The 57,671-nt window shown below is 38.2% G+C and carries 52 protein-coding genes and 1 tRNA gene (2 of these 53 cut by a window edge); 28 read left to right on the plus strand and 25 right to left on the minus strand.

All coding sequences use genetic code 11. From position 1 onward, the window contains the following. Positions 1–7 carry the 5' end (the start) of a RagB/SusD family nutrient uptake outer membrane protein gene (locus tag CRT24_RS10980; protein ID WP_180269117.1) on the minus strand. The gene continues 1,670 nt to the left of window position 1, outside the view, so only the first 7 of its 1,677 coding nucleotides appear in the window; it begins with the start codon at positions 5–7; the stop codon falls past the left edge of the window. 8 nt (positions 8–15) lie between these two features. Then, positions 16–3,114: a TonB-dependent receptor gene (locus CRT24_RS10985; protein ID WP_099371283.1), complete on the minus strand. Its 3,099-nt coding sequence runs from the start codon at positions 3,112–3,114 to the stop codon at positions 16–18. A gap of 431 nt (positions 3,115–3,545) precedes the next feature. On the opposite strand from CRT24_RS10985, the gene CRT24_RS10990 reads away from it, so the two are divergent. From CRT24_RS10990 to CRT24_RS11005, 4 genes are all read left to right on the plus strand, one after another. Next, a complete protein-coding gene (locus tag CRT24_RS10990) occupies positions 3,546–4,916 on the plus strand; it encodes a WG repeat-containing protein (protein WP_099371284.1) in 1,371 nt (456 codons plus the stop codon). 89 nt (positions 4,917–5,005) lie between these two features. Next, on the plus strand, positions 5,006–7,270 hold the full coding sequence (locus CRT24_RS10995) for an ATP-binding protein (protein ID WP_099371285.1): 2,265 nt from the start codon (positions 5,006–5,008) through the stop codon (positions 7,268–7,270). Then, complete coding sequence (locus tag CRT24_RS11000) at positions 7,263–7,901, plus strand: response regulator transcription factor (RefSeq protein ID WP_099371286.1); 639 nt, start codon at positions 7,263–7,265, stop codon at positions 7,899–7,901. The genes CRT24_RS10995 and CRT24_RS11000 overlap by 8 nt, the downstream gene beginning before the upstream one ends. Positions 7,902–7,964: 63 nt before the next feature. Next, the gene (locus CRT24_RS11005; RefSeq protein WP_099371287.1) at positions 7,965–8,165 is read left to right on the plus strand and encodes a hypothetical protein; all 201 of its coding nucleotides are present in this window, start codon (positions 7,965–7,967) and stop codon (positions 8,163–8,165) included. Positions 8,166–8,256: 91 nt separating this feature from the next. Here CRT24_RS11005 and CRT24_RS11010 read toward each other — a convergent pair whose 3' ends face one another. The 4 genes from CRT24_RS11010 to CRT24_RS11025 are packed head-to-tail and all read right to left on the minus strand — an operon-like array spanning position 8,257 to position 15,342. Then, positions 8,257–9,528, minus strand: coding sequence for a glucose-1-phosphate adenylyltransferase (locus CRT24_RS11010; protein ID WP_099371288.1), 1,272 nt, complete (start codon positions 9,526–9,528; stop codon positions 8,257–8,259). Positions 9,529–9,532: 4 nt separating this feature from the next. Further along, positions 9,533–10,945, minus strand: coding sequence for a glycogen synthase (locus tag CRT24_RS11015; protein ID WP_099371289.1), 1,413 nt, complete (start codon positions 10,943–10,945; stop codon positions 9,533–9,535). After that, complete coding sequence (gene glgB / locus CRT24_RS11020) at positions 10,942–12,861, minus strand: 1,4-alpha-glucan branching protein GlgB (RefSeq protein ID WP_099371290.1); 1,920 nt, start codon at positions 12,859–12,861, stop codon at positions 10,942–10,944. The genes CRT24_RS11015 and glgB overlap by 4 nt, the downstream gene beginning before the upstream one ends. A gap of 21 nt (positions 12,862–12,882) precedes the next feature. Then, positions 12,883–15,342, minus strand: coding sequence for a glycoside hydrolase family 31 protein (locus CRT24_RS11025; RefSeq protein WP_099371291.1), 2,460 nt, complete (start codon positions 15,340–15,342; stop codon positions 12,883–12,885). A gap of 270 nt (positions 15,343–15,612) precedes the next feature. On the opposite strand from CRT24_RS11025, the gene queA reads away from it, so the two are divergent. Next, on the plus strand, positions 15,613–16,662 hold the full coding sequence (queA, locus tag CRT24_RS11030; protein WP_099371292.1) for a tRNA preQ1(34) S-adenosylmethionine ribosyltransferase-isomerase QueA: 1,050 nt from the start codon (positions 15,613–15,615) through the stop codon (positions 16,660–16,662). A 94-nt stretch (positions 16,663–16,756) separates the two neighbouring features. Beyond that, complete coding sequence (locus tag CRT24_RS11035) at positions 16,757–17,461, plus strand: 2-C-methyl-D-erythritol 4-phosphate cytidylyltransferase (RefSeq protein ID WP_099371293.1); 705 nt, start codon at positions 16,757–16,759, stop codon at positions 17,459–17,461. Here CRT24_RS11035 and CRT24_RS20670 read toward each other — a convergent pair. From CRT24_RS20670 to CRT24_RS11075, 9 genes are all read right to left on the minus strand, one after another. Continuing rightward, the gene (locus CRT24_RS20670) at positions 17,445–17,597 is read right to left on the minus strand and encodes a lmo0937 family membrane protein (protein ID WP_138090834.1); all 153 of its coding nucleotides are present in this window, start codon (positions 17,595–17,597) and stop codon (positions 17,445–17,447) included. The genes CRT24_RS11035 and CRT24_RS20670 overlap by 17 nt on opposite strands. Before the next feature lie 105 nt (positions 17,598–17,702). Then, a complete protein-coding gene (locus CRT24_RS11040; protein WP_099371294.1) occupies positions 17,703–18,467 on the minus strand; it encodes an MBL fold metallo-hydrolase in 765 nt (254 codons plus the stop codon). Further along, complete coding sequence (locus CRT24_RS11045) at positions 18,464–18,736, minus strand: hypothetical protein (protein WP_099371295.1); 273 nt, start codon at positions 18,734–18,736, stop codon at positions 18,464–18,466. Before CRT24_RS11045 ends, CRT24_RS11040 begins: the two co-directional genes overlap by 4 nt. Positions 18,737–18,785: 49 nt before the next feature. Continuing rightward, entirely contained in the window at positions 18,786–19,787 is a 1,002-nt protein-coding gene (locus CRT24_RS11050) for a glycosyltransferase (RefSeq protein WP_099371296.1), read from the minus strand. Between the two features lies 1 nt (position 19,788). Continuing rightward, positions 19,789–20,739 carry a glycosyltransferase family 2 protein gene (locus CRT24_RS11055; RefSeq protein WP_099371297.1) on the minus strand — a complete coding sequence of 317 codons (951 nt, stop codon included), beginning with the start codon at positions 20,737–20,739 and terminating at the stop codon, positions 19,789–19,791. 64 nt (positions 20,740–20,803) lie between these two features. Further along, positions 20,804–21,478 (minus strand): DUF4199 domain-containing protein, encoded by a 675-nt coding sequence (locus CRT24_RS11060; RefSeq protein WP_099371298.1) that lies wholly within the window; start codon positions 21,476–21,478, stop codon positions 20,804–20,806. 3 nt (positions 21,479–21,481) lie between these two features. Beyond that, positions 21,482–22,150 carry a hypothetical protein gene (locus tag CRT24_RS11065; protein ID WP_099371299.1) on the minus strand — a complete coding sequence of 223 codons (669 nt, stop codon included), beginning with the start codon at positions 22,148–22,150 and terminating at the stop codon, positions 21,482–21,484. A 6-nt stretch (positions 22,151–22,156) separates the two neighbouring features. Further along, a complete protein-coding gene (locus CRT24_RS11070; RefSeq protein ID WP_099371300.1) occupies positions 22,157–23,422 on the minus strand; it encodes a dihydroorotase family protein in 1,266 nt (421 codons plus the stop codon). A 208-nt stretch (positions 23,423–23,630) separates the two neighbouring features. Further along, on the minus strand, positions 23,631–24,194 hold the full coding sequence (locus CRT24_RS11075) for a UbiX family flavin prenyltransferase (RefSeq protein WP_099371301.1): 564 nt from the start codon (positions 24,192–24,194) through the stop codon (positions 23,631–23,633). 351 nt (positions 24,195–24,545) lie between these two features. Here CRT24_RS11075 and CRT24_RS11080 point away from each other — a divergent pair, with 351 nt between their 5' ends. After that, positions 24,546–25,196, plus strand: a complete 651-nt coding sequence (locus tag CRT24_RS11080; RefSeq protein ID WP_099371302.1) for an ankyrin repeat domain-containing protein — start codon at positions 24,546–24,548, stop codon at positions 25,194–25,196. On the opposite strand, the gene CRT24_RS11085 is transcribed toward CRT24_RS11080, so the two are convergent. Together CRT24_RS11085 and ribD are read right to left on the minus strand one after the other, a co-directional pair. Next, the gene (locus CRT24_RS11085; RefSeq protein WP_099371303.1) at positions 25,193–26,479 is read right to left on the minus strand and encodes a DUF2851 family protein; all 1,287 of its coding nucleotides are present in this window, start codon (positions 26,477–26,479) and stop codon (positions 25,193–25,195) included. The genes CRT24_RS11080 and CRT24_RS11085 overlap by 4 nt on opposite strands. A 519-nt stretch (positions 26,480–26,998) precedes the next feature. Next, positions 26,999–28,039, minus strand: coding sequence for a bifunctional diaminohydroxyphosphoribosylaminopyrimidine deaminase/5-amino-6-(5-phosphoribosylamino)uracil reductase RibD (gene ribD, locus CRT24_RS11090; RefSeq protein ID WP_257214023.1), 1,041 nt, complete (start codon positions 28,037–28,039; stop codon positions 26,999–27,001). A 56-nt stretch (positions 28,040–28,095) separates the two neighbouring features. On the opposite strand from ribD, the gene prmC reads away from it, so the two are divergent. The 3 genes from prmC (at position 28,096) to CRT24_RS11115 (ending at position 31,142) form a co-directional block, all read left to right on the plus strand. Continuing rightward, positions 28,096–28,998 carry a peptide chain release factor N(5)-glutamine methyltransferase gene (gene prmC / locus CRT24_RS11095; protein ID WP_257214024.1) on the plus strand — a complete coding sequence of 301 codons (903 nt, stop codon included), beginning with the start codon at positions 28,096–28,098 and terminating at the stop codon, positions 28,996–28,998. A gap of 787 nt (positions 28,999–29,785) precedes the next feature. Beyond that, positions 29,786–29,858: transfer RNA gene (locus tag CRT24_RS11105), tRNA-Lys, on the plus strand. Between the two features lie 741 nt (positions 29,859–30,599). Then, entirely contained in the window at positions 30,600–31,142 is a 543-nt protein-coding gene (locus CRT24_RS11115) for a hypothetical protein (RefSeq protein WP_099371307.1), read from the plus strand. 292 nt (positions 31,143–31,434) lie between these two features. Here CRT24_RS11115 and CRT24_RS21245 read toward each other — a convergent pair whose 3' ends face one another. Both CRT24_RS21245 and CRT24_RS11125 read right to left on the minus strand, forming a co-directional pair. Then, positions 31,435–31,647, minus strand: a complete 213-nt coding sequence (locus CRT24_RS21245) for a hypothetical protein (RefSeq protein WP_257214025.1) — start codon at positions 31,645–31,647, stop codon at positions 31,435–31,437. 524 nt (positions 31,648–32,171) lie between these two features. Next, entirely contained in the window at positions 32,172–33,314 is a 1,143-nt protein-coding gene (locus CRT24_RS11125; RefSeq protein WP_144034565.1) for a hypothetical protein, read from the minus strand. A gap of 237 nt (positions 33,315–33,551) precedes the next feature. On the opposite strand from CRT24_RS11125, the gene CRT24_RS11130 reads away from it, so the two are divergent. The 15 genes from CRT24_RS11130 (at position 33,552) to pcaF (ending at position 49,074) form a co-directional block, all read left to right on the plus strand. Beyond that, positions 33,552–34,316: a DUF3667 domain-containing protein gene (locus CRT24_RS11130; protein WP_099371310.1), complete on the plus strand. Its 765-nt coding sequence runs from the start codon at positions 33,552–33,554 to the stop codon at positions 34,314–34,316. Positions 34,317–34,713: 397 nt separating this feature from the next. Continuing rightward, a complete protein-coding gene (locus tag CRT24_RS11140; protein ID WP_144034566.1) occupies positions 34,714–35,877 on the plus strand; it encodes a hypothetical protein in 1,164 nt (387 codons plus the stop codon). A 1,641-nt stretch (positions 35,878–37,518) separates the two neighbouring features. Further along, a complete protein-coding gene (locus tag CRT24_RS11150) occupies positions 37,519–38,409 on the plus strand; it encodes an AraC family transcriptional regulator (RefSeq protein WP_099371314.1) in 891 nt (296 codons plus the stop codon). A gap of 162 nt (positions 38,410–38,571) precedes the next feature. Continuing rightward, complete coding sequence (locus CRT24_RS11155) at positions 38,572–39,735, plus strand: muconate cycloisomerase family protein (RefSeq protein ID WP_099371315.1); 1,164 nt, start codon at positions 38,572–38,574, stop codon at positions 39,733–39,735. Then, positions 39,698–39,988, plus strand: coding sequence for a muconolactone Delta-isomerase family protein (locus tag CRT24_RS11160; protein ID WP_099371316.1), 291 nt, complete (start codon positions 39,698–39,700; stop codon positions 39,986–39,988). Before CRT24_RS11155 ends, CRT24_RS11160 begins: the two co-directional genes overlap by 38 nt. Positions 39,989–40,024: 36 nt before the next feature. Then, on the plus strand, positions 40,025–40,942 hold the full coding sequence (locus tag CRT24_RS11165; RefSeq protein WP_099371317.1) for a dioxygenase: 918 nt from the start codon (positions 40,025–40,027) through the stop codon (positions 40,940–40,942). 12 nt (positions 40,943–40,954) lie between these two features. After that, a complete protein-coding gene (locus tag CRT24_RS11170) occupies positions 40,955–41,254 on the plus strand; it encodes a phenol hydroxylase subunit (protein ID WP_099371318.1) in 300 nt (99 codons plus the stop codon). A gap of 45 nt (positions 41,255–41,299) precedes the next feature. Continuing rightward, positions 41,300–42,298, plus strand: coding sequence for a phenol hydroxylase (locus CRT24_RS11175; protein ID WP_099371319.1), 999 nt, complete (start codon positions 41,300–41,302; stop codon positions 42,296–42,298). Between the two features lie 3 nt (positions 42,299–42,301). Beyond that, a complete protein-coding gene (locus tag CRT24_RS11180; protein ID WP_099371320.1) occupies positions 42,302–42,577 on the plus strand; it encodes an MmoB/DmpM family protein in 276 nt (91 codons plus the stop codon). A gap of 28 nt (positions 42,578–42,605) precedes the next feature. Next, a complete protein-coding gene (locus tag CRT24_RS11185) occupies positions 42,606–44,102 on the plus strand; it encodes a YHS domain-containing protein (RefSeq protein ID WP_218962613.1) in 1,497 nt (498 codons plus the stop codon). A 92-nt stretch (positions 44,103–44,194) separates the two neighbouring features. Beyond that, positions 44,195–44,560: a phenol hydroxylase subunit P4 gene (locus tag CRT24_RS11190; protein WP_099371321.1), complete on the plus strand. Its 366-nt coding sequence runs from the start codon at positions 44,195–44,197 to the stop codon at positions 44,558–44,560. Between the two features lie 18 nt (positions 44,561–44,578). Continuing rightward, positions 44,579–45,634 carry an NADH:ubiquinone reductase (Na(+)-transporting) subunit F gene (locus CRT24_RS11195; protein ID WP_099371322.1) on the plus strand — a complete coding sequence of 352 codons (1,056 nt, stop codon included), beginning with the start codon at positions 44,579–44,581 and terminating at the stop codon, positions 45,632–45,634. 118 nt (positions 45,635–45,752) lie between these two features. Beyond that, positions 45,753–46,514 (plus strand): 3-oxoadipate enol-lactonase, encoded by a 762-nt coding sequence (pcaD, locus tag CRT24_RS11200; protein WP_218962614.1) that lies wholly within the window; start codon positions 45,753–45,755, stop codon positions 46,512–46,514. Then, positions 46,511–47,857: a 3-oxoacid CoA-transferase gene (locus tag CRT24_RS11205; protein WP_099371324.1), complete on the plus strand. Its 1,347-nt coding sequence runs from the start codon at positions 46,511–46,513 to the stop codon at positions 47,855–47,857. The genes pcaD and CRT24_RS11205 overlap by 4 nt, the downstream gene beginning before the upstream one ends. Before the next feature lie 8 nt (positions 47,858–47,865). Then, a complete protein-coding gene (gene pcaF, locus CRT24_RS11210) occupies positions 47,866–49,074 on the plus strand; it encodes a 3-oxoadipyl-CoA thiolase (protein WP_099371325.1) in 1,209 nt (402 codons plus the stop codon). A 268-nt stretch (positions 49,075–49,342) separates the two neighbouring features. Here pcaF and CRT24_RS11215 read toward each other — a convergent pair whose 3' ends face one another. Beyond that, the gene (locus CRT24_RS11215) at positions 49,343–49,873 is read right to left on the minus strand and encodes a hypothetical protein (protein ID WP_180269118.1); all 531 of its coding nucleotides are present in this window, start codon (positions 49,871–49,873) and stop codon (positions 49,343–49,345) included. A 273-nt stretch (positions 49,874–50,146) separates the two neighbouring features. Beyond that, positions 50,147–50,758, minus strand: coding sequence for a hypothetical protein (locus CRT24_RS11220; RefSeq protein ID WP_218962615.1), 612 nt, complete (start codon positions 50,756–50,758; stop codon positions 50,147–50,149). A gap of 461 nt (positions 50,759–51,219) precedes the next feature. Between CRT24_RS11220 and CRT24_RS11225 the strand changes: the two genes are divergently transcribed. After that, positions 51,220–52,011 (plus strand): AraC family transcriptional regulator, encoded by a 792-nt coding sequence (locus CRT24_RS11225; RefSeq protein WP_099371327.1) that lies wholly within the window; start codon positions 51,220–51,222, stop codon positions 52,009–52,011. A 38-nt stretch (positions 52,012–52,049) separates the two neighbouring features. Then, on the plus strand, positions 52,050–52,910 hold the full coding sequence (locus CRT24_RS11230) for a carboxymuconolactone decarboxylase family protein (protein ID WP_180269119.1): 861 nt from the start codon (positions 52,050–52,052) through the stop codon (positions 52,908–52,910). 180 nt (positions 52,911–53,090) lie between these two features. On the opposite strand, the gene CRT24_RS11235 is transcribed toward CRT24_RS11230, so the two are convergent. Next, positions 53,091–53,669 (minus strand): hypothetical protein, encoded by a 579-nt coding sequence (locus tag CRT24_RS11235; protein WP_099371328.1) that lies wholly within the window; start codon positions 53,667–53,669, stop codon positions 53,091–53,093. 110 nt (positions 53,670–53,779) lie between these two features. Between CRT24_RS11235 and CRT24_RS11240 the strand changes: the two genes are divergently transcribed. After that, positions 53,780–54,220, plus strand: a complete 441-nt coding sequence (locus tag CRT24_RS11240) for a hypothetical protein (protein WP_144034568.1) — start codon at positions 53,780–53,782, stop codon at positions 54,218–54,220. Positions 54,221–54,253: 33 nt separating this feature from the next. Here CRT24_RS11240 and CRT24_RS11245 read toward each other — a convergent pair whose 3' ends face one another. The 3 genes from CRT24_RS11245 to CRT24_RS11260 all read right to left on the minus strand — a co-directional run. Next, positions 54,254–55,693: a TlpA disulfide reductase family protein gene (locus tag CRT24_RS11245; protein WP_099371330.1), complete on the minus strand. Its 1,440-nt coding sequence runs from the start codon at positions 55,691–55,693 to the stop codon at positions 54,254–54,256. A gap of 492 nt (positions 55,694–56,185) precedes the next feature. Beyond that, a complete protein-coding gene (locus CRT24_RS11255) occupies positions 56,186–56,710 on the minus strand; it encodes a hypothetical protein (RefSeq protein WP_099371332.1) in 525 nt (174 codons plus the stop codon). A gap of 127 nt (positions 56,711–56,837) precedes the next feature. After that, positions 56,838–57,671, minus strand: the 3' portion of a protein-coding gene (locus tag CRT24_RS11260) for an AraC family transcriptional regulator (RefSeq protein WP_099371333.1). 69 nt of this gene lie beyond the right edge of the window; only the last 834 of its 903 coding nucleotides appear in the window; its start codon lies beyond the right edge, outside the window; its stop codon occupies positions 56,838–56,840.

The raw sequence follows: 57,671 nt of genomic DNA on the forward strand, positions 1-57,671 counted from the left end.
ATTTCATGTCTAAAACTATTTAAGGTTAAAATTGATACCTACAACATAGGTCTTAACTTGTGGATAGAAGTTCCCTGTATTTCCTGATGGGATTTCCGGATCATAACCGTAAAAGAAATTCGTTTTCGTGAATAAGTTGTCCGCAGAAACAAATATTCGCATTTTAGAAACCCTTACTTTTTCCATCCAATCGGTTGGGAAAGTGTAACCCAATTGGATATTCTTCAATCTCAGGTAAGATGCGTCTTCAATCCATTGGGAAGACAAACGTGTATTGTGCGTACGCATGTAAACCAATCTTGGGTACGAAGCATCAGTGTTTTCTGGAGTCCAACGATCCAAGTGGATTTCTTGAGGCATAGCACTGTTGTTTATAAATGGATGACGTGCTGAACCACCTAAGTATCCATCTGCCTTGCCTACGCCCTGTAGAAAGAAACTGAAATCAAAACCTTTGTAGGCTAGATCTCCCCTAAAACCATAAGTATAACGTGGGATATCACTCCCTAAAATAACACGGTCATTCAATGCTGTGATAGCTGTTGCATCAGGATCTTGTGGTACATATATCAAATCTCCAGGAGCAACTAAATCACCCTTCTGAAATGGGAAGTTTGGAACATACTTACCGTCTACCACAGTAAAATCACTCTCTTGCGCAATCCTATCTGCTTCAAAACCATAAAAAGCATCCAATGGATATCCTTCTAGACGAACCTTATCGCCGAGATTGGTAGCATAATTCTCCAGTTTTGTAATCTTGTTCTTGACATCCGATAGGTTGAAGTTTGCTGAATAGCTTAATTCACCAACTTTATCTTTCCACCCTACAACAACTTCCCAACCCTTGTTCTGAACTTCACCTGAGTTTTGCGCTGGATAACCAGTACCAACCCCGATTACATCTGGCAAAGGCGGATTAAGGATAATTGATTTGGTGTTATTGATAAAGTACTCTCCTGTTACGCTCAATCTGCTGTTCAGGAAAGCTAAATCTAAACCGATATTCGTTTTTTCGGACGATTCCCAAGTAATAAATCTATTAGGGATAAAGGTCTGCCTAAATCCAACTTGACCTTCATCTCCTATAGGGTTGTTGCTAGTAATCTGAACAGATGCAAGAGTTGCCATATAAGGGAAATCACGGCCTACTTTATCATTACCTTGCGTACCGAATGAACCTCTAAGTTTTGCAAAATTCCAGAAGCTCTTCAAGTCTTGGAAAAATGCTTCCTCTGAGAAAACCCAACCAGCAGAAAATGAACCAAACCAGTTCCAACGAACATCAGGATGGAATCGGGATGACCCATCATAACGGAAGTTTCCTTCAAGAAGATACTTACTCTGATAATCATAATTCAAACGCCCAAAGAAGGACATCAATGCATTCTGTGTACTTGAACTATTGTTTAATTGATTTTCTGTACCTACTGCCAATGATTCAAGATCTTGAACAGGTAGATTCTGGCGAGATGCCCAAAAATCTGCTCCTACAGTTTCCTCCAATGAATACCCTAATAGACCTGTGATATTATGTTTATCTAAAATAGAAGTCCTATAAGTTGCCGTTCCAACAAATGTCTGATAAGTCTGTGAATAGTGGTCCATGCGGATACTGTTCGGGAAGTTCGATTGATAAATTAATTTATCATCATCAGGACTATAATAATTAATGGTCTTCAGTAACCTATTTCTCTTCGAATTATATTTCACCAAGCCATATTGTCCACGCAAGTCCAATCCTTTCATCAGATTGATGGTAGCAGAAATGTTCGCAGTGATCTCTTGTGAAGTAAAGTTATTTGTACCACCATCGGTTGCTATAGCTACTGGATTGCTCTGCCCACCATGATAGCCCCAACTTCCATTCGTGAAATGAACAGGTACCAAAGGACGTATGGAAGTAGCCATTGATAATGGATCATTACCAGAGGCAGAACCATAAGTTCCGCGGTCAACATATCCCAGATTACCATCTAATTGAACACGGTCCAAAATCTCAGTACTCATTCTTAGCCTTGCATTGTGACGGCCTGCTTTAAAGTTATCACCGATAACCAAACCACCTTCTCCCAAGTATCCATAGGATGCGTAATAACTAGTTTTGTCAGATCCACCCTGCAAACTCAGGTTGTAGTTCTGTTGAGGAGCACTTTTCTTATAAACCTCATCGATCCAATTGGTATTGGCAAAATAATTAGGATCAGATCCATTTCTGGCAATCTCAATTTGTTCCTCAGAATAAGTCGGACCTTGGCCTGCATTCTCATTTGCTTCATTCTGCAGAATCATGTAATCAACAGAACCCAGGAATTTAGGCAGCGCTGTAGGAGTTTGCCATCCATAATAGCTGCTGAAATTCAGGCTTGGAGCTCCAGATTTTCCTTTTTTGGTAGTTACTAAAATAACTCCGTTGGCACCACGGACACCATAAATAGACGATGAAGCAGCATCCTTTAGAACGGAAATGTTCTCGATATCATCCGGATTCAGGATGTTCATATTTCCACCCGGAATCCCATCAATTACGACCAATGGATTAGCGTCTCCCCATGTTCCAATACCGCGTATACGGATTTGAGGGGCGGAGTCACCCGGACCTGTATTATTGTTCTTGATTGTCAATCCTGGCAATTGACCTTGCAATCCCTGACCAATATTCGCAATTGGCCTGCTTTCAAGCTCCTCGCCCACTAACGTAGCAACTGCTCCGGTCAAATTCACCTTCTTCTGGGTGCCATAACCGACAACAACAACCTCTTCCAAGGCCTCATCGCTCGCAGTCAGTTGAACATTCATCGTAGACGAACTGATCGATAATGTTTGAGTTTCATAACCAATAATGGAAATCCGCAATTGTTGGCCAACCTGACCCGCAATTTCAAACCTTCCTTCGGCATCAGATTGAACTGTACTGCCGGTACTGAGATTTCTAATAGATGCTCCAGCGATAGACTCACCAGTAGAGCTTTGGACTAATCCTCGGATAGTTTCTTGCTTATAGACAGAATGCTTGAGACCTAAATTCTCTGATAAAAAAGCCGGCCTTGAATCTGCCCATGAACATAAACTCAATCCCATCAAAATGGATAGAAAAGCGTAATTCTTCTTCATGATTGATTGTTTTTTCTCCTGATAGAGTAGGAAAAATTAGATGTAAAAAGTTTAGTAACGTATAATAATTTCTAAAAAGTTATCGGCCAAAAATAACAGAATTTTATGTTTATAAAGGTTTTTAAACAGGAACTCTATATTAATTTAATGTTAAGTAATTGTTTGTTTTATATTAATGTAATTTATACAATTGACTTATAATATCTTATAAATTCCAACTAAACAGATTAATTGGATAAAAAACATCAATTAAATCAAAACTGTTACAATCAACATGTCACAACTATTAATTTATTTGAAACCATGACCTCCTCCTATTTGCTTAAAAAACCTTTCTTTTTAAGCAGGGATCTTCGAAGTAAAAATTAGCTGTTATCAGGGATGTTTTCAATCAGAAATCTTTCGATTTTTGTGTAATAATTATTACAAGGATGAAAAGAATATTGAATACGATATTATTGTTAGCGGGATGCACCCTAACCTCACAAGCACAATCATTGAAAGTATATAAAATTGATTATTTATCAATTGCAGAAGGTCAAACGTTGGATAAAAATTCCAGCAATTTTAATCTCAGAGCATGGGTAAACGATTCTTTCAATAAGGTCGTGACCAATGACGAAGATAACGGCGCTCAGATCCTAAATAAAACAAATAATAAATCTTTCCTCCTCTTTGCTCCTTCTGAAGAATATCACATTTTAGAAGAGGAAAACAATGATGCTTATAATTCAGAAAATGAAAATTTACCGTTTGAACTTTCGAATGAAACCAAGAATATAGCAGGCTATCCGTGCAAATTAGCAATTGTGAAGATAGATCCGGAATTAGATGATGAAAATAATATGATCAAAATCTGGTATACCGATAAAATCCCTGTCCTTTATTGGGGCCAATTTTCATTCTTGAAAAATATTCCCGGTGCAGCTTTAGAAGTTATGATTGGCAAAAATGGATTTAAGGCAGTTGATGTCAATCAAGAAAATGTTCCGACGAACTTCTTTGAAATACCTGAAACCTATACTGAATTTGAAATGGAAACAGAAGATGAGGAGGCCGAAGATTCCGCCATTGTTGCAGATACGCAAATTGATGAGGACAGGTTTTTATATTATGACGAATCTGAAACTTTCCTTGGCTTAAAAGATGAAAGCGATAGGCAGATAACGAAAGCAGAGTATGGATACTTTGATTATTTTAAAGGTGGAATTACTACCGTAATTGATGCAGAAGGAAATTTTGGATCAATGGATAAGAATGGAAACATAAAAATCCCATTTAAATATGACTTCCTTTCTTATGATGAGATCAATCAACAATATATTTATGGTATAGGAGAAAAATATGGAATCCTCTCTGCAACAGACCAGCCAATAATTAACGCAGAATATGATATGGTCAGTCATATGAACAAAGGCTATGTTTCAGTAAATAAAGATGAAAAATATGGTATTGTAGATAAAAATGGAAAATTGATCATCCCTATCACCTACCCCTTAATTATGGAATTTAACGATGAAGTGTTTGTGACCACAGATGAGGATCATTATAACCTATATAATATCAAAACCAATAATCCGGTTAGCGACGATTACGACCTAATTGCCCTTTCTGAAACCGACCCTGTCCATTTGGTTCAAAAGGGAGATTATTATGGATTTATTGACAATTTTGGAAAAGTAGTGATTCCTATACAATTCACGGCTGCCACTAATTTTGATGATGGACACGCATCCGTAGAAACCAAAGATGGTGAAATGATTTTCATCAATATCAAAGGTGAAAAAGTAGATATCGAATAATATGAGCAACTACCCTTGAATTTAAAAACAGTGCCTATTAATTTAGGCTCTGTTTGCTTAATTTTGGGGGTTAAATAAATGATTTAAGAATGATAAAAATAATAGAAAAACAAAAATATCTCTGGTCCTTATTATTCTCGTTTTTCTTGTTGACCCTAAATCATTCGGACATTTACGCACAAGATCTTCTTTCAAAACTCGAAGAAGAATATCGACAATTCAAACCCGGCGATCCTGAGAAAGTATTTACTACTGGAAAACTTGCTCAAGCACTGTTTTTCAATCAACGAGAAAACGAAGCGTTTGAACTGATCAAAAAGGACCTAGTATTTACCAACAAACTTTCAGAAACAAAATATGGAGCTTACCTGAACACAATTCTCGCAATCAATCAATTGATTGCTGATGATAAATTGAATTCAAGGTTATCTATTTTAAAAGCAAAAGCATTAGTCGACCGCAGCAGGGACATTGAAACTAAAGGTTATGTTTATTACGGCTATGGCTGGATATTAGCACGTGAACAACAGGAAAGTGAAGCTGTAAAACAATTTATGATAGCATTGAGCTACCTTGACCAAGCCAAACAATCCAATACATTGATAAGCAGAAAAGCCAATGTCTACAAAGAATTAACATCCATTTATGCCAATTGGAACGAATTTGAGCTGCAGGAAAAGTACAGCAAATTGGCCTTGAATTTAGCAATCAAACAGGACGACCCAATGACCATTTTTGATTCTTACATGTCTTTAGGTTATATGTATGAACAAAAATTCTTGGACTCACCGGAAGATACTAAATACAGAAATCTGGCGGAGAATTCTTATTTGAAAGCGCTGAAAATTTATCAAGATAATATGGGGTCTATGCCAATCCCATCCAATTTGGCGTATGTTGCCAATAACCTTGCCCATCTTTATTATAAATTCTATCCAAAAGAATACAGGGACAAGGCCATTAGATATGCTGAGATGGCTCGATTAAAAGCAAAGGAAACAAAACAATTTAATCTGGTGGCATCATCTCATGGCATCCTGTCTGAAATTGCATTGGAAGATGGAAAAACGAATAAAGCAAAAGAACATCTCCTTTCATCATTATTTGAAATAAATAAAAGCCAAGTTCAAGATCAACAGGTGTTGATGAATATTTACCTCAGCCTTTCTCATATCAGCGAGCAAGAAGGTAATAATGAGGAAGCATTAAAATTCTACAAAGAATATGCAAATATTTTTACCAGCATTTATGATCAGGAAAAACTCAGTACGAGTAAACGCTTAGAAGCTCAATATGAAAAAGGCAAACAGGATCAACAGCTGAACAACCTTCAGATCGAGGCAGAACAAAAAGAGCAACAGATTAAACTCATGCAGGCATTGGGTATCCAACAAAAACAGGACTTGGAAAACCTGAGATTGGCACAGGAAAACCAAGCACAAGAACTAACACTGTCCAAACTAACCTCAGAAAAAAAGGACCAAGAATTGAAATTGTCGAAACTGGAGGATCAAAATAAAGCTCAACAAATCAGTACCTATCAAAAGGAAATCTTATTTAAAGATAAAATTAACAAATATTATATTGCGCTAATTTTAGCTGTGGGCTCCTTGCTTGCATTGCTTTTATATGCCTACCGCCAAAGATCAAAGCATATGCTTCAACGAGAAAACTTACACCAACTAGCTCTAGAACAAGAAAGACAAAACACCAAAATCAATATGCTAACGGCTCTCCTTGATGGCCAAGAACAGGAAAGATCAAGAATAGCACGTGACCTGCATGATGGTTTGGGAGGATTATTGTCCGGAACCAAGCTCCAACTCTCACTTGCAGGAGAACCGGAAAACAAAGACTTTCAGCTTAAAATGGATAAAGGTATCAAACACCTCGACATGGCAGTGGACGAATTGAGACGAGTGGCCCATAACCTTACTCCTGACCTTCTTGAAAAATATGGACTCTTGGAAGCACTGAAGGACTACGCTGCCAGAATGTCAAACCAAGAACTTGAAGTGGATGTTCAGTTCCTACATTATGAAAACAAACTTAATAACGAACAGCAACTTATCATTTATAGAATAATACAAGAGTTGGTTAACAATGCCATTAAACACGCAAATCCTTCTCAAATTATCATTCAAATAGTAGAAGAGGAAAAACAATACCATATCACGGTAGAAGATGATGGAATAGGCTTTGATAACAGTATGATAAAAAACAACAAAACAGCAGGACTTTTCAATATTCAATCAAGAGTGGACTTCCTTAAAGGCAACCTTCAAGTACAATCAGAATTGGGGCAAGGAAGTAGCTTTGACATATTTATCCCAAAATCAATTAACCATGATTAACATAGCAATAACTGATGACCATCCCCTTCTTTCAGAAGGTTTAAAAAACATTCTGGCCCAAGAAACTTTCTTGAATATTGTTGGTTGCTATCCTACTGCAGAAGCATTGAGAAATGCTTTGAATAACACTAAAATTGAAGTTTTGCTTCTGGATATAAATTTATCAGATGCCAATGGCCTTGAATTGATTGCTCCTTTACTTAAAAATAATCCCGAACTAAAGATTATTATTTTAAGTGTACACAATGAATATGCAGTAATAAACAGTGCATTTCAAGAGGGTGCTCATGGATATATTCAAAAAAATGCATCAGTTACAGAAATACTATTGGGAATACAAGAAATTCTAAAAGGCAATAAATTCAGATGTAAGCAAACCCAACTGATCGTTGATAAAAAGAATTCTATCGAACTCAAAAGCGTTCCTAAACTAACTCGAAGAGAAAAAGAAATTCTAGCAGTTGCAGCAATGGGATTAACAACCAATCAGATTGCAGAAAAACTATTTATAAGCCCGCACACAGTGGAAAGTCATAGGAAAAATCTGATTGAAAAATTCAGGACCTCCAACTTGAGCTCTGCTATTAAAATGGCCTATGATTATGGCTTGATTCGAGAAATAACAAGCTAAAAACTCCAAACCAAACTTTTATTATTCCGAAGTGTTTATTAAAAGTAACAATGGAGGTATAAAATGCAAGAAAAGGAAGACGAAAAAGGAAACAAAATCAATAATGCAGAGGATGTTGACCCAACAAAAGTACCTGAAACAGTAATTAAAGAAAAGGATGATGAACCAGCAGCAATCAACATCCCTAGAGTAATTATTATAGCCATTATTATTATGGCGATCTTTTATATGATTTACGAATTTGTATTAAAAGGTCAATCATAAAGTGTTGATTTTTACAAAGGTATTCAGGAAAACATTCTTGCAATAAAAAAGGCCACCCAGTTTATGAGTGGCCTTTATTGTATTTTATTTCTTAGAAACCAATTGTTCTTCCATGCTCGATCACAGCATTTTTCTTGATGACAATTATCCCATCGCAAATCGTATACTCCGGAAAATCACCATCTTTCAGCTGTTTGCCACCTTTGATTCTGACATCGTTGCCTATTCGGCAATTTTTGTCCAAGATGGCATTCTCGATATAGCACCTTTCCCCGACTCCAATTGGTGGCGGAGTTTGTGAGGAAGTCAGTTCTACAACCTCATTGAGATCCTCATAATAATCAGAACCCATCATATAGGTCATCTTGATCACTGTTCCTTCCCCAATCCTGGAACGAATCCCGATGACAGAACGTTGAATTTTCTCCGCCAAAATGATACAGCCATCAGAGATAATGGCATTGTTCAATGTTGTACCTGAAACCTTGGACGGCGGAAGCATCCGAGCACGTGTATACACAGTCTCTCCAAACAAGTTGAATTCGGGAATGTCATCCGTCAATCCAATATTTGCCTCAAAGAAAGAAGAAATAGTACCGATATCTGTCCAATAACTATCGAATGGAAAGCTTAAAACCTTCGAAGAACCAATAGCGTCAGGAATAATTTCCTTACCGAAGTCCATTCCATTATTCTCTTCCAACATCTTTGCCATAACACCTTTGGAGAATACATAAATACCCATCGATGCCAAGTAATTGCGGCCTTGTTTTTCTAGGTCTTCAGGAACTTCTGAGGTCCAATCTGCCAATAGATCCTTGGTAGGTTTTTCAATAAATGAAACCACATTATTGTTCTCGTCAGATTTTAGAATACCAAAACCTGGAGCTTCTTTTGCGGTCACTGGTATTGTTCCAATCGTGATCTCACCACCATTTTTGACATGAAAATCAACCATGGCAGAGTAATCCATTTGATATAACTGGTCGCCAGAAAGGATTAGAACATAGTCATAATCCACATTTACCAAATTCTTTTGAGTCCTTCTCACAGCATCCGCAGTACCCTCAAACCAACGATCACCCTCATTGGTCTGCTCAGCAGCTAAAATATCCACAAAACCCTTACTGAAAATACTGAAGTTGTAAGAGTTCTTGATGTGTTTGTTCAAAGATGCAGAGTTGTATTGTGTCAGTACAAATATCTTGTTGTAGCCAGAGTTAAGACAATTTGATATCGGAATATCCACCAAACGGTATTTCCCGGCAATTGGAACTGCGGGCTTAGAACGTTGGTCAGTCAACGGAAATAAGCGGGTTCCTCGACCCCCACCTAATACAATAGAAACAACTTTATGCGACATATCTTTAAACTAATTGGTTATATAACTCTATATATTTCTTTGCTGATTTGTTCCATGAATAATCAAGTGCCATTGCTGTATCTCTAGTTTTTGTTAGATTGTCAGCATAACTTAAATATTTGACGGCTCGTGAAACGGTCCCAGCAGCTTCTTCGGCATCTACATCGTCGAAAAGGAATCCATAACCTCCCTCCTCAACATCAATAACTGTATCTTTCAAACCACCTATCTTACGAACAACAGGAATGGTACCATATTTTAGTGCGTACAGTTGATTCAGCCCACATGGCTCAACCCTTGAAGGCATAATCAATAAATCTGAAGACGCATAAACACGATGCGCCAATTGCTCATTATATCCAAAGAAAACAGCTAAATCCTTATTGTAACTGCTTGCTACCGCTTGAATTCTTTGCTGTATCTCCGCATCTCCAGAGCCTAGTATAAATATACTTATTTTACCTGAGCTTTGCTTCAAAAGATTTTCTATTAATTCAGGCAAAATATCAGCCCCTTTTTCTGTCGCAAAACGACCTATGTAACTCAACAATGGCAGCGTCGGGTCTAAACCAAATTCCTTGCAGAATTTTAATTTATTATCTGCTTTACCATCATCCACGCTCAAAATGCTATAATGATGATCTATAAGGGTGTCAATAGCAGGATCCCAATAGGAAGTATCAATTCCATTTACAATACCAACTGATTTATCACGTTCGTCAAAAAATAGATTTTGCAATCCATTCGCTTCAACATATAATTCTTTTAAATATCCTTCAGACACCGTTGTATATGCATCGCAGCATTTGATGGCCGTTGCTAATGGATTGATTAATCCGTCCCAATCCAATAGACCCCATTTCCAAGTATCAAAGGCTGGAATAATAATACCCTTACTCCATGACATCCATCCTTGGTACTGACCATTATGAACAGTGAAAACTGTCTTCACGTTTTTCAATGATTGAAAATCATTGCTCCATTTCGTTAAAAATGGAATTAACCCAACGTGGTGATCATGGCAATGAAGAACATCTGGGGAAATGTTGTTGTTTTTTATATAATGTAAAACCGCATGTTGAAATGCGATCCATTGATCTGCTTCGTCCTGGTAACTGTAAATTTCCTCCCGATCCAGAAGATTAGGAATCTTAACAAGGTACAATGGAAATCCCAAAACATCATTCCGCTCTTTCAACAGTTCATAGGACAGCAATGAAGAACCTTGGTAGAATTCTCCAACGGCCACAACATCAAATTCATTTTCCTGAGTGAATTTCCTGTTAAAAAAAGGCATGATAACCGACGCATCGACCCCTAATTCCCTTTGATACTTTGGCAATGCTCCTACAACATCCGCCAATCCACCAACCTTAGCGACAGGAAAACATTCTACGCTTAAATGTATGACTTTCATTTTCCTAGTTTTCTTTTAAATATTAAACCGCTCAATGGTGGCAGATCAATCACAATTGACTGCTCCTGCCCCATCCATGGCTCTTTCTCTGACTTAACAACTTTCTTCACTTTTACGCCACTGCCATTGAATTTGGGATCATCGGAATTCAATAACAACTCCCATTGACCATCATGCGGAACACCTAACTTAAATCCATGACGAACTATTGGGGTAAGATTCAAAACCACCACCAAATCATTTTCCAGATCATGGCCTCTACGGCAATAAGCAAAAATACTGTTGTCGCGATCCCCAAGCTCAATCCAAAAGAACCCCTCAGGACTGAAAGCTTTCTCATATAATGCTGGATATGATTTATAAACTTTATTCAGTTCACCCACGAAATCCTTCATGCTTGAATGTGGCTTATACTGCAATAAATGCCAATCCAATGATTGATTGACATTCCATTCAGAAGTCTGACCAAATTCACCTCCCATAAACAAAAGCTTAGTACCTATGAAAGTGAACATATATAAATACAAGGATCTCAAATTGGCAAATTTCTGCCATTCGTCACCCGGCATCTTGTATATCAAAGACTGTTTGCCATATACAACCTCATCATGTGATAAGGGAAGCATAAAGTTCTCCGTAAATCCATAGACCGTAGCAAAAGTCATCTTATCATGATGATATCCTCTATTGATAGGATCCTCCTTAAAATAGGACAGCGTGTCATGCATCCAACCCATCATCCACTTTTCCGAAAACCCCAATCCGCCATGGAAAGTAGCACGACTAACACCTGACCATGAGGTAGATTCTTCAGCGATACTCTGGACATTAGGAAAATATTTCGAAACCGCTTCATTAAATTCTTTTAAGAATGCCACCGCTTCCAGATTCTCATTCCCACCGAGCTCATTGGGTTCCCACTCGCCAAACTTCCGTGAATAATCCAGATAAAGCATGGACGCAACAGCATCAACCCTTAATCCGTCGATATGATAACGGTCTAACCAAAAAAACGCATTACTGATCAGAAAGGACTTAACTTCATTTCGACCATAATTAAAAATATAGGACTGCCAATCGGGATGAAAGCCTTTTTTAGGGTCTGCATGCTCATATAAATGTGTCCCATCAAATTTATAGAGACCATGGGCATCCCCAGGGAAATGAGATGGAACCCAATCCAAGATCACACCAATATGATTCTCATGCAGCAATTCAACCAACTTCATAAAATCCTGCGGACCTCCGAACCTTGAGCTTGCAGCATAATACCCCGTAATCTGGTATCCCCATGATGGATAATACGGATGTTCCATGATGGGCATAAACTCAACATGAGTAAACCCAGTTTCGTGGATATATGGTATCATTTTAGCGGCAATCTCTTCATAGCTCAAAAATCGATCTGGATCCTTGGGATCACGCATCCAAGAACCTAAATGCATCTCATAAACCGACATGGGTCTGTCCAATGCATTGTGCTCTCTGCGACTGTACATCCACTCGGAATCATTCCACGCAAACCAGGTCGTAGCAACAATTGATGCCGTCCGCGGTGGAATCTCCGTATGAAGTGCAAAAGGATCAGATTTCTCAAGATGCTCACCAGTGTTAGAATGGATATGGTATTTATAGACTTCACCATTCTCTATTCCTGGGATAAACCCTTCCCAAATCCCACTGCTATCCCAACGGACATGCAGATGGTGGGAATGTGGATTCCATCCATTGAAGTTTCCTACAACAGAAACCGTCTGGGCGTTTGGTGCCCAAACCGCAAAATATACTCCTTTGACCCCATTGACAAGAAGCTCATGAGAACCAAATTTCTCATAAAGCTTATAATGCCGTCCAGACTTGAATAATGAAACGTCAAATTCGGACAATAAGGAGTGTACTTCAACTGGTTGAGGCATAAATAATATGTTTTTAGCGTTTTATTGAATGTTAACTTTCTTGAAATCGCGTTCTAGTTTAATGTAATTTTGACCTTCTTCATCCTTTTGAAGTTGAACTTTTACTCCATCAACCGTAATTTGCTTAGGCTCAAACGGAAGACCGATTAAATAAAGGTTGAAGTCATTATAATATGGTGTGTAAATACCATCTTCACCTTGCATAATGCTGACTTGACTAGAATCGCAATTAGCAATGAAATGTTTCTCTACATAAACACCTTGCTCATAAGCAAATGTTTCACCGTGATCTGAATACAGGTTTGATTCGTGCTCACCTTCAGCATAGTATAGGTTTAGCTTTAAGGATTCAACTCTACGCTCACCTGTAAATTGCATAATTGGATATTCAGGAATAATAGAACCCCCGCGTACGAAAAACGGCATCTCATCCAATGGCGTATCAATGGTATACTCTTGACCTCCTTCATAATATGTATTGTTAAAATAGTAATACCAACTTCCTTCCGGTAAATACACTATTTTATTTTGTTGGCCAGGATGAAGAACTGGTGAAACCAATAATTGATTTCCAAAACCGAATTCTTCTTCCCTTACCATATTCTTTTCCTTGTCTTGCTCCATCAAAGCAATCGGCCGCAAAATAGGTTCACCATATTTATGCTGTAACCAGAAGGTAGAATAAATATAGGGCAGCAATTTATATCTCAGCTCAATAAATTTCTTACATATCGCTTCCCATTCTGGGCCAAAGCTCCATGGTTCCCGATCGCGGGTATCTCCGGCTGAGTGAACACGCATAAACGGAGAAAACACCCCAAATTGCATCCAACGAGTATATAACTCGCCATCCGGTTCACCAGTAAATCCTCCAATGTCGGTACCACAGAATGATAAACCCGATACAGAAAGCCGCTGCAATTGTAGCGTACCTATCCGAAGGTGCTCCCAGGTAGCAATATTATCTCCAGTCCAAACCGACGAATATCGCTGGGTACCAGAATACGCAGCACGAGTAATTGTAAATGGACGTTTGTTTTTATATAATTTCTTAAGACCATCATAGGTTGCACGAACCATTTGCATACCATAGATGTTGTGAGCTTTACGGTGCGATCCGCGATGACCATCGAATTGATGCCTTACATCATTTGGAAAAGTACCGCGGCCAAATACTGCCGGCTCATTCATATCATTCCAAAACCCTGCAACACCATCATCAACCAAACCTTTATACAAAGTACCCCACCATGACCTAACCTCAGGATTAGTGAAATCTGGAAATTGACATCTTCCTGGCCAAACAAAACCCTCCATGAAATAATCATCCCCCCTACGGCAGAAATAATTGTTCTCTTGGCCTTGCTTAAAAACCCAATAACTATCATCAACCTTAATCCCCGGATCGATCATAACAACAGTTTTGAAACCATTAGCATTCAAATCAGAGATCATCTTCTTAGGATCTGGAAAATAACGCTTGTTCCAAGTAAAACAACGGTAACCATCCATATAATCAATATCTAGATAGATCGCATCACATGGAATCTCACGCTTCCTGAACTCATAAGCCACTTCCCTGACTTTATTCTCTGGATAATAACTCCAGCGACATTGATGATAGCCTAGCCCCCACATCGGTGGCATATAATGTGTACCCGTCAATTTATGATAGCGCTTTACGACATCCATCATCTTTGGACCATGGATGTAATAATATTGCAATTCACCTCCCTCAGACCAAAAACTGGTTTGATCCTGATGCTCGGCCGCAAAATCAAAATAAGTTTTGAAAGTATTGTCAAAGAAAATTCCATAAGCCTGACCTTCGGTCACTCCAATATAAAACGGAACTGTCTTATAAAGTGGGTCTTGGTTGAAAGCGTATGAATAGGTATCTGAATTCCAATTCTTTACTCTTTTTCCTCTTAAGTTCAAATTGGTAGCTTTATCGCCTAAACCGAAAAATGCTTCATCAGCAGCTGCTTGTTTCGTACAATAAACATAATAACCTCCGAAATCTACATTCTCCTCCCAGTGCATGGGCGAATGATCCCTGTTCAGGACTTTTTCGTCCGCATCCGCAAAAGCAATATTGAAATCTGATTTACGAATCATACAAACAACAGAGCTAGTCTTTAATTTGTAATATTCATCATCTTCTATCAGCTCGTAGCTTACATAATTGTCTTCTTTAAAACTGATTGCGTAGGAAAAGTCAACCAAGAAAGATCCTTCTGGTGCCAATCTAACTCGAATAATATCTTCTGAATATACTTTTACCTCAACTTTGGAGCGTCCATCAGAAAAATAAAACGCATTTCGGTCTTGGGTATAGCCTTTAACTTCCGTTAAATAAAGTTTTTCTATATCTGGTAAATCGAGAACGGGGTTGTTTACGTGGTGGATTCCTTCTTCTAAGGTATCAGGGTTAGGTAATAAGTCGTTCGCGAAATCTTCCTTCTTTGTTGTATCTGCCATAAAAATAATAATCTAAATAGGTAATAGACAGTGTAAATGTCTGTTTTAAATTACAATATATTTTATAAAAACCAATGTTAATAAATAAATTCACTACCGGATAACAGAAATTGTACCCTTAGAGCTACAAGAAATTAGCGTCCAATATCATTATAATGTTGTAAAACAAGAAAATCACAATTATTACCTTAAAAATTCGTAATTTTGTGAGCCTTTTTAAAATCTAGCCCCAGTAAGGCTAGAGGGCATATAATACATCAGTAGAATAACATGAAATTATCTCAATTCAACTTTAATCTTCCTGAATCATTACTAGCATCTGAACCTTCAGAACAAAGGGATGAATCTCGTCTAATGGTTTTACACCGCGACAGCGGAAAAATCGAACACAAGATCTTCAAGGATGTTCTAGATTATTTTGATGATAAAGATGTAATGATCTTAAACAACACCAAAGTATTCCCTGCCAGAATGTATGGTAACAAGGAGAAAACAGGTGCTACTATCGAAGTATTCTTGTTAAGAGAACTTAACAAAGAATTACGTCTTTGGGATGTATTGGTTGATCCAGCACGTAAAATCCGTGTAGGAAATAAATTATATTTTGGAGATGACGATTTATTGGTAGCTGAAGTAGTTGACAACACGACTTCTCGTGGCCGTACAATCCGTTTCCTTTTTGATGGTACGGACGAAGAATTCCGCAAGAACATTGAAATCTTAGGAGAAACTCCTCTACCTAAATATATCAAGAGAAAAGCAACTCCAGAAGATAAATTCCGTTACCAAACAATCTATGCTAAAAACGAAGGTGCCGTAGCAGCTCCAACTGCTGGGCTTCACTTCTCTCGTGAATTGATGAAACGCCTGGAACTTAAAGGTGTAGATTTTGCTGAAGTAACCCTTCACGTTGGTCTAGGAACTTTCCGTACAGTGGAAGTGGAAGACTTGACCAAACATAAAATGGATTCGGAACAATTCATCATTTCTGAAGAAGCGGCTCGCATCGTAAATAAAGGAATCGATAACAAACGTAAAATCTGTGCTGTAGGAACAACATCTATGCGCGCGATCGAATCTTCAGTATCTGCTGACCATCACTTGAAAGCAGCTAATGACTGGACGTCAAAATTCATCTATCCTCCTTACGATTTCAGCATCGCTAATTCGATGATCACAAACTTCCACACGCCGCAATCTACACTATTGGTGATGATCGCTGCGTTTGCAGGATATGAAAATGTAATGAATGCTTATGAAGTAGCCGTAAAAGAAAAATACCGCTTCTATAGCTATGGTGATGCCATGTTGATCATCTAATTTGATTACATCTAAAATATTGAACGCAGGCCAAACGCCTGCGTTTTTTTGTTATATTTTATTTAATTTGTCCTTCTAATCACAAAATACAGGAATGTCTACTAATTTCACCATAATCGTTGCTGCAGGAACAGGATCCAGAATCGGAGGAAATCTCCCTAAACAATTTTTATTGCTGGATAGCAAACCTATCCTTATGCACACAATTGAGAAATTTGCCCATTCATCAAGTAAACCTCAAATAATTCTTGTACTCTCAGAATCCATGCTCCAATACTGGAAAGAGTTATGTACTGAATACAATTTTGAAATCCAACATTATATCGCTATTGGGGGCAACACAAGATTTCAGAGCGTAAGAAACGGCCTTGAGTTAATCAAAAAAGAAAATCTAAGCTTGAAGGATGTGAAAGTGGCAGTACATGATGGGGCAAGACCTTTGATTAGTACAGTTTTGATAGATGAGCTATTTAATACCTGTACAGTGGAAAAACCAGCAGTCATACCTGCGGTCCAAAGTACAAACTCAGTACGTATCGGCACACCTGAAAATAGTAATGCTGTAGACAGACAGTCCGTATGGTTGGTACAGACTCCACAATTGTTTATGGGGAATCTGTTGGTTGAGGCTTATATGCAAACAGAGGAAAGTTATTTCACAGATGACGCCTCAGTAGTAGAAAAGTTGAGCAACAACCTTTATCTCCTTCTTGGTGACCAACAGAATCTGAAGATTACCTATGAGGAAGATTTAGCCATTGCTCAACTGTTATTTAATAAATCTAAGCGTTCCCTCTGATTATTCTCAATAATACCACAATGATGGCGATTACCAATAAAATGTGGATAATACCTCCTGTTGCATAACCTCCAAAGAAGCTAATTGCCCAAATGATAACAAGAATAACTGCGATTAAATACAAAATATTTCCCATAGTAATAAAATTTGTGTTTTGTTTAAATAGTTTATTCAATAATTTGATTTCAATATGTTAAACACACTATGAGAACAAATTGTTTTGAACAGACAATTTTTTTTATCAAATTTCAATAACTAATTGATCGTGAGAGACAAAAATTCCCTCTGGCAGCATCTTTTCGATATCTATATGCTTGCCAAAGCGATGAGAAATATGTGTTAGAAAGGTCTTTTTGGGAGAAATTCTGTTGGAAACTTCAATCGCTTCCTCCAAAGTAAGATGTGAAATATGTGGTTCCCGCTGCAGCGCATTCAAAATCAAAACCTCAACACCCTCCAGCAATTTAAAGGACTCCTCAGATATAGTTTTGGCATCAGTGATGTACGCAAAATTATCTATTCGAAATCCGAGTACAGGCATCTTATAATGCATAACCTCAATCGGAAGGATGGATTTGCCATAAAGCTCAAAGGGTTCTCCCGCAAATATCTCCTCCAGCTCCAATTGTGGAACTCCAGGATATTTATAGTCAGAAAATGCATAATAGAATTCCTTCCTTAATGCATCATGTGTAGCTTTATTTGAATATATAGGTATAGATTGCTGCTGTTGATAATTGAATGCTCTTACATCATCCAATCCAGCTATATGATCTTTATGAGAGTGTGTCATCAAAACTGCATCCAGACGCTTCACATCCTGACGCAGCATTTGGTACCGAAAGTCTGGACCTGTGTCCACAACAATCGTACGATCGTTGTAATCTATCATTATAGAAGACCGTAAACGTTTATCACGTTTATCTTCTGAATGACAAACCGGACAAGGACAGGCTATAACCGGAACACCTTGTGAAGTTCCCGTACCTAAAAATGTAACTCTCAAATCGAAATCTTCGTTTTTTTAATGTTTTGATAAAATGGCTTCAGTTTCTCTTGAATCAAATCCTCGTCAACCTCCATGGTTTCCAAAATCTGAAGAAGTGATACGACTTTCATATCGACGGTGGAGAATTTGTTTACAACAACGACCTTCGAATCCTGTAATACACAAGCGCCAGTACGAAATGATCCTTTTTCATATCTCAGCTTGTATCCTAAATCGCCAAATAGCGCCTCTAATTTATCTAAACTTCCCTGTGTTAATGAAATCATATAATCTTATCTTCACAATTTAATAAAGCAGGTCGACTTTATCAATTCTTTATCCTCTTTTGTTCGTGATGAACTTATGTGCATATTGGCTCAAAAACCCTGATCCATAAGCTATTAATTGAGTAAACGCTGCAACAACCGACAAAAGCCCAACCTTTAAACTCTTTGTTGTCACCAAAGCATGTAAAAACAACAGGATAGTAAAGAATGCCAAAAATGTATTGCCTATCAGCCCTAATATATGTAAGAAATAAATTTCATCCATGGTCAATAGGTTAATGACATCGATCATCAATAAAAATATCAGACCTAATACAAAAATAGCCGGCAAAGCATGAACAGGCTTTAATTCCTTGGGATACAAGCAATAAATATCAATTCTGCCTTTCCCAAAATTATGGGTCTGTTTGTAAAATTGTCCGAAACTTGTTCTGCGTTTATGATATACAAAGGCATCTGGGATCAAGCCAACCTTAAATCCTGAATTGATCATACGGATACTGAACTCAATATCTTCAGATCTACGGGAAAGCTTAAAACCACCTGTTTTTTCCCAGACTTCCCTCGAGATTCCCAAATTGAAACTCCTAGGATGGAATTGACCAACATGCTTTTTGTTTCCTCGAATTCCTCCCGTCGTAAACGGACTGGTCATCGAATAGCTAATCGCTTTTTGAATAGCAGTAAAAGAGTCATGTGCAGCATCAGGACCTCCAAAGGCGTCATACCCATGTTCCTTTATGCCGTCGATTACTTTTAAGAAATAATCCTTGGGAACGATAATATCAGAATCAAAAACTATGAAATAATCACCTTTTGCTCTTTCAAAACCGTAATTCCTCGCGAAGCCTTGACCTTCATTTTCTTTGAAGTAATACTTTACATCAAGTTTATCTTTAAACTTATCTACAATATGTTCCGCTTTATTTTTGGATCCATCTTCTACGATAATTACCTCAAAATCTTTGTAGGTTTGGTCCAAAAGCGAAGTCAACATTTCCTTGATCTCGACTGGCCTGTTATAGAGCGGTACGATTACGGAAAAAAACATATTAAATTACCTGATCTACGTGATATTTGTTTCGGTCAGTACCGTTTCTAGAAACTAATTCTGCAACAAATCCTGTCAAAAACATTTGAGAACCGATGATTATGGCTACCAAAGCTAAAAAGAACAATGGTTGATCGGTCACATTTCTATATACGGTACCGTTGGCAATGCTCATCAATTTCTCGCATATTAACCAAATGGTAATGATAAATCCCAGTAAGAAGCTGATGACTCCCAATGGGCCAAAGAAGTGCATCGGTCTTTTGGCAAATTTGCCCACAAAGAAAATGGACATCAGATCCAAAAACCCTTTAACAAATCTTCCAGGACCAAATTTCGTTGTGCCATATTTACGGGGATAGTGCTGTACTACCTGCTCTTGGATATTGCTGAAACCTGCCCATTTAGCCAATACCGGAATATAACGGTGCATCTCGCCATACACTTCGATACTTTTTACAACATCTTTTTTGTATGCTTTCAGGCCACAATTAAAATCATGTAAATTGTCGATCCCTGACATGCTCCTGGTAACCGAATTGAACAGTTTGGTAGGAATGGTCTTTGTCAATGGATCATAACGTTTTTTCTTCCATCCTGAAACAAGGTCTGCCCCTTGGTTCTTGATACGGTCGTAGAGCTCAGGAATCTCGTCTGGGCTGTCTTGCAGGTCGGCATCCATTGTGATCACCACATCCCCTTCTGCCGCAGCAAAACCAACGTTCAACGCCGCTGACTTGCCGTAGTTCCGGCGAAAACGAATTCCAATGATATTCTCATCCCCCTCCTTCAAAGATTGAATAACTTGCCATGACTTATCCTTACTGCCATCGTCAACCAAAACGATCTCATAACTGAAATTGTGGGCATCCATGACGCGCTTGATCCAAGCGGTCAACTCTGGAAGTGACTCTTCCTCGTTATATAATGGTACTACTACTGAAATATCCATAATTAATAAAGAACAAAGGTATCATTTTTGGATGATACCTTTATCATTTAAACTTAAGCGTTTATTATGCGTTGTTATCTGGATTGTTGATGTTACGGTTCTGATCCTCAATTCCAGGGTTTGCGTTGTTGGCATTATCTTGCCAAGGATGCGCTTCTTCAGATCCAGCTTTTCTGAACATTGGCCTCTCTCTCTTGAAGATAGCGGCAAAAATCAATGCCAAAATAAAATATAGCAAAATTGATATCGCCATACCTTTTAATATCTGACCAATCGACAAAGAACCTAATGCTTCTTTTTGTTGGTCCAACATCTCCAAAGTAGTGTCTATCTGCTCATCAGGAATGTTGTTTGATTCCATCATTTCAATCGTGAGGTTCTGGGTATTTTCAATAGCCTCAAATTGTAGATTTGGATAAGCAACATTGAATAAATTAATACCGATTGTCCCAACCACAGTAGTGATGGCAAGCATAATGAAAATATTTTTCAATGCTGTCGAAAAGTCCCAATAACCGCCAACAGCTTTTCGCAATTGAAGCGTAAAAAAAACTGCAGCAGCTAAAAACAACACATAACTGATTAGAATATTGATGACCGATGAAAAAACAATCGATGTTGCTGTCTTGGAAAAATAAAGTGAAATAATGGAAAGAACCAAAGAGATTACCCCTAAGATGACGCCATAGATAATGGCCTTTTTCTTTACATTAACTTCAGGTGAATAAGTAGAATCCATGATTTATGAGTTATAATTTATGATTAGTTGCAACAATGCAATGTCCAAGGCCTTGTTAGAACCTGCCTCAGCATAAGATTCCAATTGCGCCTGGTTAGGGTTTTGTTCGTTGAAGAATGAAAACAAAGGATAGAACAAATCAACAAGTTCGTCATCTTCCGAAATAGTTGCAGAAACCTTCGCAATCTCAGAATACTCACTATCGACCAAAATTTGATTCGCGATTACTTTTTCATAAATCCGGTATTCATCCTGAAATTCATCTTCTTCAACCAATAAGAACTCTTTCAGAAAATCATCCAACGATGGTTCAACATCATCATCAGCACATTCCCTTAAGTATAGTAAGATATTCAAAAGCTCTGATCCACGATCCAAAGTTTCTTCCTCGATAGATTCCCATTCTTCAGAGTCCAGATAATCTTCCTCCAATTTCTGAACATCCTCAGCAAAGAAATTGATCATCAAGAGATCAAATGTATACTCGCGCAATTCTTCAAAGCGCTGATTATCATCAAATACAGCATCCATGGCTTCAACCTTCTCCATAAATGGCTTTTCAAGCTCAAAGGCCTCAGCCAATCCAGGAAAGATCGCCTGTCCATCAATTTGTTCTACAGAAGCGTAGTTGTTTACTGCGGCCTCTAATGCTTTTTTTACTTTGATATCCATATTTTATTAATTGATGTGCAATTTATTGTTGTTTATGACTGCTATCACTTGACCTGTCAATTCCTGACCAAATAAAGGACTGTTAGCAGATTTGGATTTATTGGTCTTATTATCAAATATCCATTTTTTAGATGGACTAAACAACACCAAATTAGCTTCTTCACCCTCAGCAATCACGGGAATGTCTAATCCTAGCACCTTTCTTGGGTTTATAGCTAATTTTTCCACGATCGTCTCAACAGTTAACCCTGCCTTAAGTAACAATGGAAGAACTGTCTGCGCTGCGATTATACCATTCTTGGCAATCTGAAACTCAACCTGCTTGAATTCAATCTCTTGCGGAGTATGTTGTGATACAACAGCATCTATCACACCATCCTTCAATCCCTTGATCAAGGCTTTCACATCTTTCTTGGTACGCAATGGAGGACTCACTTTATAATTCGAATCAAATCCTTTGACGTCCTCATCGGTAAATACCAAGTTATGAGCAGCCACGTCACAGGTTACCTTGATTCCTTTTGCTTTTGCTTTCTTGATCAGATCAACCCCTTCTTCTGTAGAAATCGTAGAAAAATGGATTGGAGATTCATTATATTCTGCAAGGAACAGATCCCTTGAGATCATGACAGACTCAGCTAGGTTTGGGATTCCTTTCATACCTAGGTATGTACTGACCTCCCCTTCATTCATCTTGCTATCTGCTGCTATGGAATCATCCTCTGGAAAAGCCATGATCAGACCACCGAATCCTTTTGCATAAAGCAAAGCACGGGACATCAGACCTGCTTGTTGAATGCTATGTGTACCGTCGCTATAAGCAACAGCACCTGTAATTTTCATATCATAAAGCTCCGCTAATTCATTCCCTTCCCTCTTCTTGCTCACTGTACCTATTGGAAGTACATCGACCAGATTCCCCTTTGCAGAATTGACGATCAATGCTACCTCAGAACGGCTGTGGATTGGAGGATTGGTATTCGGTTGAACTGCAACAGCAGTAAAACCTCCAGCTGCAGATGCTGCAGTACCTGTTTGAATATCTTCTTTTGTTTCATATCCCGGTTCTCCGAAATTGACGTTCATGTCGAAAAAACCTACGGATAAGAAAGCATCCTTACCATCGATTACCTGAATCTTCTTGTCATCAGACTTAATCTTCTTCCCTATCTGTTCGATCTTCCCGTTTTTAACAAGAAGGTCAACAGTAGACAAATGCAGTGGATGTCCTGCCGAAACCAAAGTCGCAGAATTAATTAATATTGTAGCCATGAATTGAATTGAAAATCAAAAAATTGTGCTGAATGCGCGTGTTTAAGTCGTAGAAACCAGCAATTGATCCAAAGGTCTTTTTCCAATGAGCATTTTCAAAAACCTTCTTCAAGTATAAATACCCCTTAATCGAAGATAATAACAGCTGTTTCATTAAAAAACAAAAGTACAAAATTCACGGGAATACAAGGATAAAAAACAGAAAAAGCTATTTTCCCCAGCGAAATGTATCCAAGTCAAAGCCCGCAATGTCCAATGCTCGGTCGATTACTGTCGACGCAAGCTCCTCAAAGGTCTGCGGACGGCTGTAAAAAGATGGTGAAGCAGGACAGATAATGCCTCCTGCCTGGGTAATCAAGGCCATATTTTGGATATGTATGCTGCTGAGCGGGGTCTCCCGGGTCAATAATATCAGCTTGCGGCGCTCCTTAAGGATGACATCGGCTGCACGTGTCGTAAGGTCAGAAGATATTCCATGAGCTATCCTTGCCATGGTACCCATCGAACATGGAACCACAAACATCGTGTCATACTTCGCAGAACCCGAAGCAAAGGGCGCCATAAAATCATTCTTCTGATAGGTAGGAAAATCATATTGTTCATAGCTCTTGTTATCTAGCTCAAATTGCCAAACATCCTTCGCGTTATCAGACATCACCAAGCCGACCGACTCAATCTGATCCGACAATCCAACCAATTTATCCAACAATACTTTTGCATAAATGGAACCCGACGCACCGGTTATTGCTACGACAACTTTTTTCTTCCTCATGTTACAAAACTATGAAACCTTATCGAATACAGACCGCCAAAAAACCATTTTATAAAAAAAGGGTCGAATTAGATTAATTCGACCCTACATCTACCTATGAAAAACATGCCCTTGGGGAGGGCATTACAAAAGTAAAAAAATCATCAGAAAAGTTATAAAACTACTACTCTCAATTATGATTTTGTAGACAAGTAGCTACAAAAATTAAATGATGTTCGTTCCCGAACAAAAAAAATTGTATAGATTACATTTATTAACATAAAAAATTTTATAGGAAACAGCAGATTTTTTGGGCAGAGGTAACCTTATTTTAACTTTTTTTTATTTATTTCGTAACGCAAAATTAGGATTATGAGTTTGACAGTACTAGAAGAATATATTGAGACCGGAAACCACCAAGATTTAGATTTATTGCTTAGCCAAAACCCCGACCTTGTAAAGGAAAATACAAGCCATGATATTTCTCCTTTGCTGTTGGCCTGCTATTACCACAAAAACCAAATCATCCAGGTTATCCTAAAATATATCAAGAGCATCACCATCCATGAAGCCTGTGCCGCCGGACTGACAGAACAGGTGCAGTTTATGGTCGATCAAAAACCTGATGTAATCAACGAACTCTCCTCCCATGGCTTCTACCCGCTTGGAATTGCAGCACATTTCGGCAAGGAAGATATCGTCCGCATCCTGTTAAGGAACCGCGCAAATCCGAACTCCTCATCCCAAAATGGCTACCAGGTATTCCCTATTCATTCTGCATTCAGCAATGGACAGGACAATATCGCGAAAATGCTCATCGAAGCCGGTGCCGAAGTAAATGTATTGCAATCCTCAAGGATAAGTCCCCTGCACCTCGCTGCACAACAAGGGAATGTCGACCTCATTATTATCCTCTTGGAACACGGAGCCAACATAGCCATCAAAAATGATTTCGGACAGACAGCCTCAGATCTGGCTGCTGAAAAAGGATACAACGAAATCGCTGAAATTCTGAAAGCTTAATCTCTTTTTATAATAGCCAAGGCTATTCCACATTCTAGGCACAGCTTAGGATCGCAATAGGTTGAACGCATGTGCAAAACTGCTTGGGTCTCCAAGGCATTACATAGCGTCAGCCCATACCTCTTGTAGCGCCTGCTCACGGAATTGTTTTCTGCCTTCAGGCTCTCTAACCATGAAATCGCACGGTCCATATAATTCTGGTCGCCTACATATTTCCCATAAGCAAATAGAAGCGGAATAAAACTATTGATCGCCAATAAATGAAATGATTGCTCAGTAATCGCCGTAGAATGCGAACTCGTCTCTTTTTCAAAATGAAAATGTGTTTCCCAAAATTCTGGAACCTCTAGCTCCCGAAGACATGCTTTCAGCTCATCTAGGCTCAATGCCCCCACAACCAAGGAAAACCAAGATGAAAACTTACAATACATAGCCGCCAATTGGGCAAGTTTCAGCGTAGGGAAATTGAATGGTCGCATTCGCATGAACTTCCATTGAAATCCCGAAATCTCATTCAAGGAATGTATTCTTTGCAGATAGCTGTAGCGGTCGACAAGCTTCAACAAATAAGGATCCTCTCCCCGGTATGTTTTTAAGAAACCCGCCTGACCAAAGAAAATCGCCTGTACCGTCTCTGAATTGCCCTTCATCTTCTGAATCAGCTTCAAGGACAATATTTCGCTCAAATCCATAAAGACCTGCCTATTCACCTTCATCCCAAATGCTCCCGCCATCAAGCTCAAGCAGACTCTTTCCCAGTCTCCCCGGTATAATTTCAACAAGCCTAGGATCGTCTCATACCTCGCCTCCAATCGTTCAATACCCATCCTATTCAGCACATGGATCTTTTGATATTCAGCAACATTATTCAATCCATAACTACATGGTAACCAATGATTATTCTGCAATAAGCGATCTATTTTGTTCAACACCGATTTTTCCACCAAGTCCTTCATCCCCAAACTCATCAGCAACGCCCCATCCTCTAAATAACAATCCTTATCCCCCTCCCAAACAACATGCAATATCACTGCATTATAAGACTTGTTCTTATCATGCCCATGCAACTCCCAGTCGCTGGACTGAACATGAATTTCAATATGTCCATACCAATCCTGTCCATTGATCCGCAGATGGGCAAACAGAAAATCCGGACCTGCATCGGTATTGTAATTCCCGGGATGAACAACCTCCACACGTTCCCCATTTCTACAGACCAACCCAAACTGACGAAACAACCGGAATCGCCAGATAAAATGTAAAACATGCTCAGGAATTTGCATGTTTAAAGATAGTTATTTTCTTTATAGGAAAAAATAGATTTGAGATGTGAGATGTGAGATGTGAGATAGTGGAAAGGGAATAGGTTTAGACATTAGACATAAGACACAAGACATTAGACTATGTTCTGGTTGGTGCATGCACCAAACTAGACGCCCTGGTTAGTGACTTCACCAAACTAGAAGCCCTGGTTGGTGTCCCCACCAACCAGCAATCAGGCTCCTGGTTTGAACACACTCAACCGCCGGGACGTTCGGTCCCTGAGCGGAGCCGAAGTGCCCGAACTATTATCGACCCATCATCAACCCTGTAGGGGTGCAACTATTATAGAAAAGGCCATTGGCATATTTTCAGTGGCAGGTGAAGACACCTGCCACGGCGGGAAAACCCCACCGGGGTTAAATGCCGAAGGCATGAAATATCTCTTAAATGCCATCGGCATGAAATATCTATAGAAATGAAAATCCGCTCAAACACCAACGCCGTAGGTGTGGCATGTTTGTTACCTCTTAATTTACAACCTACCGTCTAATGATCATCAATCTGTCATTGCCTACCATTGTTCCTTCGACCAGCTCACCTTCGATTTCTGGTGCTTTGATCCCTTCACCCCAAGAATCAGCTCCAATGAAAATCCTCGCCTCATCCCAAAGACCGGCAGCAATAAAAAGATCCAACGTTTTCTTGCCTCCCTCAACGATAATCGACTGAATATCCATCAGATACAATTGATATAGAATCTGCTGAGGTAAATAAAGGTCAAAGTTCTCGAGCTCAATATATTTCCGGTTGCCTTTCCAATCTGTTTTCTTGGCATTGAAAATAATCGTTTCGGCATCATCATTGAAAATAGCCAAGTTTTCAGGCAGTTCGAGGTTCTTGTCTATCAAGATTCTCTTGGGGTTTCTGCCTATCCATTCGCGCACGGTAAGGCTAGGATTGTCCAGTAGGGCGGTTCTCTTGCCTACCAATATGGCATCTTCCTCGGAACGCCATTTATGCACCAGCTGCTTGCTGGCATTATTACTGATCCATCGTTGCCCATCAAGGGGCGCAAAGTAGCCATCCGATGTTTCGGCCCATTTCAGAATTACATAAGGCCGGAATTCTTTTAACTTAGTAAAAAACCTACGGTTCAACCACTTAGCATCCTCTTCCAAAACTCCTACTTCAGTTTCAATTCCTGCATCTTGCAACTTCTGCAATCCCATACCATTGACCTTGGCAAAGGGGTCCAAGCAAGCGATCACAGCTTTTTTAAAGCCCATATCGACGATCATATCCGCACAGGGAGGTGTTTTCCCAAAATGTGCACAAGGTTCCAGGCTCACATAGACCGTGCTCTGTTCAAAGAGCTCTCTGGCTCTCTCCTCACCATACTTATCGATCACTGACCGTACGGCATTGACTTCAGCATGCGGACCGCCATAAGGCGATGTATATCCTTCACCGATTATCTCGTCATCACGGACGATCACCGCTCCAACCATCGGGTTAGGACTGGTCTTGCCTGCGCCCAACACAGCCAATTCCAAACATCGCTTCATATATCCTTCATGCATGCTACAAAGATAGTTCTTACACCCAAGACAACAGAAATAAGAAAAAAGAATTTTCAATGTTTGAGCTAATTGTTTTTTACTTTTACCCCATGAAGACCCTTGGCACCCTAAGACAGCAGTATCTTTCAGAATTAGCAACAATTTATGACCAGGATGAAATCCTGAGCTTGTTCAATATTGTAACTGAACATCTTCTGGGATATTCAAGGACGCAGGTCAGCATGAATCTACAGACGGACATCAATGATAACACAACAGCAGATTTCGAGAAATTCCTACAACAGCTGAAATCCGGGAGGCCTGTTCAGCACATCATCGGGAAAGCACCGTTCTATGGCCTTGAATTTATTGTTTCTGAGGACACGTTGATTCCAAGACCAGAAACTGAAGAATTGGTCGATCTTATCATCAAGGAAAACAATGCATCTCCGGAGCTTCAGATAATCGATATCGGCACAGGAACCGGCTGTATTGCCATCAGCCTAAAGAAGAACCTCAACCAAGCAGAGGTTTCGGCCGTAGATATCTCCCCTGAAGCAATTGCTATCGCTCGACAAAACTCAAACAACAACGAAAGTCCAGTAAATTTCCGTTGCCTCGATATCCTGGAATGGAACCTGGTTTTTGCCGACACTGAATTATTTGACATTATCGTCAGCAACCCTCCCTACATCACACAACAGGAAAAGAATGATATGCACCGCAACGTACTGCAATTCGAGCCACACACGGCCTTATTTGTAGAAGATTCGGCTCCACTCTTATTTTATGATCACATTGCCTCATTCGCCCTGAAACACCTCAAAAAAAAAGGAACACTTTATTTCGAAATCAATCAGTACCTCGCAAAAGAAACCCAAGAACTCCTGTTCAAGAAAGGTTTTTCAGAGGTTAAGGTGCTAAATGATATCAATGGAGTACCGAGGATGATCAAGGCAAGCAAATTTAATGGTCACTAGCTAGGCCTCGGCTCCGCCACCATGCTGCTTTGACTTTCGTGCTGCTCCTCTAATCCTTCCCATCCTCTCTATAACATGTGCTAACCTTAACTCTACCACTGCTATGGACCAGCTTCGGCTAATGCTTGCGCAGTGACCTTTGCGCTGGGTTGACTTAAGCTCCGATAGCCACCGAGCGCATTGCCCCTTGCGATCGGTTGACTGTGCTTTGAAACCAGTTTGCAAACTCAATGAACGCCATGGTTGGTGTCTCCACCAACCATGCAATGGCGCCTCTCAAATTCTAATGTCTTATGTCTTATGTCTACTGTCTTTTATATGCCCTCCCTCCACTCTCCTTCCTGCCTCCTTCCACTCTCGTTCGTCTCTTGTTCGGACTTCCTTCGGACCTCGTTCGGAGCTGCTTCGGAATACATCCGAACAAGGTCCGAACAAGGTCCGAACGAAAGAAGACTGAGAGTGGAACGAGAGTGGAACAAGAGTGGAACAAGACTAGTCTAGGACCAGCAAAAATTAATCAGCACAGGGTTTTCTGAATCAAAGAATTTTAGGATTAGGTCGGAGAAATTGATTATCGGATCTATAAAGCAAGGTAATAGCACCATTTTTTAATCAAAATGCCCTTCCTACAATGCCAAGGCAATATTTTTATTAAATTTTTCAAACTGAAAAACAGCGACTTATTCGGTAGAATACAAATTTAAGGACAAAACATTTGGCACATATTGAGGATTTTTCTACCTTTGCATCACTTCAAACAACGAAGGGTTCTCGAAAAAAGAACAACGATTCCGTAGCTCAGCTGGTAGAGCAATACACTTTTAATGTATGGGTCCTGGGTTCGAATCCCAGCGGGATCACAAAAAAAAGCTCAATCTTTCGATTGAGCTTTTTTTTGTGCCCGCTGGGATTCGAAAATTGTTCCGAAGGCACCCATATTGGGTTCGATTCGGAGAAGGTTCAGGGTTTGAGCCTGGGGTTTGTGGGGCTGAACCACTCCCAGCGGGCAATGTCATTTAGTTAAGAAAAAAATAAGGCCATACACCACACTAGCCATCTTCAGGTGAGCTAGCTCAAGTCTTGCGCGTTAGCCAGGGCAATGGCCTGACTTGGGCTAATAACACAAATTCTTTACCATTCCATGGCAGAAAAATCACAACATACGCTAACGCCTTAGGTGTGGCATCTTTTAACAAATAAATTCCCCCAAAAATCGCCCCCTTTCCTTCGACATGCGTGTTCATTCCTAATCGCAAGATTAGGAAACAATTTTTATGATTTAGAAACAATGGTGGCCGATGAAGACACCGACCTTAACCTAAGTACCTCGCTCGCTGGGATTCAAATAATATTCCGACGGCACCCATATTGGGTTCGATTTGGAGAGGGTTCAGGGTTTGAGCCTGGGGACTACGGTACACAAACTCCCCAATATCGAAATCTTCTAAATCAACATTCAGAATAGGGACTTTTGTAACTCAGGTCTTATAATAATCGAAGCGATATGGGATATTAGAGATCTGTGGAACCCCTTTGTAGTCGGTGGCTGTTTCCGATATTATTTCGTATCTTAAAAGTCAAAAATTATAAATAGGATTATTATGAAAGATGTGTTATTAATTGTCTACGAACTATTTATCAAAGTTTTTTCAAATCCCTCAAATGAAACAAACAATAACAATGTTCCTGCGGATAAATATATTAGGTTACCAAAAAGGGTTATGAAGAAAATTGATAGAACACAGGCTTTTGAAAAAACCTTTGGATTTCATGTGCCACATAATCAAATAGATGCATATATCAAGTTCTGGGAAAAGCATGCATTATTTCGTCCATTCTTCAAAAAACTGTATGATTTACAATATTTGAGGTATAATAACGAGCTTAAAGAGGTTAAATTTAATAGGAATTGGATGACAAAACTTGAATTCTTTTCTGCCTCTATTATTTCCATTATTTGCTTATTTGTTATATTATTTTTGATAGTTATTGTTGGGCGGCAGGAGGATATTTCTATAGTTGAATCAAATATTACTTTAGAGTTGCTTTGTTATTTATGTATATATATTATAGCATTTGCGGTATTTATGGTCAAATTAGTAATACCTCATATGAATGCCATTCGATTTGTTGAAAGGCGCTAACATCATATTAAAATAATAGGGAGTTTGCTTACAAAAACTCCCCAATATCGAAATCTTCTCATCCCCTTTCCCTAAAATCGGTAGAAACGAAATCCGTTCCGGGAGACCGCTTTTTTTCGCTGGACAGGTTCAAGTGTATCTTGCTCCATCCATGCCCCTATAATTGTCACTTCATCAAAGGTAGCCCCTGTAGCAAACGCATTGTCGTTGTCCTCAAACCCATACTCATCCCATTCCTCTTCCTCATTTTCAAAATCGAATATACTCCAGAAATCATTATCCAGATCACTTGTTAGCGGTCCGTTGTTCTCGATTTCAGTTTTGCGTGGCTATTATTATACGTTTTTCCTTTTTTCGGGTGTGTGAATTTTAATGCAGACCAAATTACATTAATGCTCAAACAAGTACTTTCTACCAACCCAAATTCATAACCTATCTTGATAACTTTCGGTAACGTTAGGTCTGTTTCTAATTGTCCGCCTTTTGGCCAAGAAACCCAAAGCATTCCGTCCAATTTTAGATGTTTTTTCAGTTTTGGAAAAATATCAGTTTGTTCTGACTGTGTTTTAACAAACAAATGGATGTAGTCAAATTCGGTTTTCAGGGTTTTCGATATTTTAACTTCGGGAAGAACGATGGCTTCGATAAATTCTTTCGGAGCATTTACAAAATATGCCGATGTAATCCGATAAAAGGATAAATTTAATTATTTTGATATTCTAAATTCAAATAAACAGAATTTGTAATCCGCTTTGCCCATATCGTGTTCAGTGGCGCAAATTGTCGTTACAGTGTCCACAAATAATACTTGCAACTCGGTCAAGTCCTTTATTTCTCCGTTTCTAAATATTGAATGATTTAGCACTTCGGTTTGTTTTACGTCCGTCCGTTGCCTGAAATATAATATTTAAATTAGCGAAACTAAATTATATTTTAATTCTCTAATCCCCCACTACACTATCTTTAACAGAAAACAGAGTTATTATCGCCCAAAATACCATTTAAAAAATAACATTTTTATTTTAAGGGTTAAGGCAATTCGAATTTCGTCCAGGTAACGATAGCATCAACTGGATCATTGCTTAACTGCCTTTGATTATTTTTTCCTGACCCTAAAAGTTGATTATCTTTCAGAATGATGCAATGACCTGCACCCGATTCTAGGGTCATTCCTTTCACATTTTCAGCAACCTGCGTAAATCGATTGGAATTCTCATAGATTTGGACTACCAACTGTCCCTGTAAATGATTTCCTGAAGCCCAAAGCGTTCCATCTGTTTTCAAAAAATAAGATGCTCTTCCATTTGGGTATGCATTTGCCACTTGCTCACCGATTTTATGTGGGTAAACTGGATCTTGATTTCTTACTCCTGTACCTTGAGAACCATTCACATTACTTCCAAAACTCCAAGCTTCATTTTTAGAATTAATCATGATCACATTATTCTCTTGAGCCCGAACAAGTTTAATATCCTTACTTACCAGTTTAAAAGTTCTCTGATCCTCTGTTGCCACATAACCCAATTTACCATAGATATTATCCCCTGCTGACCATAAAGTTCCGTCAGTTTTCAATAAATAAATATTTGAGTAGCCAGTAGCAAGTTGCTTGACATCTGATCCAATTTTAGTTAAGGGAAGTGGATCGTATGATCTTGTCCCAATACCAAATTCACCACTACCATTTTCTCCGTATGCCCAAGCTGTACCGTCATTTTTCAAGATTGCTACGAAATTTCTGCCGGAGGAAATATCTATTGCACCATCTGTAATTTTTTCCAAAGGTCTTTTTTCATTTGGTAATTCATCATACAATGAAAAGAAATGCGTTGTACCCCAGACGCTATTGTCGGTTTTTAGTATATACATCGAGCAACAGTCACCCACTACTTTTTTCACGTCTTTTTCGACCAATTTAAAGCCTTTATCTTTATTGCCTACTTTATTGGTAAAGACACCACCACGAGCCCAAAGGCTATTGTCTGCTTTGATGATATAGGTTACATCAGCTATCGCAAAGATGCGTAGTTGATTTTCACTTGTAATCCAATCTTTTTCAGGTTCTTCATGATTTTTCTTGCACCCTAATAGCATAAATAAGCCTAGTGCCGCAAATAAAAGATATCTTATTCCCATTTCTTCCGTTCCTAAATGAATAATTAAGTAACTCAAAACACGTAAAAAATTCTGGTTAATCTGAAATTAATGGGTGGAAGTTATAATGGAATTATATAATTAATATAGAGTATTCATTATCGAATATAAATTTAAACTCTAAAATAAGTCTTTAAATACAATTTTATCGAACTTCTACCCTATTAGTCGTGTAGCCTATAAATTATTTCCCTTAGGAAAAACTCCTTTCTTACTTGATTTTTATATATTTAATTAACTAACTATATAAGCCTTATGTCACTTCGAGAGGAAAATGCCGTTTGCCTAAATTGTCAATTTAATTTTAAAGGAAATTATTGCCCCCAATGTGGACAGTCCTCCCATGAACACCGGATTGACGCGCATTATTTCCTACATGATATCCCACATTCTGTTTTCCATGTAGATAAAGGATTTTTCTACACCTTAAAATGCCTTTTCACAAGGCCAGGTGTAATGATAAAGGATTACCTTGATGGAAAACGTGTCCCCTATTTTCGACCGTTTGCCTTTGTATTGATCATGACGACAATGTGCTCGTTAATCATCAAGGGAATACAATTATGGATCGCTAAAATTCAACCTGATACGCATGCGGATCACCTGATTGGACACGGGTTCCTTGGGAAATATTTCAGCGTATTCATCTTCCTTATGATCCCTATTACAAGTTTGATTACCTGGATAACTTTTTATAGAAATAAGTACAATTTTTGGGAACATTTTCTTGCCAACACCTATATCGCTGCTCAGCTTAATATTATCTTGCTTTTGGTAAATGTATTGAATCTGCTCATGGTGGCTTTCCAAATCCAATTTTCTAAGGATGGGGTCAATCTGTTTCTTACATTATTTATGATTCCATTTTTATTTTTATTTGGTAACATCTTTGGATTTCTCATGATGCATGAAAAACGGTCTAAATTATGGGTAGTTATTGCCAAAATAATTGCGATGAATTTTGTGCTGGCATCACTATATATATCGCTCATGAATTATTTTGATATCATTAATCTATAAATAAAAAATCATTAGCCAAGGTAATCAAACATGCCACACCGATGGTGTTGGTTTGCTGTGGTTGCTGGGGACACCCATCCCCTCTCATTTTCAGTGGCGGAAGAATGGATAAATCGGGTATTTTGCTTTGGGCTTGCCCTTCGACTCCGCTAAGGGACCGCCATTTCAAGCCGTGGCTGGTGTCCCCACCTGCCACCAAAAATATCCCTACGCCACTCAACCCTATAGGGTTAAAAAACCGAAATTTTTAACCTTTATTTATTGAGAATCAGATATTAAAAACTCATGTAGATAATCTGTATATGTATCTCCTAGTAAAATTATATGATTTGCTGAAGCATCAATCATGTTGATTTGGCTCTTTCTTCTGATTTTTGGTAAACAAGTAATTATGAACATGAGAAGAAAATCAATTTCAAATTTTAGAGGCACCTTATGGCTTGTTTTAATCACGATAAATTTTATTGCATTTCAGTCTTGTAAAAAAGATAAAAATGATATTGAAGACGAAAACATAGATCAAGTTTGGGGTGGCTCAGCACGACCATTTCCCATTTATACCATTGATGATGCCACCTATATTGTTAAAGAAGATGGCACTCTTTGGGCAAGGGGTCGTATATTTAGTACTTCACCGAAGGCAAATGCCGCTGGATACCTTCAACTGGAAACCAATGTAAAGAAAATTGCAAACACCCATAATGCCGAACGCCTGTATGTGCTTAGAAAAGATAATTCCGTATGGAGGTCGCCTGTTTTACCAAGTGATGAAGTTCCGGCATTTGCAAATCAAAAAGCAACGGAAAAAGTAGCTGATAATGTAAAAGATGTCGTGGAAGGGCAGTATTTTGCGGCGATATTGAAATTTGATGGTACGGTTTGGGCTATAGGAGAAAATGCTGATGGTCAATTCGGAATAGGAACATCTAGCAATAAAGATTTGCCGCTTACTCAAATTGCTAGCGGTGTCAAACAAATTGCGGTAGGGTTTAACAATATTTACCTTTTAAAGAATGATAACACCCTTTGGTCTGCTGGAGATGATTCGTATGGTAAGCTCGGCTACCCTACTACCGGGAACCAGCACACTTTTGCGAAGGTGATGGATGATGTGAGAATTGTGCGTGCCAATGGAAATAATGTTATGGTAATTAAACAAGATCGCTCTGCCTGGTCTTTCGGAACGAATGCAAATGGCACTCAAGGCATTGGTGTCAGCCCCAGTGGCAGTATGGATCCAATATATCCCCATCAAATTGCGGATCAGGTAAAAGAGGTTTTTCCAATGGGCTATACTTGCTTTTTTCTTAAAGAAAACGGAACGCTTTGGGCATCCGGAACCAACAATTATGGACAAATGGGTATGGCATCTCCAACCCGTAGCCTAAGTTTTATCCAGATAGCAGAGAATGTAACGTACATGTCGGCACATAATTACAATCGACATATTATAATACTGCAAAACGAAAAATACAGGATGTCCGGCCGCAACGCATTTAAAGAATTACAACAATCTAGCATACAAAAATTCACATCTTTTACTGATTTTGAGATGCCATAGATGATTAAGATATATTTCTTGCCTTTAGCATTTAATCTCGATTTATTTTTTGAGATGTATATGCACATTTAATAATATAGTTACATCCCTAGCGGACATTGTCATTAGGTTAAGAAAAAAATAAGGCTATATACCACTCCAACCATCTTCAGCTGAGCTAGCTCAAGTCTTGCGCGTTGGCGAGGGCAATGGCCTGACTTGGGCTAATAACACAAATTCTTTACCATTCCATGGCAGAAAAATCACAACATACTCTAACGCCTTAGGTGTGGCATCTTTTAACAGACGAAAGCACGTAAAGCGACAAAATAGTTTCTTGAGCTAAAGCTCAAGAATGACACGTTCTTTTATTTAAATTCCCTTAACTTAATGACATTACCCTAGCGGAGTTGTATAGTGTGAAATATCATTTTAGATATTAGGACGATTCCGGGGTGATATTATTATATATAATTATATCTCGTGACATACCACCTCAGATAGGTGGAACTATAAATTGCTGGGACTCGCGCGACAAGCCACCTTAAATGAGCAAGCGTTTTGGTTACTTTTGCGCCTCAAAAGTAACGTAATCCTGCCATGAAATGGCATTCTTATTTTGTGATAATAAGCTCAAGTCATGTCAACAACCTTATCGTATTATCAAACATGTCACGCCTATGGCGTTAAATTTTGTTTGCCATGCATTTTCTATAGATATGGCATGCCGCTGGCATTTAAGAAACATATAACACCTACGGCGTATAATGCCCCTGGCATTGAATAAATTGATGGTTGGTGGGGACACCAACCATGGCAACCAGGGACACCAACCATGGCTTTCGTGCTGCCAGCAACCATGAAGTCCGGACTTTTACGGCGTTTTACAGCCTAAAAGAATTTTCGAAGCCGAAGCCCGCTCATTTTCAGTGGCGGAAGAATGGATATAATGCCGCGGCATTTGAGGGGTGGCCTTGCCCTTGGATGCTTTCAACCAATTATCTCCTCAATAGAGATAATTGATTAGAACGGCATCCTCGGCAAAAAGGCATTTTGTCCATGTGCTTTGGACTCGCGCGACAAGCCACCTTAAATGAGCAAGCGTTTTGGTTACTTTTGCGCCTCAAAAGTAACGTAATCCTGCCATGAAATGGCATTCTTATTTAGGTTTAATAAGTTCAAGTCATGCTAACAACCTTGTATCAATATTTAAAAAAGATCATCGTTTTGGCGTATTATCAAACATGTCACGCCCATGGCGTTAAATTTTGGGGGCTATTCATTTTCTATAGATATGGCATGCCGCTGGCATTGAATTAATTGATGGTTGGTGGGGACAACAACCATGGCAACCAGGGACACCAACCATGGCGTCAGATGATGGTTGGTGGGGACACCAACCATGGCAACCAATGACAGCAACCATGACGTCGGTTGATGGTTGGTGGGGACACCAACCATGGCGACCAAGGGCACCAACCATGTCATCCTGCCTCCGGCATATTCCCCTTGGGTGTTGGTTCGCCATAGCTACTGTCAATATTCCCAGCATACAAAAATTTAAAACAGACTTAATGATTATTACCTAAAAATAATACCTAAAAACAATACTCTTATTAGGTTATTTTGTTAATTTTAAAGCAACGAAAATACCTGTGGATTATGTCAAATAACAAGCAAAGGACTTTTTTTGGGGGCTTATACGGGAGTGATTCGATTGATTTTGTCAAGGGCTTAGTCTACATATATCCTTTTGGTATCATTGGAAAGCAAAACAACAACACTGTAAAGCCACATTTACATAATAATCAGTTCCAGATATTTTTACTGATCGAGGGAGAAACCCTGTTGCTTTATCAGAATGAAAAGATAAGTGTTTCGGGTCCTTCGATAATAACAATCCCTAAAAATACGGAGCATGGATTTGAACACTTGGGTGAACAGAAAGGCTGGATTATCAGTCTTTCCGATGCTGTGCTTGAACACATGATCAAGCGTGAGGCAGATGTAATTTCCGCACTCGAAACTTTCCGTATTATACAGGTAACTACCGGTGAATATTCTGAAAGTATATTCCAGACCATGCTCAACTGCATCAAAGAATATAATGATGAACAGACTGGTAAATTGCTGATGCTCGAATATATCGCAGGACAGATTATTGTACAGCTTAACCGTTTACCGGATAACCAGCAGCTCAGTATTTTTAGCAATGACAACACCTCCACCATCTATTACAGGAGATTCACGCAATTGGTCAGGATCTCGAGCACCTACAAGAAGACCATTGAAAAATATGCAGGTGAGCTCAATATCACTACCGGTCACCTCAGCCGGATCTGCCGCGCGGTAGCGGGAAAATCACCTAAGGAGATCATCATGGATGTTTATATCGCGGAAGCACAATTGCAACTTTCGGAAATAGAGAAAAGCATCAATGAAATTTGTTACTCCCTGGGGTTTGAAGACCCGAGTTATTTTGCACGTGTCTTTAAAAGAAAGGTCGGAGTAAGCCCCAATGAATTTCGTAAAGAACGGAACATCAAATCCTAGCAATTATATAATTTGATATACTTATCACATTTGTACCATTATTAGACGAAAAGTCCTAACATCCAACCTTAAAATCCTATTAAGTTTGTTAAAAGAGTGCATAACCGCTACCAAAGAGTAAGTAAACCTTTTAACATTATAAACTTTCTTTTAATAAGAGAAATGGCAGAAATTACTATAATAGGAATTGAGACTTTAATTGTTGATCTCCCCACCATTCGCCCCCATCATTTGTCGATGGCCGTCATGCGCAACCAATCGATGGTGATCATCCGCCTGTTCTGTTCGGATGATGTGGAAGGAATTGGAGAAGCGACCACTATCGGCGGTATCGCTTACTCTGATGAATTTCCCGAAGGGATAAAACTAGCTATCGACACCTATTTTAAACCTCTTCTCATTGGTCAAGATCCCACCAATATCAATGGAATTATGAATATCCTTGATAAAAATATATGCGGAAATAATTTTGCCAAATCAGCCATTGAAACAGCACTGTTAGATGCCCAAGGTAAGCGATTATCAGTTCCTGTTTATGAATTATTGGGCGGCGCCATTTCAGAAACCTTACCGGTTCTGTGGACATTGGCAAGCGGTGATACAGCAAAAGATATTGAAGAAGCTAAAAATTACATTTCACAAAAAAAATACAACGTATTCAAATTAAAAATAGGTCGCAAAAATCCTAAAGAAGATATCGAACATGTTGCTGCTATAAAAAAGGAATTAGGAGCCGATATTAAAGTTACTGTAGACGTGAATCAAGCTTGGAGTGAACAACTTGCCAAACAAGCGATTCAAAAATTACAAGATTCCGGAATAGATTTAATTGAACAACCCATAGCTAAATCAAACTTTGACGGTTTGGCAAGATTGACTTCTTATTTTGAAGTTCCAATTATGGCAGATGAATCTGTATCCACGATTCAGGATGCATTTAAATTGGCAAAAATACACGCAGCCAATGTTTTCGCCTTAAAAATATCGAAGACAGGTGGACTTTCCAATATCGTTCGACAAGCAGCCATTGCTCATGGTGCAGGAATCTCTACTTATGGTGGTACCATGCTGGAAGGTAGCATTGGAACTGCCGCATCAGCACAGGTTTTCGCAACATTACCCAACTTGGACTGGGGAACCGAATTATTTGGTCCTCATTTGTTGACCGATGATATTGTCAAAAAGCCGATTGAATACAAAAACTTCGGATTGACCTTGCCACAAACCCCCGGTATAGGTGTGGAACTGGACCTTAATCAGGTAGAAAAATATAAAAGAAAAATAAAACATGGTATATGCAGTAGAAATGGATGTAAGAATCCCTGAATCTTGGAGCGAAGAAAGGCTTGCAGATTATTTAGCCAGAGAAAAAGAAACTTCTCAAAAATGGCAAAAGTCAGGAAAATGGGTGTACCTGTGGAGAGTCGCAGGAAAATACTCAAATGTGAGCATCATAGAAGCGGATAGTCCAGAAGAACTTCACCAAATCATAAGCTCGCTACCATTATTTCCATACATGGATATCAAAGTAAAAAGCTTGTGCAAGCACCCCAACGCGATCAGAGAATCTTTGATTTAACATTAAAAGTCAGAATAGTTTTAAAATATTAAAAAAATGGAAAAACAATTAATTGATCAGGTTTTAAGAAAAATTAAAAACACTGAAGTTGAAGGAAAAGGAAACGAAAGAGTAAAAGAAATCGTAGCCAGATTGTTGAAAGATTTGTTTTACGCTATCGACGATTTGAACATTAGCAGCGAGGAACTATGGATAGGTTTAGACTGGCTAAACGGTGCTGGCAGAAACCACGAATGGGGCCTTATTTATGCTGGAACGGGCCTAGAACACTACATTGATGAAAGAATGGACTGGGAAGACAAACAAGCCGGTTTAGAGCTTAAAACTCCAAGAACCATAGAAGGTCCATTATACGTTGCTGGTGCACCAGAATCATTGAGCTATGCTGAATTAGAAACAGAACCAGAACCAAATGGAGAAAGACTTTATATGCAAGGAACTGTCTTAGATGAAGACGGAAATCCAGTTGAAGGTGCTTTAGTAGAAGTTTGGCACTGCAATTTAAAAGGTATGTATTCTTACTTTGACAAAACTCAACCTGCATTTAATCTACGCAGATCAATTAGAACTGGAAGAGACGGAAGATATCAGTTCAAATCATTTGTCCCGGTTGGTTACAGCTGTCCGCCAAATGGCTCAACAGACACTTTGATGCAACTATTAGGCCGCCACGGTTCTAGACCAGCGCACATTCACTTTTTCATTTCAGCGCCTGGATTCAGAAAACTTACTACACAAATCAATATTGAAGGTGATGCTTTGTTAGGTCAAGATTTTGCTTTTGCAGACAAAGACGGTTTGGTACCTCCAATTACAAGAATTTCTGCAGAACAAGCCAAAGAAAAAGGTATTGATGAGGCTTATGCATCTATTGATTTTGATTTCAACATTGTTCAGGATAATGAAAAAATTGCTGCAGGTGAAAATAACCGTACAAGAGTAGCCCTAGCTTAAATATTTGAAATTATGGGTAGAAAATTGAATGTCCCCTTCGAGAAGTATGTCAACATAACCAATGAAACAGACAGGGGCTTGGTAGAGTTTGACTTTGCTGTCGGCGATCCAACGATGTACGTAGAATTGGCTTTACCTAAAAAGCAGTTCAATGAATTTTGTGAAAATAACAAAGTGAATTTTCTCACAGAGGAACAACTGTTGGCTGTAGCAAACGACAAATACAAGTGGAAATATGGTGTATTAGGAACTAGAACTGAAGTACCCGACGAAGATGATGAATATGAAGACGAAGATGTTTCTGGTGAATAATATCAATGCTATATTCTCTTTTTTAAACAATTAACAAATAAAATTATGTCATTAGAAATTAAAAGCATACAGATTAAGGCCAAGCGTGAAACATTTGGACACGTAGCGAGGCGTATTGGTGAAGGTAAAATTGCAAGCCGGTACGAAGAAGCAACTTATGATCTGCAACCAACTGTCAATTTTCATTATTTACCTACTTATAATTCCAAATTCGAATTATACGACGAGCGCAAAACATCTATCAAGATGAGTGATTGGTATAAAATTTTGGATCCACGCCAGTTCCACTATTCTAGTTACGTTGCAGCAAGAGCCAAACAACAAGAAAGCACTACCCAAAACTTTGCATATATAGATAAGAAGAATTTGGTTGATAGTATACCCGTATCATTAAAAGAAGAATTCTTTCAAAATATTTTGCCTTTGCGACATTATGAGTGGGGTGCCAATATGAACAATTTACAATTGGTTTCAGAAGGTTATGGTGCTTCATTTACTGCGGCGGCAATGTTTCAGGCAGAAGATAGAATCGGCACAGCACAATTGCTTACCAAAATCGCTTTGTTGTTGAGTGAAAATGAAGTGGAGATTCTCGAAACAGCAAGAAACAATTGGTTAAACAACCCTTCATGGCAAGGATTGAGAAAATTGACCGAAGATTCTTTCGTGATTGAAGATTGGTTCGAACTTCACTTGCTGCAAAACGTGATTGCAGACGCCTTTGTCTATGAATTGTTCTTTAATCATTATGAAAAAGAATTAGTAAAACAACCGCAAGCCGGAACTTATTTGATGTTGACAGGCTTTTTCTCTGATTGGTCTGAAGAAACTAACAAGTGGATAGATTCTACAATAAAAGTTGTGTCTTCCGAATCAGAAGAAAACAAAAACATACTCGAAAATTGGGCTGCAAAATATATTGAGGTGGCACAAAATGCTATACTCCCTTTAGCGAAAAATTTATTTGAGGAACCTGAAAAAGTAGTTGAAGAAATTAAAACAACATTAACTGACCGTTTGATCAAAAGCGGCTTAACCCTGTAAGATATGGCAGATGTAAGTAAAGTTTTTTTGGCACTTCAAGCCGTTGAAGAATCCAAAGCAGTGGTAGCGGCTATCGAAAAGGACAACCCGGAGGCTGAAATTGGATACGATGCTGCAATGGTGAAAATTACCGCACCGTCAAGATTAACCATCAATGCGGAAACTGTAAGTGGTTTGATTGGCAGAGAATGGGATACACAGGAATTACAAATCATCTTGATTACACTTTCTGGAAACGTTGATGAAGATTACGATCACTTCACTCTTTTCTGGGCCTAACATTATTATTAATAGAAAAAATATCGATATGGAAAAAAGAAAAAAACGCCTGAGTATGAAGGATCAATACAGGGCCATGACACGTCTGGGTTGGGAAACCACCTATCAAGATATGGACAAAGTTTTCCCTTATGACCAATTCGAAGGAATAAAAATTCATGACTGGGAGGCTTGGGAGGATCCGTTTAGAATGACAATGGATGCCTATTGGAAATTTCAAGCAGAAAAAGATAAAAAATTATATGCTATCATAGATTCATTTGCTCAGAATAACGCTCAGAAAAATTTGACTGATGCCAGTTATTTATCGGCATTGAAGTTGTTTTTAACTGGAGTTTCACCGGCAGAATACCAAGCTCACAGAGGTTTTGCTCATATTGCAAGACACTTCAGAGGCGATGGTCCTCGAGTTGCCTGTCAAATGCAAGCTATCGACGAATTGCGTCACATTCAAACGCAAGTGCACACCATGAGCCATTACAACAGACACTTCAATGGATTCTCGGAATTTCCGCACTGGCATGATAGGGTTTGGTATTTATCAGTTCCTAAATCGTTCTTTGACGACGCACGCACAGCAGGTCCCTTTGAATTTATCGTTGCCATTGGTTTTTCTTTCGAATACGTTTTAACCAATCTTTTATTCGTTCCTTTTATGTCTGGAGCTGCATTCAATGGAGATATGGCAACTGTTTCTTTCGGTTTCTCTGCTCAATCTGACGAAGCACGCCATATGACTTTGGGCCTACAGGCTATCAAATTTATGTTGGAGCAAGATCCTGGCAACGTACCGATTGTTCAGAGATGGATTGACAAATGGACTTGGAGAGGATACAGAGTTTTGGTATTGGTGGCGGCCATGATGGATTATATGCTGCCAGAATCACCTCAATCTTGGAAGGAGGCTTGGGAACTTTATTTCGAGCAAAACACAGTCGGATTGTTTAATGACTTGGCTAAATATGGAATAAAAGTACCTGATTGTGTAGACAGAATTAAAGCAGAAAAAGAACATGCATCTCACCAAGTTTGGATGACTTTCTATACCCACGGTGCTGCAACTGCTATGCATACATGGATTCCTGATGAAAAAAAACAAAAATGGTTGAGCGAAAAATATCCTGAGACTTTCGATAAATACTACAAACCTGTTTACGACCACTGGAAAGAAAGAGCCGATAAAGGAGATCGCTATTATTCACAAATGTTACCGCATCTATGTCAGGTTTGCCAAGTTCCAGTTTTGTTCACAGAAACTGAAAGTGACGAACCGATGAAATTTCATCAAAGACAAACCATATATAAAGAGGAAAGATATCATTTCTGTTCAGACCATTGCCAGCATATTTTTGAGAACGAACCTGAAAAATATGTCTATGCCTGGATGCCAGTTCAGCAGATTTTCCAAGGCAATTGTGGAGGACCAACTATTCCAGATGTTCTGAATTTCTATAAGATTAATGACGGTATAGAAAACAGAGATTACAAAGGTTCTGAGGATGAGGTTGCATATAATATGATGTAAATCTTAGTAAGCAGAATTTAAATTTTAATGTACAATTCACCCATTATATTTTATAAAAAAAAAGAAGTAAATGGGTTTAAAACCAAAAAAATATGGCGACCACAAAAATTGGAGAATATAATCCACCCGTAAGAGACAAAGTAGAAAACTTTGGTGGAAACTACTTGGTATATGCCTCTTGGGACAACCATAGGTTAATCAATTCGGCAATGGGTTTCCCATTGCCACCGAATATGCCTTTCAAAATATTTATGACCGAAGTTCTCCCCCTTTGCTATAATGATCATCCTGATTTTGCAAACTTAGATTGGGACACTACGGAGGTTCATTGGTTTTTAAATGGTGAATCCTTTACTCCAGATTTTGACAAATCATTGGCAGAAAATGGTATTGACCATAAATCAATTGTTCGATTTCATACACCAACGCTGAGAGGTATTCATGGTGTTGGAATTTAACGAGAAAAATTTCAAGCTATGTGTTATAAAATAATAATAGAACCGACCGGAGATGAAATCACGGTAAACGAAGGGCAAACTATTCTGGACGCTGCCTTAAGACAAGGTGTTTATTTGCCACATGCTTGCAGTCACGGTTTATGCGGAACCTGCAAAGTTGAAGTTTTAGAAGGTCAAGTAGATTTGGGAGAGGCATCGCCCTTTGCCTTGCTAGACATTGACAGAGATGAAAATAAATGCTTGGTTTGTGTTGCTGTTCCCAAAGAGGATTGTGTTATAGAAGCTGATGTTGATGAAGATCCGGATTCCAAGTCAATATTGGTAAGAGACTTTGAGGGAACAGTAATTGAAGTCAAAGATTTAACCCCAAGGATCAAAGGGATTGTTCTAGAGTTAAATGAAGAGATTGAATTTCAAGCGGGGCAATATGTTCAGTTTTATTATCCTGGATTTGATGAAGGGAAATCTTTTTCAATTGCCACTTCATCCAACAACAAAAAAGTGATTGAACTAAACATCAGCATTGTGCCTGATGGAGAAGTGACGCCACTTATCCATCAAAACACAAAAGTTGGTGATAAATTCAGGATTGTTGGCCCTTATGGCAGGTTTTTCATCAGAGAATCTGCTCAAAAACCAATGATATTTTTTGCAGGTGGTTCCGGTCTTTCTTCGCCTAAAGCCATGATCGAAGAACAGTTAGAAAATGGTTGCAAACACCCTATGGCTTTATTTCACGGAGCAAGGAGTGTAGATGAATTATATTATGCGGATCTGTTTCGTGCATATGAAAAAAAGTATGATAACTTCAAATACTATCCTGTAATATCTGACGAAAATGCAACCGATTGGGATGGTGAAAAAGGATATGTGGGAGATGCTGCGCTAAAGGTTTTTGAAAACAATTTTATGGGACACAAAGCATATTTATGCGGTCCACCTCCTATGATTGAGTCTTGTATTTCTTGCTTATTCAAAGGAAGATTGTTTGAAAGAGATATTTATTTAGAGAAATTTTTCTCTAAAGCAGACCAAAATAGTACCCCAAAAAGTCCTTTTTTCAAATCAATTTAAAAAGAGTAAAGCAATAATAATTCTATAAAAGGTTGTCTATGGAGACAGCCTTTTTATAAATTTAAATAACCAATTTCTAAAAAAATCAATGCCAATACTATCATTAAAAGAATCCGATATGCATTACAAATCTGATGATTTTAATAAAAAAGAAACGGTCGTTTTTTCTAATTCATTAGGTTGTGACCTCAATATGTGGGATGAAAACATTGAGATGTTAAAAAATCACTTCAATGTCATTCTTTACGACACACGTGGTCACGGAAAAAGCAGTATCCATCAAAATGAAGTCAGCATCAAAGAATTAGCAGGAGATGTGATTGAACTTTTAAATTATTTAAACTTAGAAAAAGTCATATTCTGCGGATTGTCTATGGGTGGATTGATTGGGCAATACTTAGGACTTCATTTTCCTGCTAGATTTTCTAAAATTATCTTAAGCAATACTGCAGCAAAAATCGGCACAGTCGAAGGATGGAATAATCGCATTCATCAAGTTAATGAACACGGTCTATCCAGTATTCTATATGGAACGGCAGAACGTTGGTTTACGGCAGAATACAGGGCTAAATATCCAGATAAAGTCAATCAAATTCTTGGGATTTTCGCTTCAAATTCTCTTCGTGGATATACTGCTTGTTGCGCAGCCGTGAGAGATGCCGATTTTAGAGAAGATTTGCAGAATATCGATATACCAACTTTGATAATTACAGGAACAAAAGACGGTGTAACCACCGTGGAGGATGGAGATTTTATGCAAAATAAAATACCATTTTCCAAACAGGTTTCTTTGATAGCGGCACACCTTTCTAACAAGGAACATCCGGAAGAATTTTCAAAAAAAATAATTCATTTCTCAGGTCAACAACATATAAAATGAAGACAGTACCACAAATATCTTTGCAAGAGGCAGTTGCTTTAGTAAAAGATGGAGATATACTATTACAAGGGGGTTTTGGGATGACGGGAAATCCGGTTCATCTGATGCATGCCCTTGCGGAAACACAAACAAAAGATTTAACCTTTATAGGGAACAATGTAGGCGAACCTGGAATAGGTGGCGGAAGATTGCTCAGGAACGGACAGATCAGTAAAATGATCGGTTCTTTTTTCACATCGAATTCCGAAGCGGTAAAAGCTGCACAGGATGGTTTGGTAGCCTATGAACTATTGCCACAGGGCACTTTGGCTGAGGCTTTACGTGCTGGAGGGGCTGGCATCGGTGGTTTCTACACCCCTACTTCTGCCGGTACAGAACTGGCACAGGGAAGGGAGACCAAAACACTCAATGGTACTGAACAGGTGTTTATTCCTGCCCTAAGGGGAAATGTCGCTTTTATAAGAGCTTGGAGGGCAGATACAGCAGGGAATCTGCAATACAGAATGACCGAGCAGAATTTCAACACGGCAATGGCTACCGCCGCAGACCTGGTTATTGTAGAAGTGGAAGAGATTGTTCCTGTGGGCGAAATCCCTCCAGAATCCATCCATACCCCAGCTTCTTTTGTGGACTATTTGGTATTGGCGAAACTTACATTGGAAGACCTTGGCAGTTCAGCAGCAGTTTCATCTAGTAAAAAGGTTTCTGAAATTCGTCTCCATATGGCAAAACGCGCCCTGCAGGAGTTGAAAAGTGGTGATGTGGTCAATCTCGGTATCGGCATCCCTACCCTAGTTGCTGATTTGATTACTGAAGAAGATGGTGTTATCCTCCATACAGAGAACGGTATGCTGGGCGTTGGCCCTGCCCCAACAGATGGTGGCGGTGCGATGGACTATCCAGTCAATGCTGGTAAGGTCCCTGTAACAGCCTTGAAAGGGGCTTCATACTTTGATTCCTCCGATTCCTTTGCCATGATCCGAGGAAAGCATATCGATGTTGCCGTCATGGGAGGATTACAGGTAGACGAAAGTGGAAATCTTGCCAACTGGGCAGTTCCGGGACAGCCGCTTTTAGGAGTCGGTGGTGCAATGGATCTGGCATCAGGAGCAAAAAGATTGATTATTACGATGACCCACACCGAAAAAAACGGTGATCCCAAAATTGTTCCTGTATGCGACTTACCACTTACTGCCCTGAAAGCAGTAGACATGGTCATCACCGATAAAGCGGTCTTTGAATTTATCGATGGACAGCTAACATTAATCGAATTAATGCCGGATGCAACCTTGGAAGAAGTGGTAGCTACAACTACGGCAAAATTTGTAAAACGTTTAAAGTAACAATTGCAATGAGTAAGGAAGCATATATTATTGACGGAATCAGGACGCCAGTTGGAAATTTTGGCGGAACATTGAGCGCTGTTCGTGCAGATGATCTGGCAGCGATGGTCATTGAAGAACTGGTAAAAAGAAATCCTGAGATCCCAAAAGAGGCTATCAATGATGTCATTTTAGGCTGCCATAACCAGGCGGGTGAAGACAATAGAAATGTAGCAAGAATGGCGGCTCTTTTATCTGGACTTCCAGTTACTGTTCCTGGAGAAACGGTCAACCGACTATGTTCGTCGGGCATGTCTGCTATCGTCCATGCCTACCGTGCGGTCAAAGCCGGAGATGGTGATATTTTTATTTCCGGAGGAGTGGAACACATGACCAGAAGCCCTCTCATTGTTTCAAAGCCATCCAAGGGATTTGGTACGGATTCAAAAATGGAGGATTCCTCTTTTGGCTGGCGTTTTGTGAATCCGAAAATGCAAGAAATGTATGGTACCGATCCTATGGGAATGACAGCAGAAAATCTGGTGGATATGTATGGGATTTCAAGGGAAGACCAGGATAAGTTTTCGCTTTCATCCCAGCTGAAAGCTGCACAGGCTATACAGAACGGAAGGTTAGCCGAAGAGATTATGCCAGTGGTGATACCACAAAAAAAGGGTGAACCGCTTGTTTTTGACAAGGATGAATTTGTTCGCGGAAACTCAACATTAGAAGGGTTGAGCAAATTAAAACCGGCTTTTAAAAAAGACGGAACGGTTACAGCAGGAAATGCATCTGGTCTAAATGATGGAGCTGCTGCTGTATTTGTGGCTTCAGGAGATGCGGTAGAAAAATATGGATTAAAGCCTCTTGCAAAAATCGTGAGTTCGGCAGTTACCGGCGTAGAACCACGAATTATGGGTATCGGCCCTGTAAGTGCAACGCAAAAGGCGTTGCAGAAAGCTGGGCTTACCTTAGATGATATTCAAGTTATGGAATTTAATGAAGCGTTTGCCGCACAGGCATTGGCCTGTACCAGAGCCTTGGGTTTAGCAGATAATGATCCACGTATCAATCCCAATGGCGGAGCTATTGCTATTGGTCATCCTTTGGGTATGTCGGGCACAAGAATTACGTATACCGCTGCGCTCGAACTTCACAAGAAAAATGCGAAGTATGCACTCGCTACCATGTGTGTTGGTGTGGGGCAAGGTTATGCTATTATATTGGAGAAAGTTTGATATTAGAAAGTAGACTTTAGACATAAGACATAAGACATTAGAATTGGTGGGCGGTGGGGACACTGATCACGGCGTCGATTAATGGTTGGTGGGGACACCAACCATGGCGACCAAGGACATCAACCATGGCGACAAGGGACACCAACTATGGCGACCAAGGACACCAACCATGTCGACCAAGAGACGAACCATGTCTTTTGCGCGAACAAGGCATAATGATAAACGTTCCACACCGATGGTGAGATTTTTATATTAACATCGGTCTATTCTACCAACTCATTCTTCTTACTAATACGGTTTTATTGTCATCAAATAAAGCAACATAATAGTTTTTTCCTCCTTCTACTTCGTAATTATATTGATGCTTGATTTTTGTTTTTGTTTTTTGAATTGCCGTTTTGGTTTCATGAGAATGCCATTTGTCTTCCTTAATTTCTTCAAACTTCAATTTCTCAATCTGAATTTTAATTTTTTCAATTTCCTCCTGAGTTGTTTCTAATAAAAAAACAGAATTATAGTCGCCAAAATGATCTGGAAATGTTGCAGTTTTATAAATGAATTTTGATTTTTTAGGGAATTCTATTTGAGTTAAATTTTTAAATTCATTTTTATAGAAATCTTCAGTAGGGTAAAATGCAGTCCAAACAAAATATGTTGAAATTATGATTGGGGTAAATGCTAAATATCTATAAATTTTATTTGGGAACTTCCTATTGAGATATTTATATAGGTAGGAGGTTATTGCAATTAATATTCCTATTATCAACAGAATAACCAAAAATATTACTCCCAAAAACATAATTCCGTCCATTTTTACCTTAACTACATTGTGATATCACTTAGTGACAGAAAACGATACAATACAAGTTTCTCAAGAAGCAAAACATAAATATTTTTTGAAATAATATCTTTATCATATTTCATTAAATGACACACCAATATAAATAAAGTTGTGTTAAATAGATGGTTTTCAATTAAAGAAACTTAATTAATATATGACTAAATAGCTACTCAGCTTAGCCCGATTTGACTAACTCTATTTTTATATTAAAGAGATTTTTGGGGAATCTGATTACTTGCTGAATATATTTCTTATTTTAATAGTTGCTTTAAAAATAATTTTCATTAGGTAGCCAAAAATCAACCCTCCTATAGCACTGATTACTACCACTAATAATATCATTATTAAAGGGATTTCTGAACCATCTAAATAGAGCATAACCATAAATATTAAAAACATAAATGCACCCCAAATTAATCCAATTTTAAGCCAACTTATTTTTTGCAGAGGGGATGTTGTTGTTTCTAAATTGATATCAATAAATCTTTGTGGTTGTTTTTTAAGCCAATTATTTTTCAAGGCGTTTTTAAACCAACCCCAAATAGGAAATGTAATAACTAGAATAATAAGGCTGAAGACATTTGTCAAGCAAGGAATTATATTCCCACATGTATTACAATAAAGTCCAAACCAATTCTTAAATGCAGTTCCATTTACAGATGACCAAGTTCTTCCATCATGTAAGGTTTCACAATGAGGACAAGGCACTATACTTCTTTCAAACCATTGTTTGTCTGTTGTTTTTTCCTCAAGTGAAATCTTGGGAACTCGTTGCCCCAAAATAAGTTCATTTACCATTATTCCTGGATTTAACAACCAATGCAACATCATCCAATTTTCCAAGTATATACCTTAAATTTACTTTTATCAAAATCCATAAATATCTAAACAACTGGCTTACAAGTTTTTATTACCACAAGATTATAAAAAAATGACAATAGGAAAATCATAAACTTTTTTTCATCCAGCCCACATAAATAGACGCTTCAAGCCTTGGCTGGTGGGGCAATAAGGCATTTTTTCCAAGTGCATAGGAATTGCGCGACAAGCCACCTTAAATGAGGAACCGTTTTGGTTATTTTTGCACCTCAAAAGTATCGTCCTTAAGCTATGGAATGGCAAATCCCCTTGCGTTAGGAAGACCATCGAAAATGTTGGCCGGTGGGGACACCGACCACGGCCATCATTCTAAGCACATAATTTTTAAGCAGTCCTATACATATTAATTTATTAAATTTGTTTTATCAGCTCCTCTCCTATGATGATTGAGTGTTAATTACCACCAGATTAACCAATATTATAAAATGAAAAAATATTCTATAGAAGATATTATCCCTGATATAGATCAATCCATGGGTTATTATGTTGGTGTATTTGAGGAAACGCCGGATCCTGTCATTGAATGGCCGCATCGGCACAATTTTTATTCTTTGGTTTGGTTCAAAAAGGGCGTCGGGATTAATGTCATAGACTTTAATGAACATGAAATTTCATCTGATAAAATTTTCACTATTAATCCTAATCAAATTCATAATTGGAATTACTCCATTGATAGTTCCGGATATTTTATTCTTTTTGATTCCCCAACGGCAATGCATTTAAACATTGAATTTTCATATCCTTTCATTGATTTGAAAGAGGCAGACCTACAGTTTATCGATGAAATTTTTAAACGGATGCTTACAGGTAACAATCAATTATCTGCAATTTCTTACTTGGTTTCTCTACTCATATCCTCTGAAACTCGATATTATCATTCAAATCATATTATTTCAGAATTTAAGAACCTTATTTCGGGTAACCTTGATAAAAACCTTTCTATTGAACAATATGCAGATAAGCTTGGGATTGCCGCAGGAACATTGAACCAAACTTGTAAAATCGATACAGGGTTAACCGCAAAACAATTGCAATTGGAACTGAAAATTACTGAAGCAAAAAGATTGCTGTTATATGCTGATTTCAACTACAGTGAAATTGCTTTTAAATTGGGATTCGAGGATAGTTCTTATTTTTCAAGAATCTTTAAAAAGAAAACCGACCTTTCTCCTACAGAATTTCTTGAAAAGTACCCAAAAATCAGAAAGAAGTCCTAACTACTCCGATTGATTTAAGCCTAATTTTAATTTAAAAAATGAAATTAGTTTTGATCATTTTGCTTTTAACATTTAATATAAATGCTATCAGTCAAACAACTCCAAGAGAAATGCATTCACAGAGATTTAAACTGGGTTGGGAAAAACTCAAAGAAATTGACGGGGAAGCCGGCGAGAGGGTTATCAAAAGTTTAGAAGATATTTCGCCCGAGCTAGGAAAGTTCATTATTGAATATGCCTTTGGTGATATTTATTCAAGAGAGGGATTGGATATGAAATCCAAAGAAATTGCTGTTGTGGCAGCATTAACAGCTATGTGCAATGCAGAGCCACAGCTAAAAGTACATATCAATGGTGCTTTGAATACGGGAAGTACAATCAATGAAGTAAAAGAAGTTATCTTACAAATGTCTGTTTATTCAGGTTTTCCGAGTAGTATCAATGGGATGAACGCACTTCGAGAAGTTTTAACGGAAAGACAAGAAAACGGAATCAAGGACGATGTAGGTAAAGCGGCAACCAAGATTATTAAAATAGACCGTCTTACATTAGGTGAAAAGGAGTTATCGGCATTAGATAGCATGCAAGTGGAAAAACTTAAGAATATTTATGACGATTTTTCACCAGAATTGGTTCAGTTCACGCTCGAATACGGTTATGCTGATATTTTTTCAAGGGATAATTTAAGCAAAAAGCACCGTCAGATAGCAACTATTTCTGCTTTAACGGCATTGGGCACGGCAAAACCACAATTAAAATTCCATATAAATGCTGGGATAAACATCGGGATTACCGTAGATGAAATAAAAGAAATTATGTTGCTGATGTCAATTTATTCAGGATTTCCTTCTGCCATTAATGGAACGAATGTGTTAAAAGAAGTTCTATCGGAAAGATAAAATATGTCCGTGACAAATATCTCGCCCATGTAAACATAAAGTGTTTAGTTTTAAAGGCTGACAGGTTTCCTGTTTATAGCGAGCAGAAGGTAAACATTCATCACCTACGAAATGATGCGCGGACAGCAAGTCGAACATTTCCCTTGGGTAGAAAGTCATCGAAATAATGATAGTGATAGCCTAACTACCCATATTATTTAACGCAATTAAATTTCCGTCAAAGTCAATTTTATATTTAGTCTTCGAAAGATCAGTTAATAGAATGCCATCATTTTCAATTTTAAACTCTTCATCGCTGTCAATACAAACAAATATATCTTCACCTCCAAATTCCCATCTTATTTTTCCGTTTTTGTCAAGTTTTGAAATTTGAAGTTCACCATGGACTATATAATCTTCACGTTGTTGAAGAATTTTGAAACAAGTTGCTTGATCTGCTTTTGTCTTCCATTTCAATTCAAGGTTTGAAAGTGACACACAAAAAATTGTATCACCGCAGCAGACCAAAAATTGTTCTTTGTCAATAAGTGATGAATTCTGATGTATACAAGTTACGCCGCCCGATCCGATAATTATGCAACTGTCAATAATTTGGAAGTCTTTATATATTTTGATTCCGTGTTTGGAAGAACAATAATCTATAGCATTGTCACCAAAATAATGTTTTGAATAATTGAAATTATTGTTTGACGATCCAAAATTGTAGGTTGGTTCATCAAGCAATTCAATTGTAAGGTCTTTAAATTGATATGTTTTCATTAATTGTCAATCTTTTAATCTCATTTAAACTTTACAAATAAATTCTTAGCCATTTCAATTTTTCTTTAAATTTAGATATAAATGTTCGTTCAATTATTAACGCCTAGGTTATGATCAAGAGAATATTTTTATATATGGTTTTGGTTTTTGCTGTTTCATGTAGCAAGGATAGTGATGAATTTGCTGTTGATAATAGTCAGACAGGTATCGTAGGCCGATGGAAAGTAGTTGAAACGCAATTTGACGATGGTGGTGGCAATATACATGTTGAGGATCAGTCAGACAAAAATGAAATTATTACTTTTGATTCTGCAGGCAAAACAACTAACAATAAATTTTCATGTGATGGTATTTATACGTTTACGCCTAAGGAACCAAATAGTCCTACAGGTGCAAACTTAACTGTTACATTTGAGTGTAATGCGTTAGATCCAAAATCCGAAACCAGAAAAGAAAGTTTTCAAGCTTACATCAAGGACAATAATTATTTATCTCTCCGTAATTCAAGATGTATTGAACCATGCGCTGAGATTTATAGGAGATTAAAGTGATGGATTGAACAACACATTTGCGAAAGGAAACTTTTACAAAACCGACTGTATCCAACCATCAATTTTTGTTTCTATACTATCCACTATTGTTTCACTATATTTTATATTGCCTTCCTTATCTAAAAGCATATAATGTGGTATGCCATTAATTTTATGATCATCATAAATTTTATTACTTTGATTCTCATATAGGAAATAATGCTCCCCAGAAAGCTTTTGGGTGTATCCCTGCCAAATATTGTAGTTAGAAGATTCATCGGTGAGATATAAGAAAATTATATCCTTGTTATCTTTATATTTTTCTTTTAAGGGATGAATTTTTTCAAAACCTGCAATACATGGCCCACACCAAGTTGCCCAATTATCGATCAAGACAATCTTGCCCTTATACTTTGAAACAATATTTTCGAAAACATCCTCATTCTTACTGTCAAATGGCAAATAGTGAACATTCGAAAGGTTTACTTCTTTTGAATTCAATTCATTTTTAGTCAATATATAATTCTTGTAGAGGTCGTTTTTAAAATAGTTTAGAATCGCCAGTTTATGGTCTGGGTTTAATGAGTTTTCCCCTTTTAATTTTAGAATATAAGCAACTGCAATTATTCTTTCATAAAACTCTCTAAAATCATTTCCCAGGCTATTTCCAAAAATAGATTCTAACTTATTTTCGAACTCCCACGGACCAGAAATGGATATATCCGGAAGATTTAGCAATGAGTCTTTCAATATCGCGTTAAAAACTTCATATTGACCAGCATATTGAAATTTTAGAAACTGTGTTCTGTCCTTAAATATAGTTTGATAAAGATGAATACGTTCTTCATATTGCTGATTATTTGGAACATTCTCCATTTCATTTATTGCGTTAATTATTTCCCTGAGGTCTATAATCTCCTTACCAATAGTAAGCATCGTAGGATTTTGTGTGATAGTTTCTAAGTAATTGTTTTTCCTTTTAATCTTTTCATCCAAATATCCATTCAAATCGTCCGAATTTTCATAATCCACAGTATAACTAGTCCATGTTTCGTCCTTAGCTTCATTGAATACTAAGTTTTTAATTATTTCAACGAACTTCTTTGAATTATAAAAAAAATCTGTGTATTTCCCTTGGTAACTAACTTTAAAATTGGTTTTGTCTTCAAAATCAAACTCTATTGTATCAATTGAATTGGATTCAATATTTGAAATAAAATATTGTTCATCTAAAATGAAATGATAAGTTGAGAGATTTAATTTTCGGAATGACGTATAATAAGTTGAGTCATTGATTTTATTCAATTCGAACGGCAAGTACATTTCTAATAAATTGGAATATACACTTTGGATAATTCTAAAATCCTTTGGATAATCACCTTTTAATTTGAAGAGGATTGCACTGTAACCTTGGTTGGTTTTCTCTTGAGAAAAAGAAATCTTTGATGTTATCAAGCTAAATAAAACCAAAAATAGGGGGATATACTTTTTCATAGATTTACTTATTGATTAACTTAAAGATAATAAATAATCTAGAATAGTGATTTCACTGTATCAACCTGGTCAAGAAGGGTCAACTATTCTTTTTACAAGGTTTTGCAGCCTAAAAGAATTTTCGAAGCCGATGTCCGCTCATTTTCAAAGTCGGAAGAATGGATAAAATGCCGCGGCCAATGTGTGTTGGGCATGCCCTTCGACTCCGCTCAGGGACCACCCTTCGACTACTGGTTTCGGCTACTGATTTCGCCTACACTCAACCAACGCAACCAACGCAGGTACTGCTGCTTCAAGCCGTGGCTGGTGTCCCCTCCTGCCAACAAAAATATCCCTACGCCACTCAACCCTGTAGGGGTGTAACTATTATAGGCATGGTTGGTGGGGACGCCAACCATGGCGACCAAGAACACCAACCATGGCGACCAGGGAGACCAACCATGGCGACCACGGACATCATCCATTGCGATCAGGGGCACCAAACCTTCCCTACTAATACCCTATGCTTTCATCAACATCATATTTCATCGAAGGGTAATCCAGAACTCTACGGATTAAAGCCATTTGGCCAAGAAGATAATCTTCCCTTCCGATACTCATTCCAACAAAGTTTAACTTATCTTCTTTTATAAATGGAATACTCATACCCATTTCATACATTTCAGCTAGTGTTTCATCACTTGCATTCAATAGAGCTTGGTAAACTTTTGGTGAAATATCCGTGAAATTAGCTTTTAGTTGTTCCAATGTTGGGTATATTTTTGAGGTATCTAATGTTTTTCCCATAAAGAAAAGCTCTTTGTTAGGATCCTCATCAGTTATACCCAGGACATTTCCAAGGCTGTATCTCATATTGACATAGTTACCTACCATCCAAATCAAGTTATTTGTCTTATTATCAATTCGCTTAACGGCATCTTCTTCGCTAATGCCATCTATCGCTTGTAAAAATGTTTGAGTATGCATCCTATATGCTGGAATAATAGCATTCAGTTGTTTTGATTGTGCTGTGTCCATCTGATTTAAATTTTAGTGTATATCAAAGTTAGTGACACTTGTTTTGGATAAACTTGCCCTATGGCAAGTTTTTAAATCAACCTCAAATTGATTGAAAGAAAATGAGAAGACTTAATGGAGTCTGTATTTAAATTGAATTTTCGATCCGGTATTCAATTGGAGAAAGGCCAGTATTTTTTTTGAATGTCCTTGTGAAATGTGCTGGGTATCTAAACCCAAGATGATAGGCTATTTCATTGATAGTTTTTTTGTTTTCCAAAATTAAATCTTTGGCAATGTCTATCATTTTCAAATGGATAAATTGCAAAACCGTTTTCCCAGTTTCTTTTTTGATAAGGTCGCCAAAATAGTTGGTTGACAGGTGCAATTTTTCAGCAAAATAACCTACAGTTGGCAATCCTTTTGTTTTGGGTTGGTCAGACTGAAAATAGAAATTCAAATAATTTTCAAATGATATCAAAACATCTTTATTGACTTGATTTCTGGTAATAAATTGTCTGTCATAAAATCCATTGCAATAATTTAGGAACAGTTGAATATTCTCTATGATCAACATTTTGCTGTGCTTATCTAAACCTTGGTTTAATTCAAACAATATTTTCTCAAAACTATCCAAAACTATTTTTCTTTCTTTCTGGGATATATGCAAAGCTTCATTTGATTCGTAGAAAAAGAAGGAATAATCATGTATAATTTTTCCCAATGAAGTTCCATGTAAGAAATCAGGATGAAAAGCTAGTGCAAAACCTTGTGGCTTATAATCAGTATTGATATCAACATGGATTACCTGGCCTGGAGCAACAAACACCAAGGTTCTATCTTGATAATCATATTGTTGTTTTCCATATTTCAAATCCCCACAAACGACATCTTTTAGATAAACTATATAGAAGTCAAAAACCATCTTAGAGGCATAAATTTCTGGAACCCGACCGTCGAAATCAATAACACTCACCATTGG

It is taken from the genome of Sphingobacterium sp. 1.A.5 (assembly GCF_002734235.1).
In the GTDB taxonomy this organism is placed as follows: Bacteria; Bacteroidota; Bacteroidia; order Sphingobacteriales; family Sphingobacteriaceae; genus Sphingobacterium; species Sphingobacterium daejeonense.

Excerpts from the sequence above, each read along its gene's own strand:
- CRT24_RS11155 (WP_099371315.1), top strand. The coding sequence starts at position 38,572 with ATGGCAGAAATTACTATAATAGGAATTGAGACTTTAATTGTTGATCTC.
- CRT24_RS11115 (WP_099371307.1), top strand. The coding sequence starts at position 30,600 with ATGAAAGATGTGTTATTAATTGTCTACGAACTATTTATCAAAGTTTTT.
- CRT24_RS11150 (WP_099371314.1), top strand. The coding sequence starts at position 37,519 with ATGTCAAATAACAAGCAAAGGACTTTTTTTGGGGGCTTATACGGGAGT.
- CRT24_RS11005 (WP_099371287.1), top strand. The coding sequence starts at position 7,965 with ATGCAAGAAAAGGAAGACGAAAAAGGAAACAAAATCAATAATGCAGAG.
- CRT24_RS11160 (WP_099371316.1), top strand. The coding sequence starts at position 39,698 with ATGGTATATGCAGTAGAAATGGATGTAAGAATCCCTGAATCTTGGAGC.
- CRT24_RS10985 (WP_099371283.1), bottom strand. The coding sequence starts at position 3,114 with ATGAAGAAGAATTACGCTTTTCTATCCATTTTGATGGGATTGAGTTTA.
- CRT24_RS11215 (WP_180269118.1), bottom strand. The coding sequence starts at position 49,873 with ATGTTTTTGGGAGTAATATTTTTGGTTATTCTGTTGATAATAGGAATA.
- CRT24_RS11075 (WP_099371301.1), bottom strand. The coding sequence starts at position 24,194 with ATGAGGAAGAAAAAAGTTGTCGTAGCAATAACCGGTGCGTCGGGTTCC.
- CRT24_RS11015 (WP_099371289.1), bottom strand. The coding sequence starts at position 10,945 with ATGAAAGTCATACATTTAAGCGTAGAATGTTTTCCTGTCGCTAAGGTT.
- CRT24_RS11165 (WP_099371317.1), top strand. The coding sequence starts at position 40,025 with ATGGAAAAACAATTAATTGATCAGGTTTTAAGAAAAATTAAAAACACT.
- CRT24_RS11230 (WP_180269119.1), top strand. The coding sequence starts at position 52,050 with ATGAAATTAGTTTTGATCATTTTGCTTTTAACATTTAATATAAATGCT.
- CRT24_RS11055 (WP_099371297.1), bottom strand. The coding sequence starts at position 20,739 with ATGGATATTTCAGTAGTAGTACCATTATATAACGAGGAAGAGTCACTT.
- CRT24_RS10995 (WP_099371285.1), top strand. The coding sequence starts at position 5,006 with ATGATAAAAATAATAGAAAAACAAAAATATCTCTGGTCCTTATTATTC.
- CRT24_RS11185 (WP_218962613.1), top strand. The coding sequence starts at position 42,606 with ATGGAAAAAAGAAAAAAACGCCTGAGTATGAAGGATCAATACAGGGCC.
- CRT24_RS11035 (WP_099371293.1), top strand. The coding sequence starts at position 16,757 with ATGTCTACTAATTTCACCATAATCGTTGCTGCAGGAACAGGATCCAGA.
- CRT24_RS11080 (WP_099371302.1), top strand. The coding sequence starts at position 24,546 with ATGAGTTTGACAGTACTAGAAGAATATATTGAGACCGGAAACCACCAA.
- CRT24_RS11225 (WP_099371327.1), top strand. The coding sequence starts at position 51,220 with ATGAAAAAATATTCTATAGAAGATATTATCCCTGATATAGATCAATCC.
- prmC (WP_257214024.1), top strand. The coding sequence starts at position 28,096 with ATGTTTGAGCTAATTGTTTTTTACTTTTACCCCATGAAGACCCTTGGC.
- CRT24_RS10990 (WP_099371284.1), top strand. The coding sequence starts at position 3,546 with ATGAAAAGAATATTGAATACGATATTATTGTTAGCGGGATGCACCCTA.
- CRT24_RS11045 (WP_099371295.1), bottom strand. The coding sequence starts at position 18,736 with ATGATTTCATTAACACAGGGAAGTTTAGATAAATTAGAGGCGCTATTT.
- pcaD (WP_218962614.1), top strand. The coding sequence starts at position 45,753 with ATGCATTACAAATCTGATGATTTTAATAAAAAAGAAACGGTCGTTTTT.
- CRT24_RS11245 (WP_099371330.1), bottom strand. The coding sequence starts at position 55,693 with ATGAAAAAGTATATCCCCCTATTTTTGGTTTTATTTAGCTTGATAACA.
- CRT24_RS11180 (WP_099371320.1), top strand. The coding sequence starts at position 42,302 with ATGGCAGATGTAAGTAAAGTTTTTTTGGCACTTCAAGCCGTTGAAGAA.
- CRT24_RS11255 (WP_099371332.1), bottom strand. The coding sequence starts at position 56,710 with ATGGACACAGCACAATCAAAACAACTGAATGCTATTATTCCAGCATAT.
- pcaF (WP_099371325.1), top strand. The coding sequence starts at position 47,866 with ATGAGTAAGGAAGCATATATTATTGACGGAATCAGGACGCCAGTTGGA.
- queA (WP_099371292.1), top strand. The coding sequence starts at position 15,613 with ATGAAATTATCTCAATTCAACTTTAATCTTCCTGAATCATTACTAGCA.
- CRT24_RS11190 (WP_099371321.1), top strand. The coding sequence starts at position 44,195 with ATGGCGACCACAAAAATTGGAGAATATAATCCACCCGTAAGAGACAAA.
- CRT24_RS11085 (WP_099371303.1), bottom strand. The coding sequence starts at position 26,479 with ATGCAAATTCCTGAGCATGTTTTACATTTTATCTGGCGATTCCGGTTG.
- CRT24_RS11140 (WP_144034566.1), top strand. The coding sequence starts at position 34,714 with ATGAGAAGAAAATCAATTTCAAATTTTAGAGGCACCTTATGGCTTGTT.
- CRT24_RS11195 (WP_099371322.1), top strand. The coding sequence starts at position 44,579 with ATGTGTTATAAAATAATAATAGAACCGACCGGAGATGAAATCACGGTA.
- CRT24_RS21245 (WP_257214025.1), bottom strand. The coding sequence starts at position 31,647 with ATGCTTTGGGTTTCTTGGCCAAAAGGCGGACAATTAGAAACAGACCTA.
- CRT24_RS11070 (WP_099371300.1), bottom strand. The coding sequence starts at position 23,422 with ATGGCTACAATATTAATTAATTCTGCGACTTTGGTTTCGGCAGGACAT.
- ribD (WP_257214023.1), bottom strand. The coding sequence starts at position 28,039 with ATGCATGAAGGATATATGAAGCGATGTTTGGAATTGGCTGTGTTGGGC.
- CRT24_RS11170 (WP_099371318.1), top strand. The coding sequence starts at position 40,955 with ATGGGTAGAAAATTGAATGTCCCCTTCGAGAAGTATGTCAACATAACC.
- CRT24_RS11065 (WP_099371299.1), bottom strand. The coding sequence starts at position 22,150 with ATGGATATCAAAGTAAAAAAAGCATTAGAGGCCGCAGTAAACAACTAC.
- glgB (WP_099371290.1), bottom strand. The coding sequence starts at position 12,861 with ATGCCTCAACCAGTTGAAGTACACTCCTTATTGTCCGAATTTGACGTT.
- CRT24_RS11235 (WP_099371328.1), bottom strand. The coding sequence starts at position 53,669 with ATGAAAACATATCAATTTAAAGACCTTACAATTGAATTGCTTGATGAA.
- CRT24_RS11000 (WP_099371286.1), top strand. The coding sequence starts at position 7,263 with ATGATTAACATAGCAATAACTGATGACCATCCCCTTCTTTCAGAAGGT.
- CRT24_RS11240 (WP_144034568.1), top strand. The coding sequence starts at position 53,780 with ATGATCAAGAGAATATTTTTATATATGGTTTTGGTTTTTGCTGTTTCA.
- CRT24_RS11025 (WP_099371291.1), bottom strand. The coding sequence starts at position 15,342 with ATGGCAGATACAACAAAGAAGGAAGATTTCGCGAACGACTTATTACCT.
- CRT24_RS20670 (WP_138090834.1), bottom strand. The coding sequence starts at position 17,597 with ATGGGAAATATTTTGTATTTAATCGCAGTTATTCTTGTTATCATTTGG.
- CRT24_RS11175 (WP_099371319.1), top strand. The coding sequence starts at position 41,300 with ATGTCATTAGAAATTAAAAGCATACAGATTAAGGCCAAGCGTGAAACA.
- CRT24_RS11010 (WP_099371288.1), bottom strand. The coding sequence starts at position 9,528 with ATGTCGCATAAAGTTGTTTCTATTGTATTAGGTGGGGGTCGAGGAACC.
- CRT24_RS11060 (WP_099371298.1), bottom strand. The coding sequence starts at position 21,478 with ATGGATTCTACTTATTCACCTGAAGTTAATGTAAAGAAAAAGGCCATT.
- CRT24_RS11050 (WP_099371296.1), bottom strand. The coding sequence starts at position 19,787 with ATGTTTTTTTCCGTAATCGTACCGCTCTATAACAGGCCAGTCGAGATC.
- CRT24_RS11130 (WP_099371310.1), top strand. The coding sequence starts at position 33,552 with ATGTCACTTCGAGAGGAAAATGCCGTTTGCCTAAATTGTCAATTTAAT.
- CRT24_RS11205 (WP_099371324.1), top strand. The coding sequence starts at position 46,511 with ATGAAGACAGTACCACAAATATCTTTGCAAGAGGCAGTTGCTTTAGTA.